Origin of the sequence: Microbacterium sp. NPDC059771, from assembly GCF_042732495.1 — a bacterium.
Taxonomy (GTDB): Bacteria; Actinomycetota; Actinomycetes; order Actinomycetales; family Microbacteriaceae; genus Microbacterium; species Microbacterium sufflavum.
Genome location: NZ_JBHWHK010000001.1, coordinates 1,293,579 through 1,350,844 on the forward strand (window position 1 = coordinate 1,293,579; position 57,266 = coordinate 1,350,844).

Below are 57,266 nucleotides of genomic sequence, written 5' to 3' on the forward strand. Positions count from 1 at the left end.
AGCAGCGGCTGCGGTGGGCTCGCGGCAACGTGCAGCTGACGTCCATCTACAAGAAGCTGTGGTTCCGCCCGAGCCGCGATCACAACCTCGGCAGCGTCGGCTTCGGCCTGGCGTGGTTCACGATCCTGCTGCTGCCGGCGTTCATGCTGCTCGCCGCCGCCGGCCTGATCGCGCTCCTGCTGCTGCACAGCGACATCGCCGAGTTCGTGTTCCGCTTCATGTGGATCGCCGCCGCATGCATCTACATCTTCTCGATGCTGTACTCCGTGCAGCTCGACCCGCGGATCGGCCGGCAGTCGTGGCGCGAGGCGATCATGTTCCCCGGCCTCGGCGCGCTGATCCTGATGTTCATCGCGCTGTTCCCGTGGACGCTCGACGGTTTGCTGAACCTCTTCGGCGAAGAGGCGACGGATCAGGCGCGATTCGGGTGGCTGCTGTTCTTCTACCTGTGGGGCCCCGTGTCGATGCTCGGCATCTGGCTGGCGCGTGCCGTCGAGCCCCTGCCCGGAGGGCGTTTCTTCGCGGGGCTGCTCCTCTACGTGTGCGGCTATGGCTCCCTGCTGTGCGCGATCACGGTGGACTCGTACCTCAAGGAGTGGCGCCGCGCCGACGCCTCGTGGATCAAGACCGAGAAGGTCGGACGGGTGGACTCATGACGGACGCACCTTCGCATGACGCCGAGGTCGAGGAGATCGCCGAGGACGCCCGGCGCGAGAAGCGGCTTATCCCGCAGGCCCTGATCTCCCTCGGCATCGTGGTCGTGATCGTGGTCGTGCGAGAGCTGCTTCTCCGATGACCGGGAGGCCGCTGGCGCTCGTGGTCGAGGACGCGGCCGATCAGGCGACGCTCCTGGGGCGGTACCTCGACCGGGAGGGCTTCGACGTCTTCATCGCGCCCGATGCCGAGTCCGCGATCGCCGCCTTCCCCGACATCCATCCGGTCGTCGCCGTGCTCGATCTGCTGCTCCCCGGCATCTCCGGTCACGCCTGCTCGCGTCTCATCCACGAGCGCTTCCCCGACTGCTACCTCGTGGTCAGCTCCGTGCTCGATGTCGCGGACTACCCGCCGGCGGACGCGGCGCTGCCGAAACCCGTCACGGGGGCCGACCTGCACCGCGTGGTCGAGGGGGTGCCGCGATGAGGGCCACGCCGCTCGAGCGCGCCGAGAGCCGCTGGTACCGGGTGTTCGACAACCCGAGCCCGATCGTCAAGCAGGCGCCCACGCTGGTCGCGACGGTGATCGCGGGCAGCATGACGTGGGCCATCCCCGGCCTGCCGTTCACGCACCTCGGCGCGGCGCTGATCGGCATCGGCATCGTGCTGCTGGCCACGCTGCAGGCCGGGGTGCTCAGCGCCCTGCACGTGCGCGAGGGCTGGATCGTGCTGGCGGTCCCCATGCTCGACATCGTGGGGCTCGGCCTCTTCCGTGCGGGGACGGGCGGGGCGGCATCGCTGTTCAGCTCCCTCGTGCTGCTGCCGATCATCTGGATCGCGGCCGCCCCCGGCATCCGGTGGGTGTTCGTGGTCGGCGCGCTGTCGTCGCTCGCCCTGCTCATGCCGTACATCACCGACCCGCCGTCGAACGCCGTCGTGTGGCTGCGCGGCGTGGTGGGGCCGCTCGTGTTCGCGGCGGTCGCCGCCGTGGTGAACGAGCTGTCGCGGCAGCAGAGGATGCGGGTGGAGCAGGCCGAGGATCTGGTGACCGAGCGCACCAGGGCGCTGTCCGAGAACGTGGCGATGATCGTGCAGCTGCGGCAGAAGGAGCACGAGTACCGGGTGCTGCTGGACTCGTTCGAGAGCCTGTGGTCGTCGATCACCGCGCAGGCCGTGATCGCCACCGACCGCGCGGGGCGCATCACGGCGTGGAATCCCGGGGCCGTGCGGCTGCTCGGGCTCACGGTCGACGAGGCACTCGACGACGTTCGCATCGACCGGTTCTTCTCCCGAACGGTGCTGTCGATGCTGGCGGAGGACACGGCGGCGCGACGGGAGGCGTCGGGTGAGGCGTCCCTCGCGGGGGCGAGTGCGGGGCCGGCGCCCGAGGGCATCCGGGCGCTGTTCGCGCAGGCCGACGAGGGGGTCACGGTCGACGGCGATGTGGAGGTCACCACGGCGGGCGGCACGACCGTTCCCGCGCGGGTGACGGTGAGTCCGCATAAGGACGGCTCCGGTGCCCAGCAGGGCTACCTGTTCGTGCTGACCGATGAGACGCGGGCGGTGGAGGTGGCCCGCATGAAGGACGAGTTCGTGGGCATGATCTCGCACGAGCTGCGCACGCCGCTCAGCGCGATCATCGGCTTCCTCGACCTGCTGCAGAACGATCCGGGCCAGCCGCTGACCGAGGATCAGCAGGAGTTCGTCGGGATCATCGAGCGCAACGCGAAGCGCCTGCTCAACCTGGTGGGCGACCTGCTGTTCACCGCCCAGGTGGAGTCGGGGCGCTTCCCGTTGGAGCGCGTGGAGGCCGACGTCGCCGAGCTCGTGCGGTCGGCGGTCGCATCCGCGGGCCCGCACGCGCAGCGGGAGGGCATCGAGCTGGTGGCGGACGCGGGCGACGAGCCGATCCGGCTGCTCGTGGATCCGGGGCGGATCGGGCAGGCCGTCGACAATCTCCTGTCGAACGCGATCAAGTTCACGCCGAGCGGCGGCCGGGTCACGGCGGCCGTGCGGCGCGTGGACGGCGGCGTGCAGATCTCGGTCGCGGACACCGGCGTCGGGATCCCGGAGGACGAGCAGGGCATGCTCTTCACGCGGTTCTTCCGGGCCTCGACGGCCACGCGGAATGCCGTGCCCGGCGTGGGGCTCGGCCTCACGATCACCCGCGCGATCGTGCTGGCGCACGGCGGTTCGATGGACGTGACGAGTCAGGAGGGCGTGGGGACCGAGTTCCGCTTCGTCCTGCCGGCGGCGCCGAAAACCGAGGTGCTGCAGACCCTGAGCCGCGCGGACTGACCCGGACCTCCTCGGCCGCAGCATCCTGATAGTCTGGTCGGCTCGCTGTGCGCGGGCGGAAGGACGGCCACGCACTGTGGGGTACATCGACGCATCAGGCATCTCGCTGACGCTTCCCGACGGAAGACCGCTGCTCGACGAGGTCTCGTTCCGGGTCGGCGCCGGCTCGACGAGCGCGCTCATCGGGCCGAACGGCGCGGGCAAGACCACGCTCCTGCGGATCATCCGCGGCGACCAGGCGGCCGACGACGGCGTCGTCACCATCGACGGCGGACTCGGCGTGATGGATCAGTTCGTCGGGCACGGCGAGCCGGGGCAGACCGTGCATGAGCTCCTCGTGCGCGTCGCCCCCGCCCGCATCCGCGCCGCCGCCGAAGCCCTCGACGCGGCGGAGAACGCCCTGATCGACCGGGATGAGCACGACACGCAGATGGCGTACGCCGCAGCCATCGCGGAGTACGCCGACGCCGGCGGCTACGAGCACGAGACCGTATGGGACCAGTGCACGATGGCGGCGCTCGGCGTGCCGTTCGAGCGGGCGCGGTACCGCGAGCTCACGTCGCTGTCCGGCGGCGAGCAGAAGCGCCTGGCGCTCGAGGCTCTGCTGCGCGGACCCGACGCGGTGCTCCTGCTCGACGAGCCGGACAACTACCTCGACGTCCCGACCAAGCGGTGGCTGGAGGAACAGCTGCGGCAGACCGCGAAGACCGTGCTGCTCGTGTCGCACGACCGCGAGCTGCTCGCCCGCGCGGCCGACCGGCTCATCACGCTCGAACCAGGGGCGGCCGGTTCGACGGCGTGGGTTCACGGCGGCGGCTTCGCGACCTACCCGCAGGCGCGCATCGACCGCATGGAGCGGCTCGACGAGCTGCGCCGTCGGTGGGACGAGCAGCACGAGAAGCTGCGCGTGCTGGTCGCGAACCTCAAGGTGAAGGCCTCGGCGAACGACGGATTCGCCTCCCGCTACCAGGCGGCGCAGACGCGACTGCGCAAGTTCGAGGAGGCGGGGCCGCCCGAGGAGCGTCCGCCCGCGCAGGAGTTCGACATGCGCCTGCGGGGCTCGCGCACGGGCAAGCGCGCCGTGGTGGCCGAGCGGCTCGAGCTCACCGGGCTCATGCGTCCCTTCGACGCGGAGGTGTGGTTCGGCGACCGCGTGGCCGTGCTGGGCTCGAACGGCTCGGGCAAGTCGCACTTCCTGCGACTGCTCGCGCGCGGCGGCAGCGACCCCGACCCGACCCTGGGTCACGTCTCCTCCGCCGCGGAAGACCTGAGTCCCGTCGCGCACACCGGTCGCGCGGTGCTGGGGGCGCGCGTGGTGCCGGGGCTGTTCGCGCAGACCCACACGCACCCGGAGTTCGTCGGACGCACGCTGCTGGAGATCCTGCACCGCGGCGACGACCGCCGGACGGGGATGCCCCGGGACGCCGCGAGCTCGGCGCTCGACCGTTACGGGCTGGTGCGGCAGGCGCTGCAGACGTTCGAGTCGCTGTCCGGTGGGCAGCAGGCGCGGTTCCAGGTGCTGCTGCTGGAGTTGTCCGGCGCGACCCTGCTGCTGCTCGACGAGCCGACAGACAACCTCGACCTGGAGTCGGCGGAGGCGTTGGAGCAGGCGCTGGCGCGGTTCGAGGGGACGGTGCTCGCGGTCACGCACGACCGCTGGTTCGCGCGGTCGTTCGACCGGTTCCTCGTGTTCGGCTCCGACGGCGAGGTGTACGAGTCGGACGAGCCGGTGTGGGACGAGCGCCGCGTGGCACGGGCCCGGTGACCGCGGGCACGCGCCCCCTCGGGGTGCCCGGTAGGCTGGACGGGTGACCATGGAGATCGAGCTCGGCCGAGGAAAGCGCGCCCGTCGCGCGTACACGTTCGACGACATCGCGGTGGTGCCCTCGCGGCGCACGCGCAACCCGGAGGACGTGTCGACCGCCTGGACGATCGATGCCTTCGGCTTCGAGATCCCGGTGCTCGGCGCGCCGATGGACTCCGTCGTGAGCCCGCGCACCGCCATCATGCTCGGCCAGCTGGGCGGCCTGGGCGTGCTCGACCTCGAGGGTCTGTGGACCCGGTACGAGGACCCGGAGCCGCTGCTCGCGGAGATCGCGGGTCTCGCCGACGACCGGGCGACCGTGCGCATGCAGGAGCTGTACGCCGAGCCCATCAAGCCCGAGCTCATCACGCGGCGCCTGGCCGAGATCCGCGAGGCCGGTGTCACCGTCGCCGGTTCCCTCACGCCGCAGCGCACCCAGGAGTTCTACGACACCGTGGCCGCGGCGGGCGTCGACCTGTTCGTCATCCGCGGCACCACCGTCTCGGCGGAGCACGTGTCGAGCGTGGCCGAGCCGCTCAACCTCAAGAAGTTCATCTACGACCTCGACGTCCCGGTCATCGTGGGCGGCGCGGCCACCTACACCGCGGCGCTGCACCTGATGCGCACCGGCGCGGCCGGCGTGCTGGTCGGCTTCGGCGGGGGAGCGGCGTCCACCACGCGCGCCACCCTCGGCATCCACGCCCCGATGGCCACCGCGGTCTCCGACGTCGCCGCTGCGCGCCGCGACTACCTCGACGAGTCGGGCGGGCGGTACGTGCACGTGATCGCCGACGGCGGCGTCGGCACCTCGGGCGACATCGTGAAGGCGCTCGCGATGGGCGCCGACGCGGTCATGCTCGGCGTGGCTCTCGCCCGCGCGACCGACGCGCCGGGGCAGGGCTTCCACTGGGGCCCCGAGGCACACCACCCCAAGCTCCCGCGCGGCCGCCGGGTCGAGGTGGGCGGCATCGGCACGCTCGAGGAGATCCTGTACGGCCCCGCGCCCGTGGCCGACGGCACTGCGAACCTCATCGGCGCGCTGCGCAAGTCGATGGCGACCACCGGATACTCCGACCTCAAGGAGTTCCAGCGGGTCGAGGTCGTGCTCGCCCCGTACGAGGCCTGAGCCGCCGCCGCTGCACCGTGACCGCCCCCGCCCCGTTCCCGCCGACCCTCCGTGAGATCATGCTGCGCGGACGCTGGATCGGCATGCTGCTGCTGTGCCTCGTGGTCGCCGGGGTGTTCGCGTGGCTCGGGCAGTGGCAGCTGGAGCGCGCGATCGAGACCGACCCGCCGCCGCCCGGCGTGACCGAGCAGGTGCGGCCGCTGTCCGACGTGGTCGAGCCGGGGCAGTACCTCGCCGAACCCCTCGTGGGGCAGCGGGTCGAGACGAGCGGGACGTGGATCCCGGACGACTTCCTGGTGGTGTCGAGCCGCTTCAACGACGGCGTCGAGGGGTTCTGGGTCACCGGACAGCTGCGGGTGGACGAGCGTGTGTCGATCGCCGTGGCGATCGGCTGGGCGCCCGACCGCGCGGCCGCCGATGCCGCGGTGGAGCGCCTGGCCGCGGAGGCCGACGGTCGCCCGGTCGAGGTCGCGGGGCGCATCATCTCCGACGAGGGGCCGTCGGTGCCGCCGCGCAGCGACCCGGAGCGTCTCGACCGCATGTCGCCCGCCGCGCTGCTCAGCCGCTGGCACGACACGGAGCAGCTCGACGTGTACCGCCCGTACCTCGCCTCGACCACCGCGACGGCGGGCCTCGAGGACATCTCCTCGCCGGCACCCGACGAGCAGTCGCCGGTGAACTGGCTCAACGTGTTCTACGCGGTGGAGTGGGCGATCTTCGCGGGCTTCGCGTTCTATCTCTGGTACCGCCTGGCGAAGGACGCGTGGGAGCGCGAGGTCGAGGAGTTCGAGGACGCGGCGGCAGCCGAGAGGCCCTGAACGGCGTGCGCATCCGCGCGACCTTCCGTGCGCTTCTGCGCGCGGCCGCGCCGCGATGTGAACCTTCGTCAGGGGTGCGCGCGGCCCTTCGGTGAGCAGTCGGTGACCATCGTGAAAACTCCGTTGAGGATGTCCGACCCGCTTCGTATGCTCGCTCCATGTGCGCACGCTGGGAGTTCCCGATGCGTGCGGTGACAGCGTCCTGAGCAGGGTCGATACACGATCGAGGAGACAGCACCGATGATGTCCGCTTCAGAGCACGGGGAGCCCATGACCCCCGTCTCGCACCGCAGAACTAGGGGGCGCATCGGCGCTCTCGCCGTGACCTGCGTCGCCACCCTGGGCCTCGGCTCGCTGGTCGCGACGCCCGCCGTCGCCGATCCGACCGGGACCGGGGTGGTGATCAATGAGGCGTACCTCTCCGGAGGCAGTGCCGGTGCGGCCTACACGAACAAGTTCGTGGAGCTGTACAACCCCACGTCCGAGGCGGTGTCGCTCGACGGCATGTCCCTGCAGTACCGCTCGGCGACCGGCTCGGCGGCGTTCACCGGGATCGCGCCGCTCACCGGCAGCATCCCCGCCGGCGGCTACTTCCTGGTGCAGGGCAACAGCAACGGCACGAACGGCGCCGCGCTGCCCACGCCCGACGCGGTCACCGGCCTCACCCCGAGCGGCACGAACGGCACCATCGCCCTGGTCGAGGGCACCACGGCGATCACGCTCGCCCCCGGGTCCGCTGCGGGAGCCGACGGCGTCGTCGACCTGCTCGGCTACGGCACCTCCAACACGTTCGAGACGAAGGCGGCCACGGCGCCGTCGGGCAACACCGACGTGCGGTCGCTGAACCGCACGAACGGCGCGGACACCGACGACAACGGCGTCGACTTCTCGCTGTCCGCCACCGTCACCCCGCAGAACTCCGGTGGCACCGACCCCGGCACCGACCCCGGCACCGACCCCGGCACGGAGCCGCAGAAGGCGACCATCGCCGAGGTGCAGGGCACCACCGACGTCTCGCCACTGAACGGCACGCGCGTGCAGGTCGAGGGCGTCGTCACCGCCGACTACCGCACGGGCGGCTACAAGGGCATCGTCATCCAGACCCAGGGCTCGGGCGGCGCGACCGACGCGACCCCCGGCGCCTCCGACGGCGTCTTCGTCTTCCTGAACGCGCTGGCCCCCACACTCGCGATCGGCGACCTGGTCTCGGTCACCGGCACCGTGAGCGAGTACTACGGCCAGACGCAGGTGAACCCGGCCGCCGCGGCGGACGTGACGGTGGTCACGCCGGGCGTCGGCGTGCCCGCGGTCACTCCGCTGCCCGCCACGGTGCAGGGCGCCGACCGGGAGCAGTACGAGAACATGCTCGTCGCGCCCGAGGGCACCTACCGCCTGGCGTCGAGCCACCAGCTGTACAACTACGGCACGCTGTGGCTGAACGCGGGCGATGCCCTGGCCGTGAAGAGCACCGAGACCACGCGTCCCGGTGCCGACGCCGCCGCGATCGCCGCGGCCAACCGCGCCAACCGCATCCTGCTCGACGACGGCTGGTCGATCCAGGTGACCAACAGCGGCCACCCGGGTCAGCAGCCCTACTTCACGAAGGACCAGGTCGTCCGCAACGGCGACACGGTCGACTTCGGCGACAACGGCTACGTGCTGCAGTGGGGCTTCGACGACTGGCGTCTGCAGCCGGTCGTGCCGATCGACGACTCCTCGCCCGCCGAGCTGAAGGTCGGCTTCGCGGCGACGAACCCGCGTCCGACGGAGGCGCCCGAGGTGGGCGGCGACGTGCAGGTGGCGTCGTTCAACGTCTACAACTACTTCACGACGCTGAAGAGCGAGAACTCCAACGCGCGGGGCGCCGCGAACGCCGCGCAGTTCGCGATCCAGAAGTCCAAGATCGTCGCGGCGATCAACGGCCTCGACGCCGAGATCGTCTCGCTCATGGAGATCGAGAACTCGGTCAAGCTCGGCAAGCCGGTCGACACGGCGCTGAAGGATCTGGTCGCCGGCCTGAACGCCGACGCCGGCAGCGACGTGTGGGGCTACGTGCCCACGCCCGAGGCGCTGAACGATGCGGCGACGACCGACTACATCACCAACGCGATCATCTACAAGAAGGACGCCGTGAAGCGGGTCGGTGACAGTCTCACGACGACCGACGAGTCGGTGTGGGGCAACGCGCGCGAGCCGATCGCACAGGCGTTCGACATCGACGGCCGCGTGGTCACCGTGGTGGCGAACCACCTGAAGTCGAAGTCGCCGCCCGAGGGTGCGGGGGCGGAGCCGGCCGACGGCCAGGGCTTCTTCAACGCCGACCGCGTGGCGCAGGCGAACGCGATCCTCGCCTTCACGGCGGAGCTGGAAGAGACGACCGGCAGCAGCGACATGCTCCTGATCGGCGACTTCAACGCCTACGGCAAGGAAGACCCGATCGACGTCTTCGCCTCGCAGGGGTGGAGCGACCTGGTCGCCGACAAGACCGACGGGCAGTACACGTACACGTTCGACGGCGAGCTCGGCTCGCTCGACCACGTGATCGCGTCGCCGTCGCTCGTCTCGTCGATCACCGGCGCGGGCGTCTGGGGCATCAACTCGCCGGAGTGGAGCGACCGCGGCTACGCGTTCGGCGCCACCGAGGAGGGCACCCCGTACCGCTCCAGCGACCACGACCCGATCATCGTCGGCGTCTCCGCGGAGATCCCGCCGGTGAGCATCGACGTGGTCACGGTGAACGACTTCCACGGCCGCATCGAGGCCGACGGGGCCGCGGCCGGTGCCGCGGTGCTCGCCGGTGCGGTGCAGCAGTTCCGTGACGCGAACCCGAACCTGATCTTCGCGGGAGCCGGCGACCTGATCGGCGCGTCGACGTTCACTTCCTTCATCAACGACGACAACCCCACGATCGACGCGCTCAACGCGGCGGGCCTCGATGTGAGCGCCGCGGGCAACCACGAGTTCGATCAGGGCTGGGAGGACCTGCGCGATCGCGTGCAGGACCGTGCGGACTGGGAGTACATCTCGTCGAACGTGTTCGTCACCGAGACCGGTGAGCCCGCGCTCGCCCCGGCCTGGGTGAAGGAGGTCGACGGCGTGCGCGTCGGGTTCGTCGGCGCCGTCACGGAAGACCTCGACTCGCTGGTGTCCCCGGAGGGCATCGCCGATCTCGAGGTGCGCAGCATCGTCGACTCCGTCAACGCGGTGGCCGACGACCTGCGCGACGGTGACGCGTCCAACGGCGAGGCGGATGTCGTGATCCTGCTCGTGCACGAGGGGGCCGAGAGCACCGCGCTGTCGGCCATCACGGAGGACTCCCCGCTGGGTGAGATCGTCTACGGGGTGGACGACGACGTGGACGCGATCGTGTCGGCGCACACGCACCTCGCGTACAACCACGTGATCGACGGTCGCCCCGTGGTCTCCGCCGGGCAGTACGGCGAGAACCTCGGGCTGATGAACCTGCAGGTCGACCCGACCACGAAGGAGCTGCTCTCGATCACCAACGAGATCAAGCCGCTCACGGCCGCCGGCAAGCCGCTGTACCCGGCGGTGCCGGAGGTGCAGGCGATCGTCGACGCCGCCAAGGCCGAGGCCGACGTGCTGGGCGCCGTGAAGGTGGGCGACATCACCGCCGACTTCAACCGGGCGCGGCAGACGAACGGCTCGGAGAACCGCGGCGGCGAGTCCACGATCGGCAACTTCGTGGCCGACGTGCAGCAGTGGTCCACGGGCGCCGACCTGGCGCTCATGAACCCGGGAGGCATCCGCGCGAACCTCACGTACGCGTCGTCGTCCGCGAGCGATCCGAACGGCAACGTCACCTACCGCGAGGCGGCCACGGTCCAGCCCTTCGCCAACACGCTGGTCACCCTGACCCTCACCGGCACGCAGCTCAAGGGCGTGCTCGAGGAGCAGTGGCAGCCGGCGGGGTCGGCACGTCCGTTCCTCAAGCTCGGCGTCTCGAAGGGTCTCGTCTACACCTACGACCCGACCGCGGCGCAGGGCTCGCGCATCACGTCGATCACGCTGAACGGCGCCCCGGTCGACCCGGACGCGCAGTACACGGTGGCGGCGAACTCGTTCCTCGCGGCGGGTGGCGACAACTTCGCCACCTTCAAGGAGGGCGCGGGCAAGCGCGACACCGGCAAGATCGACCTGCAGTCGATGGTGGACTGGTTCGACGCGAACAAGACCGCGACGCCCGATCTCGCCCAGCGCGCGGTCGGCGTGACGCTCAGCCCGGCCGATGCCGACGGGTACAGCGCCGGCGACCAGGTGACGGTGTCGCTCTCGTCGCTGGCGTTCAGCGGGGGAGAGGCCGCACCGGGCGAGGTGACGCTGTCGCTCGGCGACACGGCGCTCGCCTCGGGCACGGTCGACCCGGCCGTGGTCGACACCACGGACGAGGGCGGCCGTGCGGCGCTCACGTTCGCGGTGCCGTCCGGGGTGTTCGGCGACCAGGTGCTGACGGTGAACGTCCCCGCGACGGGCACGACGGTGCAGGTGCCCCTCACGATCGCCGGACAGGAGGAGTTCGCCGGCACGATCGAGCTCGGCTCCTCCAAGGTGGCCGCGGGCAAGAAGCTCACGGTCACGGGCGAGGGGTATGTGCCGGGCGAGACCGTGACCATCGCGCTGCAGCCCAAGAAGGGCGCGGCGGTGCAGGTCGGCACGGTGCAGGTCGGCGCGGACGGGACGTTCACCACGCAGGTGACCGTGCCGAAGAGCGCACAGCCGGGCAAGTACACGGTCTCGGCGGCTCAGGCCGACGGTGACGCGGTGACCGCGACCGTCACGGTGAACCGTGCGGGCGGCATCGTCGGCGCGATCATCGACTGGCTGTGGGACCTCATCTCCGGCTGGTTCTGAGCCCGGAGCGGATGATCGCAGCGGAGGCCGTCGGGAGCGATCCCGGCGGCCTCCGTCGTGCCGCGGGCGACGGAGCCGCCGGCCGGATTCGGCATCGGGCGACCCCGACTAGACTGGACCCATGCCCGAACCGAAAGTCGCCAGCTTTCCGGCGATCCGCGGTGCGCTGAAGTTCTACCAGATCGCGTCGATCATCACGGGAGTCATGCTGCTCCTGCTGTTGACCGAGATGGTGCTCAAGTACACGCCGATCCACCTCGAGCTCTTCGCGGGAGGCTCCGGCGGACCGCTCCGGTTCGCGGGCGTGATCGCGGGCCCCGACTGCCAGTGGTGGTCGCTGTTCGCCCCGATGACGAACTCCTGCGAGATGACGTCGCTGGGCGACGGCTTCAACCTGTCGCTGTTCATCCTGGTGGCCCACGGCTGGTTCTACGTGGTCTACCTGTTCGCATGCTTCCGCATGTGGAGCCTGATGCGCTGGCCGTTCCCGCGGTTCATCCTGCTCGCCCTCGGCGGTGTCGTGCCGCTGCTGTCGTTCTTCATGGAGGCCATCGTCGCCCGTGAAGTGAAGTCCTATCTCGCCACCCGGGAGGCCGAGGAGGCCTCCGCGACCGCCCCGGAAGGTGTCCGTTGACCGAACAGTCCGAGACCCAGCAGCGCCCCGCGCTCGTCGTCGACTTCGGCGCGCAGTACGCGCAGCTGATCGCCCGTCGTGTGCGGGAGGCCGGCGTCTACAGCGAGATCGTGCCGCACACGGCCACGGCCGCGGAGATCGCCGCCAAGAACCCGGTGGCGATCATCCTGTCCGGCGGCCCGTCGTCGGTGTACGAGGAGGGGGCGCCGAAGCTCGACCCCGCCGTGTTCGATCTCGACGTGCCCACGCTGGGCATCTGCTACGGCTTCCAGTACATGGCGCAGACCCTCGGCGGCGAGGTCGCGAACACCGGGCTGCGCGAGTATGGCGCCACCGATGCCGTGATCTCCGGCGACGGCGGCGTCCTGCTGGGCGGGCAGCCCGCGGAGCAGAACGTGTGGATGAGTCACGGCGACCAGGTCGCGAAGGCGCCGGAGGGCTTCGAGGTCCTCGCCACGACCGAGGCGACCAAGGTCGCGGCGTTCGCGAACGAGGAGCGCCGTTTCTACGGCGTGCAGTGGCACCCCGAGGTCAAGCACTCCGACCACGGCCAGCGCGTGCTGGAGAACTTCCTCCACAAGGGCGCGGGGCTCGCGTCCGACTGGAACCCCGACAACGTGATCGCCGAGCAGGTCGAGCGCATCCGCGAGCAGGTCGGCGACGCCCGCGTCATCTCGGCGCTGTCCGGCGGCGTCGACTCCGCGGTCTCGACCGCCCTCGTCCACAAGGCCATCGGCGACCAGCTCACGGCGGTGTTCGTCGACCACGGGCTGCTCCGCAAGGGCGAGCGTGAGCAGGTCGAGAAGGACTACGTCGAGTCGACCGGCGTGCGGCTCATCACGGTCGACGCGGCCGAGACCTTCCTCGGACACCTGAAGGGTGTGACCGACCCGGAGGAGAAGCGCAAGATCATCGGCCGCGAGTTCATCCGCGCGTTCGAGAAGGTGCAGCTCGACCTCGTCGAAGAGGCGAAGGCCGACGGCGGCGCCCCGGTGAAGTTCCTCGTGCAGGGCACGCTCTACCCCGACGTGGTGGAGTCCGGTGGAGGCGCGGGCACCGCGAACATCAAGTCGCATCACAACGTGGGCGGCCTGCCCGACGACCTCGACTTCGAGCTGATCGAGCCGCTGCGGGCCCTGTTCAAAGACGAGGTGCGCGCGATCGGACGTGAGCTCGGCATCCCCGAGGCGATCGTCGGACGGCAGCCGTTTCCGGGGCCCGGTCTCGGCATCCGGATCATCGGTGAGGTTACCGCTGACCGTCTCGAGATTCTGCGTGAGGCCGATGCCATCGCCCGCGAAGAGCTGACGAAGGCGGGACTCGACCAGGAGATCTGGCAGTGCCCCGTGGTGCTGCTGGCCGACGTGCGCTCGGTGGGCGTGCAGGGCGACGGCCGCACGTACGGCCACCCGATCGTGCTGCGTCCGGTGTCGAGCGAAGACGCCATGACCGCCGACTGGACGCGCCTGCCGTACGACGTGCTGTCGAAGATCTCGAACCGCATCACGAACGGGGTGCGCGACGTGAACCGGGTCGTGCTCGATGTCACGTCGAAGCCCCCGGGGACGATCGAGTGGGAGTGACGGGGGCCGAGTGATCGGCTCCCGCGTCCGCCGAGGAGGTGCGAGACGATGACCGAGGAGTCCCCACCCGTGCTTCCGGACGCGGACTACCTGGTGCTGTCCAGCCGCCTCATCCCGGGGCTCGACGGCGGATACACGATCGCGACCCTCGCCCGCGCCCGGATGCTGGCCGCGGCGGGCGTCGGCGACGGCGCCGGACCGGAACTGCTGACGTTCGATCCGGGTACCGCCGCCGACCACGCGGAGCATCGACGGGTGTTCACGGAGCGCGGCGCGCTGTCCGACCCGGGGCGGATGCGCAACCTCTTCGATGAGGCCATCGCACCGGAGGGCGGGGCGGCTGCGTGGCTGCGGGAGACCGCCGATGCCGCCGTCGTCGCCGACCCCGACGTCGAGTACCGGGTGCTGCGCGACGTCGAGGGCCGCCCGTTCGCCGCGCTCCCGGTGATCCCGGGCAACCCGGACTGGCACCTGACCGACGAGCCGGTGCTGGTGTACGACGCCGCGGGAGTAGTGGCCGGCGCCCTGCACGGCTTCCGCGGCCTGTACCGGGCGTGGCTCGACCACGTCGTGGCCGCCTCGGGCGACCGTCGCGTCGTCGTGATCTGCGAGTCGCGGCAGCTGGGCGAGCTCATCGCTGACTGGGACGACCCGCGCGTGCGCATCGTCCACACGATCCACACGATGCACGTGGAGGCGCCGTACACGCCGGACGCGACCATGAACACGCTGTGGACGCGGTGGTTCCGCCTGGCCGACCGCTTCGACGCGGTGGTCTGGCCGACCGCGACGCAGCGTGACGACGTGGTCGCGCGTTTCGGGGCGTCCGCGAATCACGTCGTGGTGCCCAACCCGATCGCGCCGGTCACGGCCCGCGCCGACCTGCGCGAGGATGGTCTCGTGGTGGTGCTGGGACGTCTCGCGCCCGGCAAGCGCATCGACCACGCGATCCGTGCGTTCCTCGCCGCCGATGTCGCCGGCACGCGACTGGAGATCTGGGGCACGGGGCCGGAGCAGGAGCGGCTGGCGGCGCTGATCGCCCAGCTCGACGCGGGCGACCGCGTGGTGCTCGCCGGGTATGCCGACGACCCGGCCACGGTGCTCGACCGGGCGTCGCTGCTGCTCACGTCGACCGCGTTCGAGGGGCAGCCGCTCGGGGTCGTGGAGGCGCTGCTGCACGGCACACCGGTCGTGTCGTACGACGTCCGCTACGGCATCCGCGATGTGCTGGGGGCGGGTGGCGGCGTGCTGGTGCCCGCGGGCGACGAGGGCGCACTGGCGACCGCGCTCCGCGATCTGCTGACCGATGCCGATCGTCTGGCCGTGCTGCGCGCCGAGGCGCCGTCGGTCGCGGCGGCCTGGAGCCCCGAGCGCTCCCTCGCCGCCCTCACGGGCGTGGTCGCCGAGGTCTCCGCCCGCCCCTCTCGACGCGCCTGATCCGCGGCGGCGCGGACGTCGGCGGAAAAGTTCTCCGTCGATGTCGATCCGGGCCGTTCCCGTTCGACGTCTTCAGTGAGAGGGTCGAGAGACGGCCCCATCCGACAAGGAGAACATCATGAAGTTCATGCTCATCATGCGCGCGACCGACGACGCGGTGGCGGCGTACCAGGAGATGCCCTTCGAGCAGGTCATCGAGGCCATGGGCCGATACAACGAGTCGATGATGAAGGCGGGCGTGCTGGTCGCCGGCGAGGGTCTGACGGACGCCGCGGAGGGCTTCGTGGTGGACTTCAGCGCCGACAAGCCGCTGATCACCGATGGCCCCTACGGGGAGACGAAGGAGCTGTTCAACGGCTTCTGGATCGTGGAGGTGTCGTCGCGCGAGGAGGCTGCGGAGTGGGCGAGCCGTGCGCCGCTCGGACCCGGGTCGTACCTCGAGGTGCGCCGCGTGACCGGCCCGGAGGACTTCCCCGCCGACAACGAGTGGATCGAGAAGGAGGCGGGCTGGCGCGAGGAGCAGGCCCGCCGCGCCGAGCAGCAGTGACCGCCGGCCGATGGACGCGCACGACGTGACGGCACGCTCCGCCCCCGCAGAGGGGTCGGCGGAGCGGGCCGTCGCCGCGGTGTGGCGCATCGAGTCCGCACGCATCGTGGGCGCGCTCACCCGCATGGTCGGCGACTTCGGGCTCGCCGAGGATCTGGCGCAGGAGGCGCTGGTCGACGCACTGCGCCAGTGGCCCGTCGATGGGGTGCCGCGCAATGCGGCCGCGTGGCTCACCGCGGTCGCCAAGCGCAAGGCGGTGGACGCGTGGCGGCGTCGGGAGCGGCTGGACGACCGTCTGGCCCTGATCGCGCACGACCTGGAGCGCGAGCAGGCCGAGGGGCGGGATCCGTGGGACCCCGATGAGGTCGACGACGACGTGCTGCGGCTCATCTTCATCGCGTGCCACCCCGTGCTGTCGAGGGAGGCGCAGGTCGCGCTGACCCTCCGCGTGGTCGGCGGGTTGTCGAGCGAGGAGATCGCCCGGGCGTTCCTGGTGCCGACCGCGACCGTGCAGCAGCGCATCGTGCGGGCCAAGAAGACGCTCGCGGCGGCCCATGCGCCGTTCGAGGTGCCGCCGCGCGACGAGCATGCGCAGCGGCTCGGGGCGGTCCTGGGCGTGCTGTATCTGGTGTTCAACGAGGCGCACGCGGCGAGCAGCGGCCCGGAGTGGATGCGTCCGGAGCTGAGCGAGGAGGCGATCCGTCTCGCGCGCGTGCTGGCGGCGCTGATGCCGCGCGAGCCGGAGGTGCACGGTCTGCTCGCGCTGATGGAGCTCACCGCCGCCCGGTTCCCGGCCCGCCGCGACGCGAACGGCGACCCGGTGCTGCTCGCGGATCAGGATCGTGGCCGCTGGGATCGCAGTCGCATCGTCCGGGGTCGCGCCGCGCTGGCGACGGCGGACGGGTTGGGACGCGGTCGCGGGGTGTACGGCCTGCAGGCGGCGATCGCGGAGTGCCATGCCATCGCGGCCTCGGTCGACGACACCGACTGGGATCGGATCGTGCTGCTGTACGAGGCGCTCGGTCGCCTGGCCCCGTCCCCGGTCGTGGAGCTGAACCGCGCCGCGGCGGTGGCGATGGCCACGGGCCCCGCGTCGGCGCTGCGCATCGTCGACCAGCTCGCGGCGTCGGGCGCGCTGCGCGGCTATCACCTGCTCCCGGCGACGCGTGGCGAGCTGCTGCGGCGTCTCGGGCGGGAAGACGAGGCCCGCAGCGAGTTCGCGGTCGCCGCGGGCATCGCGGGCAACGACCGCGAGCGTGCGCTGCTGGAGCGCAAGGCCCGCGGGGCGGTGAGCTGAGCCCCGCCGTAGGGCCGGGCCATCCCCGCGAGGACGGGTCCGGGGGAAACGAAAAGACCCGCCCCTCACGGATGCTGTCGCAGCCGTGAGGGACGGGCGTGATGACGCGGGGGCGCGTCGAGTGGGGTCGCGCGTCAGTCGTTGACCTTCTGGCCACGGCCGACGATGAGGCCGTAGATCAGCAGCACGATGATCGAGCCGCCGATGGCGAGGAGCCAGGTTCCGAGGTCCCAGAACTCCGTGAGAGGACGGTTGAGGATCAGGCTGCCGAGCCATCCTCCGAGCAGGGCGCCGACGACGCCGAGCAGCAGCGTGACGAACCACCCGCCTCCCTGCTTACCGGGCAGGATCAGCTTGGCGATGGCTCCGGCGATGAGGCCGAGGAGAAGAAAGCCGAGAAAGCTCATGGTCAGCTCCTTGATGTCGGGAGCCCCGGGGTGCCGGGGCTTCGTGATATCCACAGTGCCGCGATCGGCAGTCGCGTGCCAACCCCTTGCGCCGCACTCCCCGGATATGGCAAGAGGCCCGCCTCCCCGAGGGGAGACGGGCCTCTGTCGCGACGGGCGTCAGTTGTTGCCGCGGGCGATCGCGATGATCCGCAGGATCTCCACGTACAGCCAGACGACGGTGACCATGATGCCGAAGGCGCCGAGCCAGCCGTACTTGCGGGGAGCGCCGTTGCGCACACCCTGCTGGATCTGGTCGAAGTCGAGCACCAGCGAATACGCGGCCATGATGACCACGAGCACGCCGATGATCAGACCGAGCGGGATACCCATGATCTTCGCGCTGTACAGACCGAAGGCTTGCTCAGCGGGCAGGACGTTCGTCCACATCAGCACGAGGTTCAGCAGCGAGAAGACCAGATAGCCGATCATGGCTACGAGGAAGATCTTGGTGGCCTTCTTGGAGGCACGGATCTTGCCGCTCGCGAACAGTGCCAGGGTGACGCCGACCACAGCGATCGTGGCGAGCGTCGCCTGCAACACGATGCCCGGCCAGCGGACCTCGAAGAACGCGGAGATGCCGCCGATGAACAGGCCCTCGAACGCCGCGTAGGCGAAGATCAGCGCGGGGCGGACCGTCTTGCGCGAGGTGAAGGTGATGACCATCGCGAGCACGAAGCCGCCGAGCGCACCGATGATCCACGGCAGCATGTTGACGGTGTTGCCGCCGTACGGGTCGAAGCGCGGGGCCGAGATGCCGCCGAGGGTCCACACCCAGCCGACCGCGGCGGTGACGAGGAGGATCGCGAACAGTCCAGCGGTCTTCCACACCGTGTCCTCGACCGACATGCGGTCGGTCTCGATGGCGCCGGCGGGCGGCGCCGCGTACATGCCCTCGAGCTGCGCGTTGGTGGCGGCGTCGACGGAGGCGTGCGTGAACGAGGCGTTCTGCGCACCCTGAGCAGCCTGCGGAGCGCCGGGATATGTCGCGACGTTGCGCGGGTCCTGCTGCTGGAACGCAGGATTGTTGAAAGCGAAGTTGCTCATTGGTGGGCCTCACTCCAAAGGGGGGTAGTAGGTCGCTTTCCTCCACGATACCCGGGCGGCGACACGCGCGGGGTGTTCTACGCTGTGAGCGTGCCCAGGAAAAACCCGCTCGTGATCGGGCATCGCGGAGCCCCCGGCTATCGCCCGGAGCACAGCCGCTCCTCCTATGAGCTCGCGCTGGCGATGGGCGTGGACGCGGTCGAGCCCGACGTGGTGGCGACGAAGGACGGGGTGCTGATCGTGCGCCACGAGAACGAGATCTCGGGCACGACCGACGTCGCGGAACACCCCGAGTTCGCCGATCGCCGGACGACCAAGCGCGTGGACGGCGCGACGCTGACCGGCTGGTTCACCGAGGACTTCACGTGGGACGAGCTCGCCACGCTGCGCACCCGCGAGCGGCTGCCCGAGGTGCGGGTGTCGAGCGCGAGCTTCGACGGGGGCCAGGCGATCCTGCGGCTGCGTGAGGTGCTCGACCTCGTGCGCGAGGGGTCGGTGGAGCACGGCAGGGAGATCGGCGTGGTGCTGGAGGTGAAGCACGCCACCTACTTCGCGAGTGCCGGTCTCGACCTGGCGCCGCTCATCGCCGCGGAGCTGCGCGAGGCCGGATGGGCGGACGGCGCGCTGCCGCTGGTGATCGAGAGCTTCGAGTCGACCGTGCTGCGGCAGCTGCGCGCCCTCGGGATGCCGGCGTCGTACGTGTATCTGATCGAGGCGAAGGGGCGTCCGTACGACCTGGCCGTCGCGCAGGGGAAGCGGGCGCGCACGTACCCCGAGACGGTGACGCCCGCGGGGCTCGACGCGCTGGTGGGTGAGGTGGACGGCATCAGCGTCGACAAGAAGATGCTGCTGGCCGAGGGGAACACGATCGTCGCGGATGCCCACGCCCGCGGCCTGTCGGTGTTCACGTGGACCTGCCGCCCCGAGAACGCGTTCCTCGCCCCGCGGTTCCGCGGCGACGGCGGGCGCGGGGCGTTCGGCGACTACGAGGCCGAGTGGGACGCGATCGCGCGGCAGGGCGTGGACGGCGTGTTCGTCGACCACCCCGACCTGGGTGTCGCGTTCTTCCGGGGCTGACGTCCGCGGGTCAGAGCGTACGGTCGAAGGCGCCGCGGCGGGTGGAGACGATCTCCTTGCCGAGGGGCATGAGGGAGACCGGGATCATCTTGAAGTCGGCGATGCCCATCGGGATGCCGATGATGGTGACGCACAGGGCGAGGCCGGAGACGATGTGCCCGATCGCGAGCCACCAGCCCGCGAGGATGACCCAGAGCACGTTGCCGAGGAACGAGCCGACGCCGGCGGTCGGCTTGCTGACGACCTCGCGGCCGAAGGGCCAGATGGCGTAGCGGGCGATGCGGAACGAGGCGATCGCCCAGGGGATCGTGACGATCGGGATGCACAGCAGCACTCCGGCGAGCAGATAGCCGAGGAAGAGGGCCCAGCCGGCGAGGATGACCCAGATGATGTTGAGGATCGTGCGCATTCTGCGATTGTGTCATCCGGTCGCGGGCGCGGCTGGGGATCCGCCCGGAGGTCCCGGGTGGGCGCGCGAACCGATGCCAGACTGACCGCATGACCGGAATATTGGTGCAGGACGTCAGCAGGGCCTTCGGGACGGTGCAGGCCGTACGCTCGGCCACCCTCCGCGCGGAACCGGGCAAGGTGACCGGACTGGTCGGGCCCAACGGTGCGGGCAAGACCACGCTGCTGCTCATGCTCGCGTCGCTCCTGGCACCCGACACCGGCACGATCCGCATCGGCGGCGTCGACCCGGCCGAAGATCCGCTCGCGGCCCGGCGACTGCTCGGCTGGATGCCCGACGCCCTCGGCGCCTGGCCCTCGCTCACCGCCCGCGAGACCATCGTCACGACCGCCCGGCTCTACGGCATCACCGCCGCGGATGCCGCCGTCCGCGCCCAGCAGCTGCTCGCCCTCGTCGGCCTGGGCGAGCTCGCCGACTCGCCGGCCAAGGTGCTGTCGCGCGGACAGAAGCAGAAGCTCGGCCTCGCCCGCGCCCTCGTGCACGACCCCCAGGTGCTGCTCCTCGACGAGCCGGCCTCCGGGCTCGACCCCGAAGCGCGCGTGCAGCTGCGGGTGCTGCTGCGCCGGTTCGCGGCCGAGGGTCGCACGATCCTCATCTCCAGCCACATCCTGTCGGAGCTCGAAGAGGTCGTCGACGACGCCGTGTTCCTCGTCGCCGGATCGGTGGTCGACGCCGCCCCCGCGCAGAGCAGCGTGCGCGCGTGGCGCATCCGCCTGGCGGGCGTCACCCCGGAGCGTCTGAGCGCCGACACCTGGCAGGTGGCATCGCAGCTCGGCCTCGCGCCCGAGTCGCTCGCCGTCGACCGCGGCGCCGTGCTCGTGGGGTTCGCCGGGGAGGACGCGGCCGCCCAGTCGCTGCGGCGGCTCGTGGAGGCGGGACTGCCCGTGGCGGAGTTCGCACCGGCGCAGAGCGACCTCGAGCACACGTTCCTGCACCTGCAGCACCCCGCGCCCGCACAGCCGGCGACCGCGCCGACCCCGCCACCGCCCGCCCCGCCCGCGGCCACATCGCCCGCGACCACCGAAGGAACGGAGGCCGGCGCATGAGTCTCGCGAACATCGGCATCATCGCCCGGCTCGAACTCACGCAGCGGCTGCGGAGCGTCGGCTGGTACGTGCTCCTCGGCGTCTTCGCCCTCGTGCTGCTGGGCATCACCGGGCTCGCGTTCGCCGTGTACTCCTGGGGCGACGCGGTCGGCGCCGGGGTGTACTCCATCGTCGTCAACATCGTGCTGCTGCTCGTGGTGCTCGTCTCGCCGACGCTCAGCGGCAACGCGATCAACGGCGACCGCGATGCCGCCACCCTCGGTGCGATCCAGGTCACGGCCGCGTCGACCGGCGACATCATGCTGGGCAAGCTCCTCGCCGCCATCGCGACCGGCGGGGCGTTCCTGCTCGTCGCCGTGCCGTTCCTGGCGCTGTCGTTGCTCGGTGGCGGCGCCGATCCGCTCGTGCTCCTGGTGTCGCTGCTCGTGCTCGCGGCCGAGATCGTGGTGGTGGCCGCGATCGGGGTCGGGCTCAGCGGGCTCATCGCGCGCCCCCTGTTCTCCGTCGCGGCCACCTACCTCGTCGTCTCGGGGCTCGTGGTCGGCACGCTGATCGTCTTCGCGCTGGGCGGCATGGCCATCCGCAGCGAGGCCACCAGCTACAGCCGTCCGTACGACGCGAACGGCAACGTCGAGTGCGACCGGTGGGAGGTTTCCACGACCTACGAGGCGCCGCGCTTCGACCTGGTGTGGTGGGCGCTCGCCGCGAACCCGTTCGTGGTGCTCGCGGACGCCACGCCCACCGAGTTCTCCTCGGACGGCTACCCCGTCGACCTGTTCGGCCAGATCAAGTACGGCCTGCGCAGCGCCCAGCAGTCACCGCTGGAGCAGAGGTGGGACGAGTGCGACACGGACGGGAACTACCGCACACCGCAGGAGGTCATCGAGTCGTCGGTGCCCAGCTGGTTCGTGGGGCTCGGGGTGCAGGTCGTGATCGCCGGATCGCTGTTCGCCGGGGCCTGGGCGCGCACCCGCACGCCCGCGCGACGCCTGCCGCCCGGCACGCGGATCGCCTGACGGTACGGGAGGTCACGCCCTGTGCTCGGATTCTCTGACCCAGCTCGAGTACTCGACGAGTGCTCTGACGTCCGACGCCGCCAACACGCGAAGGTCGTCGTCGGGGAACAGGGTCTGAACGGTGAGCACAGGATGGCCCTCCGCATCGAGACGACTTCCCACGGCTTCGAGGTTGAGCGGATCGGCGCGGACGATTCGAGCGTGTGCATCGCGCACCTGCGCGAGCGTGTGGGCGGAGGCTACGACGCGGAGATCGTCGCCGAAGAACGGGCGTAGTCGATCCCGCACCGTGTCGACGTCGTACGCCACCACGTAGTGAAGGTAGTGGCGTGACCCGTGACGCTCCTGGCACAACGGAACCCACTCGGCCGCGAGGGGCGGATCGTCGGAGAACAGCAGGTTCGCTACGTCCTCGGTGAACGGCGCGTCGAACGGCGCGGGAACATGCTCCTCGATTCCGCGGAATCTCGCCGGCGGTTCGCGCGTTAACGCTGGACGCGCCGAGATCACCCGGAGCGCACGCTCCGTCACCGTTGCCTGGATCTGCACGAGGCCGCCGTCCTGAGCGGCCAGAAGTTCGGCGCTCGGATCGGTGAGACGCAGTCGCGCTCCTGGAAGCGGTGGTTCGGAGGGGCGCTCGATCTCAAGCTGGGAATCGCCCTCTCGTCGAAGAGCGCCCGTGCATGTCACCGTCGAGCCCACGCCGAGGAATGCTGTAAGGGGTTCGATAGGGGGCATCAGCATCCGCAGGGGTCGTAGGGGTTGTCTTCCAGGACCCAGAGCGCGTATTTATAAGGCGGCCATGGGTAACCGGGAGCCTTCGTGTCGCGACGGCACTGGTGATCATAGAGGCCGTACTTGGCCGCGAGGCCAGACGACTTCAGGTGCTTCCAGCGAGCTTCGCAGGTGCTGATCGATTTGAAACCGCTTTGCCATGGACGCCAATGCATCGCCGCGCTAGCCTGCTCTGCTGTCCCGATGGTCAGCATGAAGGCCAACAGGGCCGTCAAAATGGCGGCGGAGAATCGGGATCCCCGCCCGGAATTGACTGTCGTTTGCACGTTGCTACTCCCTCGAAACTGGTGGACCCGGGCATCAGGACCGGTCGGAATCCGGGCCTCGTGCGGGCCACGGTAAGTCGAAGTCGCGGGTACGCGGACGCAGGGGTTTTGGGATATCGGGATGAAACAGCGACGGAGGCCGCGGGATCGCCACCCGCCGTTCACCGTCCGTGCACCGGGCGGACCGACGGCGTCCACCGGGGGTCGGTGGTCTGGGCTCATACCCGTCTGAGCCCGTCCGGGCGATCCCTCCAGGAGACTCCATGCCCCGCTTGCAGTCCGCAGCGGCGGTCGCGGCGGTGTGCGCACTGAGCGCCGCCGCCCTGCTCGCCGCCCCCGCCGCGGTCGCCGCCACCGGCGTCCGTCCGACCGAAGAGACCGCGTCGGTCGCCGACCCGTCGGGGCTCGTACTGAACGAGATCGTCTACGACGACGCGCCCACCGGGCTCGCCGACCAGGTCGAGCTGTACAACGCGGGCGACACCCCCGTGGACCTCGCGGGCTGGACCATCGCCGACGAGAAGCGCGACAGCGTCGGTCGAGCACCGGAGGGCACGGTGCTGGCGCCCGGCGAGTTCCTCGTGCTCGTGAAGGACGTGGACTTCCCGTACGGGCTCGGCAAGGGCGACGAGGTCGTGCTCGTCGACCCCAGCGGCGTCGAGGTCGACTCCTACGCGTACGACAACACGGCCCCGCTGTCGGTATGGGCGCGCTGCCCCGACGGCACGGGGGCCTGGGCGCCGGCGACCGCGGTGACCCCGGGAGCGCCCAACGACTGCAGCGTCGCGCCCGTCGACGGCTCGATCCGCATCAACGAGGTCGACTCGCAGCCCGCCGACTGGGTGGAGTTCCACAACCCGGGCACCGAGGCGCTCGACCTCTCCGGATACGAGATCCGCGACAACTCCGACGACCACCGCTGGACGTTCCTGCCGGGCACGCAGATCGCGGCGGGACAGTTCCTCGTGGTGGAGGAGGGCACGATCGGCCTGGTCGACGGCGTCGAGACCGCGTTCCGCGACCCGATCGGCATCGGCAGCGCCGACCGCATCCGTCTCTTCGACGCGTCGGGAGCGATGATCGACGACACGCTGCCCTGGCAGGGTCATGCCGTGATCGACGGGGACGCCGCCGCGGCCACTCTGGCCCGCTGCCCCGACGGGGTCGGCGCGTTCGTGCTCGCCTACGCGACCCCGGGAGCGGCGAACTCCTGCGTCCTGCCGTCGGTCGCGATCAACGAGATCGAGTCGAACGGCGACGCCACCGACTGGGTCGAGGTCATCAACACCGGCAGCACGCCGGTCGACCTGTCGGGGTGGACCGTGATGGACAACGACCCGGTCGGGCACGCCGCCGAGACCACGCCGCTTCCCGCCGGCACCGTGCTGGCGCCCGGCGGCTACCTGGTGTTCGACCAGCCCGAGGACTTCGTCTTCGGGCTCGGCAACGGCGACACCGTGACGATCCGCGACGCGAACGGCACCGCGGTCGATCAGCACGTGTACCCCGCACACGCCGAGGGTGTGTGGGCGCGCTGCGCCGACGGCTCGGGCGAGTTCATCGATGCACCAGCCGCCACCAAGGGAGCGCGCAACGCCTGCGGCAACCCGGTGCGCATCAACGAGGTGGAGTCTGACGGCGGCTCGCCCGACGACTGGGTCGAGCTCGTGAACCCGACGACGGCGGCCCTCGACGTGTCGGGCATCGTCGTGAAGGACGACGACGACGCGCACGCCTACGCGATCCCCGCCGGCACCTCGATCGCCGCGGGCGGCTACCTCGTGATCGAGCGCGCGCAGCTCGGGTTCGGCCTCGGCGGAGGCGACGCGGTGCGTTTGTTCGACGGCGATCTGCTCGTCGACGAGACCAGCTGGGGTGAGGGGCACGCGGCCGTCACCTGGGGCCGCTGCCCCGATCTGACGGGCGCCTTCGCGGTCACTGCGGAGTCGACCAAGGGTGCAGCGAACGTGTGCGCCGGCGAGGTGCCGGTGGGCGTGTGGCCCGGCTCCGCGGAGGTGCGCGTGGTCGACGAGACCCCGACGTTCCTGGAGGACAGCTCCGGCCTCGACGTGCAGGAGACGGCCGACGGTGCGGTGCTGTGGGCCGTGGACAACGGCGAGGGGCGCATCTGGAAGCTCGATGCGCACGCCGACGGCTCGGTCGAGAAGGCCGACGGCTGGGACGAGGGCAAGCGCGTCCGCTTCCAGAAGGATGCGCAGGACCCCGGCGCCGCCGGCCCCGACACCGAGGGCATCACGGTCGACGGCGACGGCTTCGTCTACGTCGCCTCCGAGCGCGACAACAGCGCGAAGGGCGTGAACCGGAACGTCGTGCTGAAGGTCGACCCCGAGGCGAACGCCGGAGACCTGGTCGCCCTGCAGGAGTGGGATCTGACGGCACTGCTTCCCGCGGTCGGCGCGAACCTCGGCGTGGAGGCCGTGCAGTGGGTGCCGGACGCGGCGCTCGCCGGGAAGCTCTTCGACGACACCACGGGCGCCGCCTACGACCCCGCCGACCACGCCGGTCACGGCAGCGGCCTGTTCCTGGTCGCGGTGGAGGACAACGGGCACGTCTACGCTTTCGCGCTCGCCGCGGACGGCACCGCGACCCTGGTGTCGGAGCTCGCGCCGGGTCTCGCCGGCGTCATGGCCCTCCACTGGGACACGGTGCGGAACACGCTGTGGGCGGTCTGCGACGACGGCTGCCAGGGTCGTTCGGCCGAGATCACCCTCAACGGCACCGCACAGCCGGGCATCGCCCACTATGCGCGACCAGCGGGCATGCCCGACATCAACAACGAGGGCTTCGCGACCGCGCCGGCCTCGCTGTCTGTCGACGGACAGCGCCCGGTGTGGTGGTTCGCCGACGGCTTCGCCGCGCAGGCGCTGCGCACGGGCACGCTGCCAGGCGGCGTGGACGGCGAGAACCCGGGCACCGGCACGCCGCCGCTGCCGGGGACCGACCTCGTCGACGGCAACCGCCACGGCGTGACGGTCGACCCGGCGGTCGCGAGCCGGGGCCAGCGGGTCACGGTCACGGTCGGCTCCGCCGCCGCCGGCACCGCCGCCGAGGTGTGGCTGTACTCCGACCCGGTGCGCCTCGCCACGGGGACCCTCTCGGCGACGGGCGCCCTCACGGTCACGGTCCCGGCGGACGCGGCCCTTGGCGCCCACCGCATCGCGGTCTACGCGGCGGACGGAGCCCTGCTGGGCTGGGCTGACCTGCGCATCGCGGAGGGCACGGGCGCCGCGGGCGGCCTCGCTGCCACGGGCGCAGAGCTTCCGGTCGCGGCGGCGGTGCTGGCGCTCGTGCTGCTCACGTCCGGTGCGGTGGCGGTCGGACGCCGCCGTCGCGCGCACTGATCGGGCGGAGGGGCGCGCGGGCGAGGCTCGCGCGCCCCTCTCGGCGTACGTACGACTCCCGCGACCGCGATGTCGGTGCCGCCGCCTAGACTCGTAAGGTCATGACCGAAGCCCCTCTCATCGTCCCCGGATCCGTCGGCCCCCAGTCCTCCGGCGCCCCCGCACAGGACGACCTCCTCGCCGGCCTGAACCCGCAGCAGCTCGAGGCCGTCACCTACCGCGGCCCCGCACTCCTGATCGTCGCGGGGGCGGGGTCGGGCAAGACCAGCGTGCTCACGCGCCGCATCGCCTCGCTGCTCCGCAACCGCGAGGCGTGGCCGAGCCAGATCCTCGCCATCACCTTCACGAACAAGGCCGCCGGCGAGATGCGCGAGCGTGTCGAGGGCATCATCGGCGACGCCGCGCGGGGCATGTGGATCTCTACCTTCCACTCGGCCTGCGTGCGCATCCTCCGCCGCGAAGCGCAGCAGTTCGGCTTCACGAAGAACTTCACGATCTACGACTCCGGCGACTCGCGCGCGCTCATCAAGCGCCTGGTCAAGGAGCACGAGGCCGACGCGTACGGCCTCACCCCCGCCTCGGTGCAGGGGCGCATCTCCAAGCTCAAGAACGAGCTGTCCGACGCCGAGTCCTATGCGCGCCAGGCGAACATGACCGATCCGGCGGAGCGCGTGTTCGTCGAGGTGTTCGCCGACTACCAGCGGCAGCTGCAGCGCGCGAACGCGTTCGACTTCGACGACCTGATCGGGCAGACCGTGTACCTGTTCCGGGCGTTCCCGCAGGTCGCGGACACGTATCGGCGGCGGTTCCGGCACATCCTGGTCGACGAGTACCAGGACACCAACCACGCCCAGTACGCGCTCATCCACGAACTCACGCGTCCGGTGTCGGGTGTCGGATCGGCGCCCGATCCGTATGCCTCGAACGGCATGATGATCTTCGAGCCCGACCCCGAGCCCTCCGCGGGCGCGGGCGAACCGGGAGCCTCGCTCACGGTGGTCGGCGACTCCGACCAATCGATCTACGCGTTCCGCGGCGCCGACATCCGCAACATCAGCGAGTTCGAGCGCGACTTCCCCGGCGCGAAGGTCGTGCTGCTGGAGCAGAACTACCGCTCTACGCAGAACATCCTCTCCGCGGCGAACGCCGTGATCGGCAACAACTTCGACCGCAAGGACAAGAAGCTCTGGAGCGACCGGGGCGACGGTGACAAGATCATCGGGTTCACCGGCTACTCGCAGCACGACGAGGCGCAGTTCGTCGCCGACGAGGTCGAGGCGCTGCACCGCGCCGGCATGCCGTACTCCGAGATGGCCGTGTTCTATCGCACGAACTCGCAGTCGCGCGCGCTGGAGGAGATCTTCATCCGCTCGGCCGTGCCCTACAAGATCATGGGCGGCACCAAGTTCTACGAGCGCGCCGAGATCAAGGACGCGCTGGCCTACCTGGTCGCCGTCGCGAACCCGGCCGATGAGATGGCGGTGCGCCGCATCCTCAACAAGCCGCGGCGCGGCATCGGCGATGTGACCGAGACCGCGATCGCCCGGTTCGCCGACGAGCACGGCATCACGTTCCGGGAGGCGCTGTCGATGCCCGGTCAGCTCGGTGTCGGGCCCAAGATCCAGGCCGCGATCGCGCAGCTCGACGCCGTGCTCGCGGAGGCGACCGCGATCATGCTGCCCGCCACGGGCGAGGTGCCGCCGCCCACGTCGGTCGCCGACGGTCTGAGCCTGCTGCTGTCCAAGAGCGGCTACCTCGACGCGCTGCGCGCCAGCCGCGACCCGCAGGACGAGGCGCGCGTGGAGAACCTCGACGAGTTCGTCGCCGTGACCCGCGACTTCGCGCGCAACAACCCCGAGGGCACGATCACCGACTTCCTCACCGAGGTCGCCCTGGTGTCCGACGCCGACGACCTCGACGACGAGTCGGGGTCGGTGTCGCTCATGACGATGCACACCGCCAAGGGCCTGGAGTACGACGCGGTGTTCGTGACGGGTGTGGAGGAAGACCTCATCCCGCACCGCATCTCGGCGGGGGAGCCCGGGGGGCCGCAGGAGGAGCGTCGACTGTTCTACGTCGGCATCACCCGCGCCCGCAAGCGCCTGCACCTGTCGCTCGCGATGACGCGGGCTCAGTTCGGCGAGGTGTCGGTGGCGATGCCGAGCCGGTTCCTGCAGGAGATCCCCGCGGCGCTGATCGATTGGCGGCAGTCGCCCGGCGACGTGAACTCGCGCGGCGGCATGCAGTCGAGGGCGCTCAACGCGCGGCGCTCGGGCGGCTTCGGCGGTTCGGGCTCCGGCGACCGGTTCGGCGTCAAGCCGCTGCCGCGGGAGTCGCTCAAGCCCCTGTCGACCGCGATGGACAAGATCCCCAACCGGGTGACGGCCAAGATGCGCGACAACGGCGACCTGGAGCTCGCGGCGGGCGACCGCATCCGGCACGTCGACTTCGGCGAGGGCCGCGTGGACGCGGTCACGGGCGAGGGGGCGAAGCGGATCGCCCACGTGCGGTTCGACACGGCGGGGCAGAAGAAGCTGCTCATCAAGGTCGCGCCGATCGAGAAGCTGTAGCGCCGCGCGCGGGGCCGGAACACGCAGACGGTTAGGCTGGCTCATATGGCCCTCTTCTCCCGCCGCAAGAAGTCCGGCGACGACGCTGTCGCTTCCCCCGAGGTCGAGTCCACCCCGGTCGAGTCTCCTGAGACGACCGCGCCCGAGGTGACCGCGCCTGAGACGACCGCACCCGAGGGAACCGCGCCCGAGGGAACCGCGTCCGAGGCGAGCGCGCCCGAGGGAACTGCCTCCGCGACCGGAGCGCCGGCGACCGAGGGTACGGATCCTGCGCCCGAGGCCGCCGCGACGCCGACCGTGGGAATCTCCGTGCAGGCGTTCCGCGGCGTCGGCGCCGAGGCCGGCCCCGAGGTCGCGCCCCCCGCTGCCGAGCCGGACCCCAGCGCCCCCACGGTCACCTCTCCCGCCACCGCCACCTCTCCCGCCACCGCTTCCGCACCCTCCGCGACCGTCCCCGCCGCGCGCCCGACCGGGCAGCCCGCGACGCCGCAGGAGCGGAAGCTGCCGCTGGCCCCGGCCCTCCCGCCGGAGCAGACGGAGAGCGTTCCCGGCATGAAGGACAACGTCCTGCTGCGCGAGGCCCTGGCCCAGATCGAGGCCGGAGCGTCCAACGAGCAGCTGCTCGGGGTGCTGCGGCAGGCGCTGCAGAGTCACCTGTTCATCCGCGTGAACGGCGACGCCAGGGAGCAGATCAGCGAGGGCAAGCCGCTCGCGGTCGCGGTCGTGCGCGACGGCGACCGTCAGTTCATGCTCGCGTTCAGCTCGGCGGCCGCGGTGCGCGACTCCGTGCAGCTCGAGGGTGACCCCTCCGCGACGTCGGCGGTCGCGCAGCCGTCCACCTCGGTCATGCAGCACGTGGTCGCGGGGGAGTTCGCCGGACTCATCATCGACAACGCCTCGGCGCCGCACCGCGTGGTGTTCCCCACGGAGCTGCTGGAGAAGACGCTCGAGCAGGCCGACACCGAGATGACGGTCAAGTCCCTGATCGCCGGTCCGCGCGCGCAGGACACCCCCGCGAAGGTGGGGGAGGCCCTCGCGACGACGCGTATGTGGGTGGCCGTGAACGACGGATCCGGAACCGGTCAGGTCGGCATCGCCGAGGCCCAGACCGCCGACGGACGCCGGTTCCTGCAGCTCTTCTCGCACCCGCTGGAGGTCATCGCCCTGGGGCGTGGCGACCGGCCGCTGCCGTTCGAGCCGGAGCAGCTGGCGAAGGTGCTCACGAGTCACGCCGAGATGGCGGGCGTGATCGTGGACTCCGCCGGTCCGTCGATCGTGGTGGAGCGCGACGCCCTCGCACCGGTCCTCGTCCGCGCCGTGCAGATCGACGACTGAGCCGAGCGTGTTCCCCCGGCCGCCGGGGGTTCCGCCCGTCGGGGGTGCGCCCTAGGGTCGGATCATGGCCTCCGAACGCGTGACCCTGACCGTCTCCGACCCCGACGGGGAGCGCGAGGTCTCCCTCTCCAGCCCGAACCGGGTGGTGTGGCCCGACCTCGGCATCACCAAGGCCGAGCTGGCGGAGTACGTGCAGCAGGTCGCGCAGCCGTTCCTGTCGGCCAACGGCCATCGCCCCGTGTCCCTCGAACGGTTCCGCGACGGCGTGGGCGCGAGCGGGGAGCCGAGGGCGGAGGGCTTCTTCTCGAAGAACCCACCCAAGGGCACCCCCGACTTCGTCGATGCCGTGACCGTGACGTACAACAGCGGCCGCCGACACCCGCAGATCGTGCTCACCCGGCCCAGCGCGATCGTGTGGGCGGTGCAGATGAACACGATCGTGTTCCACCCGTGGGCGTCGCTGGCGGAGAACTCCGACAACCCGGTGGAGCTGCGCATCGACCTCGACCCCCAGCCCGGCACCGGCTTCGCCGAGGCCGTGCCCGCGGCCCACGCGCTGCGGGAGGTGCTGCGCGAGGCCGGTCTGGAGGCGTTCGCGAAGACGAGCGGCAACCGCGGCCTGCACGTGTTCGCGCCGATCGAGCCGACGCACGAGTTCCTCGACGTGCGGCACGCGGTGATCGCGGCAGGGCGCGAGCTGGAACGACGCATGCCCGACCGGGTCACGACGAACTGGTGGAAGGAGGAGCGCGGCGAGCGGCTGTTCGTGGACTTCAACCAGGCCAACCGCGACCGCACCATGGCCGGCGCCTACAGCCCCCGTGCGCTCCCGGGAGCGACCGTCTCGACGCCGGTGCACTGGGACGAGCTCGACGACGTCGATCCGCGCTCGTTCACGGTGCGCAGCATCCCGCAGCGACTCGACGACATCGGCGACCCGTGGGCCGACATGCAGGCGACGCCGGGACGCATCGACACCCTCCTGGAGTGGTGGGAGCGAGACCTGGCGGCGGGGCTGGGCGAGCTGCCGTTCCCGCCCGAGTTCCCCAAGATGCCCGGCGAGCCGCCGCGCGTGCAGCCCAGCAAGAAGAACGCCGCGAACTGGGACGAGAACGGCAACCCCGTCGAGGACTGACGCGGCTCAGCTGAGCACGTCGGCGAGGTCGTAACCCGCGACCGTGTCGAGCTGGTCGTACGTGCAGGAGCGCGCGTCCCGGTCGGGTCGCCACCGCTCGAACTGCACCGTGTGGCGGAAGCGCGCACCCTCCAGCTGGTCGTACCGCACCTCCAGCACGCGCTCGGGGCGGAGGCGCACGAACGACACGTCCTTCGACCCGCTGAACCGCGAACGCTCACCCTCGCCCGTCACGGCCGCTCCGGAGGCGTCGCGCTCCACGAGCGGCGCGAGCTCCTCCACCAGCTGCTGGCGCCGCGCGTCGCTCCAGGCCGCGACACCGCCGACCTGGCGCAGTGTCCCGTCGGCGTCGTACAGCCCGACCAGCAGCGAGCCCACCCCTGAGCCGGACTTGTGGATGCGGTAGCCGAGCGCGACCACGTCGGCGGTGCGGGCATGCTTGATCTTGAGCAGGGTGCGCTTGCCCGGCGCGTAGGGCTGGTCGAGCGGCTTCGCCACGACGCCGTCGAGCCCGGCACCCTCGAACTCCTCGAGCCAGCGGACGGCGGCGTCGCGGTCGCGCGTGGTGCGGGTGAGGTGCAGGGGATGCTCGACCGCCTCCATCACGCTCTCCAGCCGGGCGCGCCTCGTCTCGAAGCTCTGCGTCTGCAGGTCGTCTTCGCCGTACGCGAGCAGGTCGAAGGCCACGAACATGGCAGGGGTCTCCGCGGCGAGCTTCGCGACGCGCGAGGCGGCCGGGTGGATGCGCTGGCTGAGGGCTTCCCAGTCCAGCCGCTGCGCTCCCTGCGGCCCGGTCGCCACCACGATCTCCCCGTCGAGCAGGCACGGGCCGGGGAGCAGCTCAGGGATCACGTCGACGAGCTCGGGGAAGTAGCGCGTGAGGGGCTTCGCGCCGCGGGATCCGATCTCGACGGTCTCGCCGTCCCAGGCGATCAGCCCGCGGAAGCCGTCCCACTTCGGCTCGAAGAGCAGTCCGCCGGGATGCTTCACGGGGTCGGGCACCGTGGCGGTCGCCTTGGCGAGCATGGGGGCGGGGATCTCGTAGCGCATGCACCCATCCTGGACCGCGGGCGTCGCGGGGAGGAAGGGGTTGCGGTCAGCCGAACAGGTCGCCCAGCTCCGCCGGCGTGCCCGCGTCGCGCAGCACGGTGTGCGCCGCGTGCCAGCCGGCCATGCCGTTGACCGCGGGGCCGGGCGGGGTCGAGGCCGAGGCGAGGTACACGCCGGGCATCGGGGTGCGCCAGGGTGCGGGGGAGAGCACGGGACGCCGCAGCGCCTGCCGCATGTCGAACACGCCCCCGGAGATGTCGCCGCCGATCTCGGCCGGGTTGAGGGCCTCGCGGGAGGACGCCGGCACCGCGTGGTGGGCGAGGATGCGGTCGCGGAACCCCGGAGCGAACCGCTCGACCTGTGCCGTGATGAGCTCGGTGGGGTCGAGGTCGCTGCCGCCGGGGACGTGGATGTAGGCCCACAGCACGGCCTTGCCCTCCGGAGCCCGCGTCGGGTCGAACACCGAGGGCTGCACCGCGAGCACGTAGGGCCGGTCGCTCACGCGCCCGATCGCCACCGCGTTCTCGCTGTTCCACACCTCGTCGCGGTCTCCGGCCACGTGCACGGTCGGGGCGTTCCGCACGTGCGGGTTGGCCCACGGCACGGGGCCGTCCAGGGCGAAGTCGACCTTGGCGGCGGCCGCACCGTAGCGGTAGGCACGCACGGCCCTGGCATAGCGGGCGGGGATGTCGGGGTGCGTGAGGGCGAGCCGCGGCGAGGTGTTCAGCAGCAGCACGTCGCCGCGCGCGGGGTCGCCCCCGTCGAGGCTGGCGAGGTCGCCGACGTGCACCCCGGTCTCGACGGTGCCGCCGTGCGCCTCGAGATCGGCGATCAGGGCGTCCGCGATGGTCTGGGATCCCCCGCGCGGGTACGGCCACCCTCCGGCGTGCGCGAGCGCGGCCAGCAGCAGCCCCGCCGCCGCGCCCGCGAGCGTCGGCTGCGGCGAGTTCGCGTGCGCCACGACCCCCGCCATCAGGGCGGCGGCCTCGTCGGTGCGGAAGGCGGCGCGGGCGAGGGGAGTGCCCTGATCCAGCATCCGCACCGCGTAGCGCGCCGCGGTGACGGGGTCGCGCGGGATGCGCAGGAGCTGGTTGCCGGTGAAGTCGGTCACGCCGTCGATGTGCGTGGTGAGCGGCCGCAGTCGTCGCAGCCAGGCGTCGCGGTCGGGCCCGAGGTCGGCCGCGGTGCGTTCGAGGTCGCGCCACGCGATGGCCGCTCGCCCGTCGTCGAGCGGGTGGGCGAAGGAGATGTCGGGCCGGATCCACGTGACGCGCTCGTCGAGGCCGAAGGCCCGGAAGAACGGCGAGGCGAGGGCGGCGGGGTGCACGGCGGAGCACACGTCGTGCCGGAACCCCGGGAGCGTGGTCCCCTCGGTCGTGCGCAGACCACCGCCCGCGGTCTCCGCCGCTTCGAGCACGCGTACCCGGTATCCGGCTCTGGCCAGCGCGACGCCCGCCGAGAGGCCGTTCGGTCCGGAGCCGATGATCGTCGCGAGGGGCATGGCGCCAGTCTCGCATGCGGCAGACGGTCGGCCGAGGGGGTTGCGCCGTGCGATCCTGGAAGGGATGAATGAAGTCCAGGGCCCGACCCCCGCCGGCACCTCCCGTCCGTACCGCTCGCTGCCGGAGGCGCTCCGCGCCCACCGCATCGATCCGGTGAACCACGCCTTCATCGGCGAGATCGTGGACCAGATCGGGGTGACCTCCCTGATCGACCGCGGTCGCTACATCGAGGCCATCCGCCGGGGCGACGGCGCGGCGCTGCACATCGGCCGCACCTACACCAACGGATTCACGGAGGACGAGGTGGTCACGGTGGGCTCGACCCGCCTGCGACTGCAGCCGAGCGAGGGGCGCGCACCGTACTTCTACGTGACGCACCCGAGCGAGTTCGCGCCGCCGACCGCCGTGCGGGCCAAGCGATCCTCCGCGCCGCGCACTCCCGCGGCCCCGCGCACGCCCGCGGCGCCCAAGCCCGTCGAGCGCGACTACGGCGTGTGCGACGTGTGCTTCATGGTGAAGACGCCCGCGGGCGGCTGCGGCTGCGACTGACCCGCGACCGTGTGATGCAGGCGCCCGGCGTCAGGCGAAGGCACTCATCCCCGTGATGTCGCGGCCGAGCAGCAGCGCCTGCACCGACTCCGTGCCCTCGTAGGTGTGGATGGCCTCGATGTCGGCGAGGTGCTGCATCACGCCGTTCTCCAGCAGGATGCCGTTGCCGCCGAGGAGGTCGCGGGCGGTCGCGGCGATGCGGCGGGCGGCGCGGGTGTTGTGGAACTTCGCGAGCGAGGCCTGGGTCGGCCGCAGCTGCCCCGCCTGCTCCAGGTCGGCCATCCGGCGGCAGTACAGCTGCATCGCCGTGAGGTCCTCCAGCATGTGCGTCAGCCGCTCCTGCACCATCTGGAACTTGGCGAGCGGCTTGCCGAACTGCACGCGCTCCTTCGCGTAGGCCAGCGCGGCCTCGTAGCAGGCGGTCGCGTGGCCGAGGGCCGACCACGCGACACCCGAGCGCGTGGCGTACAGCACGGTCGACGCATCCTTGAAGCTCGTCGTCCCCGGGAGCACGGCGTCGAGGGGCACGCGCACGTCGTCGAGGCGGATGTGGGCCTGGTGGATCGCGCGCAGCGAGGCCTTGCCGCGGATCACGGTGCCGGTGTAGCCCGGGGTGTCCTGCTCGACGAGGAAGCAGCGCACGGCGCCGTGCTCCGCGGCCGACTCGTCGTCGACCCGGGCCCAGACGAACGTGATGCCGCCCGAGGCGCCGTTGCCGATCCACTTCTTGGTGCCGCGGAGCACCCAGGAGTCGCCGTCGCGGCGCGCGGTGGTCTCCAGGGAGACGGAGTCGGACCCGTGGTCGGGCTCGGTCAGTGCGAACGAGCCGAGCACGGAGCCGTCCGCCAGCGCAGTGAGCCACCGTTCCTGCTGGGCGGGGGAGCCGAACAGTGCGAGGGTTCGAAGGGCCAGGCCGCCCTGCACCGCGAGGATCGTGCCGAGGGAGCCGTCGCCGCGGGAGATCTCCATGTTGACCAGCCCGGCGGCGAGCGGGGAGAGGCGCGTGAGCGACGGGTGGTCGATGCCGTCGACCACGAGGTCCAGCTCGCCCATGCGGCGGGCGGCGTCGAGGGGGTACTCGGCGCGGTCCCAGGCCTCGGCCATCTGCGGGGCGACCTCGTCGACGTACGCCTTGGCGCGGTCCCAGGCCTCGCGGTCGGCCGCGGGGATGTCGGTGAACACGGCGTAGTAGTCGCTGTCCTGCCGGCCGGTGACGTCGTACGACGAGACGCGCTCGCCGGGGAACGGGGAGGCTTCGATGCTCATGGGTGCTCCTTCGTGGACCTGAGTATCGTACTCCTCGATACTGGGTCCCACGAGCCCCGAGCCCGCCGCGGTATCAGTCGAGCCGGGAGCGCAGCCGCCGTGTGACCTCGGCGACGGGCATCGCCCGCGGGAACACCGCCACCACCACGTCGTCCGGGGCATCCGCGGCGGACCCGTCCGCGACGCCGTAGCGGCGCCGCACATCCGCGAGCGCCGACTGCAGGGTCGACAGCGGCACCTTCCTGCGGCCACGCAGCAGCTGGCGCAGCACGTGATTGTGCACCGCGGTGACGAGCGCCGCGAACCCGACCGCGTCGAGCGGATCGACGCCGGGGAGGGCGCCGCGCAGGTACTCGTCGAACAGTCGCTCGTAGCGGAACACCGTGATGATCTCCCGCTCGCGCAGCACCGGCACCTGGCGCACGATCTGGTAGCGGCGACGTGCCATCTCCGGGTCGCTGGAGAAGTGCGCGAACACCGATTCCGACGCCGCGCATACCGCCGCCCACGGGTCGTCGTGCCCCTCGGCGAGGAACTCCCTGAGCTGATCCAGCAGGACCTCGTGGTCGGCGAAGACCACATCCTCCTTGCCGCCGAACTGTCGGAAGAAGGTCGAGCGGGACACCCCCGCGGCCTTCGCGATCTGCTCGACGGAGGTCTGGTCGAAGCCCTGGGTCCGGAAGAGCTCGAGGGCGGCGGCGACGACGGCGTCGCGCGATTCGGGGAAGTCTCGCATGACGAAATCCTAGGTCCTCGTCGACCGGCCGCCACGGTCATCGCCGCCCGCCCCGCGCTCCGGAGCGGTCAGGCCGAGGTAGTAGGCTGGGGGACTGGTCGATGTCTCGACATCGAGAGAATCACCAGACCAACAGCAGCCCAGTGAAGGAACCACAGTGGATCTGTACGAGTACCAGGCACGAGACGTTTTCGAGAAGTACGGAGTGCCGGTCCTCGCCGGCATCGTCGCCGACACCCCCGAGGAGGTGAAGGCGGCCGCCGAGAAGATCGGCGGTGTGGTGGTCGTCAAGGCCCAGGTCAAGACCGGTGGCCGCGGCAAGGCCGGCGGTGTCAAGGTCGCCAAGACCCCCGATGAGGCGTACGAGGCCGCGAAGGCGATCCTCGGCCTCGACATCAAGGGCCACGTCGTCAAGCGCGTCATGGTCGCGCAGGGCGCTCGCATCGCCGAGGAGTTCTACTTCTCCGTGCTGCTGGACCGTGCGAACCGCTCCTACCTGAGCCTCTGCTCGGTCGAGGGCGGCATGGAGATCGAGGAGCTCGCGGTCGAGCGCCCCGAGGCCCTCGCCCGCGTCGAGGTCAACCCGCTCACGGGCATCGACAAGGACAAGGCGGTCGAGATCGCCCGCGCCGCGAACTTCCCGGAGGACCTCGTCGAGAAGGTCGCCGACGTGTTCGTGAAGCTCTACGACGTCTACAAGGGCGAGGACGCGACGCTGGTCGAGGTCAACCCGCTCGTCCGCACCGAGGAGGGCGACATCATCGCCCTCGACGGCAAGGTCACGCTCGACGACAACGCGTCGGAGATCCGCCACCCCGAGCACGAGGCGCTCGAGGACAAGGACGCCGCCGACCCGCTCGAGGCCAAGGCCAAGCAGAGCGGCCTGAACTACGTCAAGCTCGACGGCGAGGTCGGCATCATCGGCAACGGCGCGGGTCTGGTCATGTCCACGCTCGACGTCGTGGCCTACGCGGGTGAGAACCACAACGGCGTCAAGCCGGCCAACTTCCTCGACATCGGCGGCGGCGCCTCGGCCGAGGTCATGGCGGCGGGCCTCGACGTCATCCTCGGCGACCCGCAGGTCAAGAGCGTGTTCGTCAACGTGTTCGGTGGCATCACGGCGTGCGACGCCGTGGCCAACGGCATCAAGGGGGCACTGGAGACCCTCGGCGACACGGCCTCGAAGCCGCTCGTCGTCCGTCTCGACGGCAACCGCGTCGAGGAGGGCCGCGCGATCCTCGCGGAGTACGCGCACCCGCTCGTGACCCTGGCCGCAACCATGGACGAGGGCGCCGACAAGGCCGCCGAGCTCGCCAACGCCTGAGACTGAAGGACGAGAGAAATGTCGATCTACCTCAACAAGGACTCCAAGGTCATCGTCCAGGGCATCACCGGCGGCGAGGGCACCAAGCACACCGCGCTCATGCTCAAGGCCGGCACCCAGGTCGTCGGCGGCGTCAACGCCCGCAAGGCCGGCACCACGGTCTCGCACACGGACAAGGACGGCAACGCCGTCGAGCTCCCCGTCTTCGGCTCGGTCGCCGAGGCCATGAAGGAGACCGGCGCCGACGTGTCGATCGCCTTCGTCCCCGGCGCCTTCACGAAGGACGCGATGATCGAGGCCATCGACGCCGAGATCCCGCTGCTCGTCGTCATCACCGAGGGCGTTCCCGTGGGCGACTCGGCCGAGGCCTGGGCCTACGCGCAGAGCAAGGGCAACAAGACCCGCATCATCGGCCCGAACTGCCCGGGCATCATCACGCCCGGTGAGGCGCTCGTCGGCATCACGCCCGCAAACATCACCGGCAAGGGCCCGATCGGTCTCGTGTCGAAGTCGGGCACCCTGACCTACCAGATGATGTTCGAACTGCGCGACCTGGGCTTCTCCACCGCCATCGGCATCGGCGGCGACCCGGTCATCGGCACCACGCACATCGACGCGCTCGCCGCGTTCGAGGCCGACCCCGAGACCAAGGCGATCGTGATGATCGGCGAGATCGGCGGCGACGCCGAGGAGCGCGCGGCGGAGTACATCAAGGCGAACGTCACGAAGCCGGTCGTCGGTTACGTTGCGGGCTTCACGGCTCCCGAGGGCAAGACCATGGGTCACGCCGGTGCGATCGTCTCCGGCTCTGCCGGTACCGCGCAGGCGAAGAAGGAGGCCCTCGAGGCCGCGGGCGTGAAGGTCGGCAAGACGCCGTCCGAGACCGCCGCGCTGATGCGCGAGATCATCGAGGCGCTGTAAGGCGTACACTGGTAGCGAAGGCCCCGGGCTCCACCCCGGGGCCTTCGTCGTGTCCGGGGCATCGTCATGTCCGGGGCATCGTCGTGCCCAGGCCCTCGTCGCGTCCGGGCTCAGTGCGCCGACGTCACGGCGTCGAGCAGGCGGTCGAGTGCGCGGTGTGCCTGCCGTCGCGCCGCGGTGTCGTCGGGGCGGGCGGCCAGCCACAGGGCGAGCTCGTTCATGGCGCCGGACAGCGCGGCGGTGAGGGCGTCGACCTGTGCGGACGGGACCCCGGCCTCGCGCAGTCCCGCACGCAGCTCCTGCTCCGGCCCCTCGGCGTCGAGGCGACGCCACTGCTGCCAGCCGAGCACGGCGGGGCCGTCGACGAGCAGCACGCGCGCGGCGGTTCCCGCGGTGATGGCGTCGAGGAAGGCGTGACTGCCGTCGCGGAGCGCGGCGGGGCCGGGGGTGTCGCGCGTGGCGGTCGCGATGGCGGCGGCGACCCGCTCCTGCGCGGCGGCGGCGACGGCCGCGAACAGTCCGGGCTTCGAGTCGTAGTGGTGGTACACGGCGCCGCGTGTCACGCCCGCGGCCCGGGCGATGTCGTCGACCGAAGCCGCCGCGTATCCGTGTTCGGCGAAGTGCGCGGTGGCGGTGTCGAGGATGCGGCGGGCCGTGGCGGCGGCGTCGGCGGCGGAGGCGCGGGGCATGCGGGTTCCTTTACGTACGTGTTGTATGTATTCTAGCCGGACGAATACAAACAGGCAGTATGTAAAGGAGTGACGATGGAGATCACCAGCTTCTACCCGGTGCTGATGGTGGACGACGTGTCCGCGGCCGCGCGGTTCTATCGCGAGGAGCTCGGATTCGACACGACGTTCGAGGCCGACTGGTACGTGAGCCTGCGCTTCGACGGGGGAGAGCTCGCGATCCTCGACCGCACGCACGAGACCATCCCGGAGGGCCTCCGCGCACCGGTCACCGGACTGCTGCTGAACGTCGAGGTGCCAGACGCCGCCGCCGAGCACGCCCGGCTGGTGGGGGAGCGCGGACTGACCGAACGGCTGGCCCTGCGCGATGAGGACTTCGGTCAGCGGCACTTCATCGTCGAGGCTCCCGGCGGGGTGCTGATCGACGTGATCGAGCCGATCGAGCCGTCCGCCGAGTTCGCCGCCGCCTACGCCTGAGGCCCAGGGAAACCACGGAGGGGCGGGTGCCGCAGAACCCGCCCCTCCGTGGATCCGCTCGTCAGATCCCGACGCCGAACAGCGCCTCGATGGGTCCGCGTGCGAAGAAGATCAGGAAGCCGGCACCGACCACCCACAGCAGCGGGCTGATGGTCTTCGCCCGGCCGGAGAACGCGTGGATGAGCACCCAGCTCACGAAGCCCGCGCCGATGCCGTTCGCGATCGAGTACGTCAGCGGCATCACGGAGACCGTGAGGAACACCGGCAGCAGCACGCGGAAGTCGCCGAAGTCGATGTGCCGGATCTGCGCCATCATCATGGCACCGACGATGATCAGGGCCGCCGCGGCGATCTCGGTCGGGACGATCGAGGTGAGCGGGGTCAGGAACATCGCGATCAGGAACACCACGCCGGTCACGACGTTGGCCAGGCCCGTGCGGGCACCCTCGCCGATCCCCGCGCCCGACTCGATGAACACCGTGCTCGACGACGACGAGGTCGCGCCACCCGCGATCGCACCGACGCCCTCGACCACCAGCGCCGACTTGATGCGCGGGAAGTCGCCGTTGTCGTCGGCCAGGTTCGCCTCCTTCGCGAGACCCGTCATGGTGCCCATCGCGTCGAAGAAGTTCGTGAAGAGCAGGGTGAAGACGATCATCACGAGCGCGACGAGGCTGACCTTGCCGAGGTCGAACGAGAAGTCCACCGCGCCGATCAGGCTCAGGTCGGGCACGCCCACGGGGGAGCCGTTCAGCGCGGGAACCGTCAGACCCCAGCCGCCCGGGTTGATCACGTTGCCCTCGTCGTCGAAGCCGCGGGCGCCGATGTGCCAGACGGCCTCGACGATCACGGCGAGCACGGTGCCGCCGATCAGGCCGATCAGCATGCCGCCCTTGATGCGCAGCGCGACGAGGATGCCCGTCAGCAGCAGCGTGATCACGAACAGCAGGCTCGGCACGGTCGCGACGGAGCCGTTGACCCCGAGCCCGACGGGCGGCGAGGAGGCACCGGTCGCGGTGACGAAGCCGGAGTTGACGAAGCCGATGAACGCGATGAACAGGCCGATGCCGACCGTGATCGCGATCTTGAGCTGGAACGGCACCGCGTCGAAGATCGCCTTGCGCAGTCCGGTGGCGGCGAGCAGCACGATCACGACGCCGTTGATCATCACCAGCGCCATGGCCTCGGGCCAGGTCACCTGGCCGACCACGGAGAACGCGACGAACGCGTTGATGCCGAGTCCGGCGGCGAAGCCGAACGGCAGACGCGTGACGAGCCCGAACAGGATCGTCATGACGCCGGCGGTCAGGGCGGTCGCGGCACCGACCGCGTTGAAGTCCAGCATGTTCCCGGCGACGTCGGGTTTGCCGGACAGGATGATCGGGTTGAGGATCACGATGTAGGCCATCGTGACGAACGTCACCAGGCCCCCTCGGATCTCGGTGCCGATCGTCGATCCGCGCTTGCTGATCTCGAAGAAGCGGTCCAGGGCGCCGGTGGGCTCGGCGGTCGCCGGGGCGGGCGGGGCAGTTGTCATCGGGTAACCTCCGGAGAAACGCTACCGTGTCGCCCGCCCCGCGCGCGCCCCGAGGAGCCGCACGGCAACTCGTCGTAGTCTCGAATCGCTATGCAACGCCTCCTCGTCGCGCTCCTCGCCGCCTTCGACGCCGCCATCGCGGCCGCGGTCGGACTGGCCGTGCTCCTGGCGCCGCTGACGCTGCTGTGGACGGTCGCGTTCGGCGTCACGGCCGACTGGGGTGCGCTCTGGCCCCTCACGGGCACGCTCTGGCAGTTCGGGCACGGCGTCCCGCTCGAGGTCACGATCCCCGACGAGCTCCTCGTCACGCTGGGCATCCCCGCGCAAGCCGCATCGTTCGCGGTGTCGATCACGCCCCTGCTGCTGCTGTTCTTCACGCTCCTGTTCGCCGCGCGCTCCGGAGCGCGCGCCGCCCACGCGGGGGCGTGGCTGCTGGGTGCCCTGTCCGGCTCCGCCGTGTTCGCCGCGATCTCCACACTGGTCGCGCTGACGGCACGGCTCGATGCGGTGCGCACGCCGCTGCCGCTCGCGATCCTGCTGCCCGCCGCCGTCTATCTGGTGGGCGCCGTCTGCGGCGCCGTCCGGGTGGCCTGGGACGACGGCGACGGCGGCCTCCTCGACCGCCTGCACGACCGCCTCGACGCGCGGGAGGACTGGGCTCCCGTGCCCGCGGCGATCGTCCGGGGTGCGGCCTTCGCCCTGGTCGGCGTGACCGGAGCGGCGGCGCTCGCCGTGGCCCTGTCGGTGCTGACCCGCGGCGGTGACGTGGTCGCGCTGTTCCAGGGTGCGCGCGTCGACGCGCTCGGCGCCACCGTGCTCACGCTCGCGCAGCTGGCGTATCTGCCCACCCTGATCGTGTGGGCGGCGGCGTGGCTCGCCGGTCCCGGCTTCGCGGTCGGCGCCGGCACCGCGGTGTCGCCCGCCGGCACCCAGCTCGGCGTGGTCCCCGGCATCCCCGTGTTCGGGCTGCTGCCGGAGAACACCTCCATGTGGATGCTGATCGTGGTGCTCGTCCCCGTCGCGGCCGGCGCGTTCGCGGGCTGGGCCGTGCGCTCCCGGCTCGTCTGGGAGGGCACACCGCTCGGGCTGCTGCAGCGCGCCGTCATCGCGGTGGGCATCGCCGCGGTGACGGCGGGAGTCGCGGGGCTCGCGGCCGAGCTCGCGAACGGGTCGATGGGGCCGGGGCGCCTGGGCGTCGTCGGTCCCGCCGTGCTGCCCTTCGCCCTCGCGCTCGGCGCCGAGGTGCTGGTGGGCGCGGCGATCCTGCTGCTCGCACCGCGCAACCGGGAGGAACTCGCGGAGGAGCGCACCGACCGCTGGCTCGCCGAGATGACCGAGGCCGAGCGCGACCGCGGTCCGCTTCCCGCCGAGCCGACCGCGTGGCCGTCCCTGCCCGACGACACCGCGCCACTCGGCGACCTGCGCGTCCCGCCGCTGCCCGACGGCGACGACCGCGATCGGCGCAGCTGAGTCCCGCCGCCCGCGCCCGAGGCCGCACGGGGCGGTCCCCGCGCGCCGGTAGACTGGGCGCGTGCTCACGGTCGCCGTTCTCATCTCGGGCGCCGGCTCGAACCTTCGCGCCCTCCTCGAGGCCGCTCGTCACCCCGATTTCCCGGCCAGGGTGGTCGTCGTCGGCGCGGATCGCGAAGCAGAGGGGCTGGCGCACGCCGAGGAGTTCGGCATCCCCAGCTTCACCGTCCCGTGGCACGAGCACGAGAGCCGCGAGGCCTGGGGCGAGGAGCTCGGCAGGCAGCTGGCGGTGTGGAACCCCGACCTGGTGGTCCTCAGTGGCCTCATGCGTCTGCTGCCCGCGTCGCTGGTCGCCGCGTACACCCCGCGGATCATCAACACGCACCCTGCGTACCTCCCGGAGTTCCCCGGCGCACACGGAGTGCGCGACGCCCTCGCGGCCGGGGTGCGCGAGACCGGGGCGAGCGTGATCGTGGTCGACGACGGCGTGGACACCGGGCCGATCCTGGCGCAGGAGCGCGTCCCGATCCGCGCCGACGACACCGAGCACACCCTGCACGAGCGCATCAAGCCCGTCGAGCGCCGCCTGCTCATCGACGTCGTCCGTCGCATCGCGACCGGCGATCTCGTCCTGACCTGAACCCCCGAACCCCCGCACGCCCCCGCACGAAGGAGCCCATCATGGCCGGCCCCCGCCACGACCCCACGCTCTACCGCGATCGCGACACCGTGCCGATCCGGCGCGCCCTCGTCTCGGTCAGCGACAAGACCGATCTGCTCGTGCTCGCCGCGGCCCTCGCCGACGCCGGGGTCGAGATCGTGTCGACCGGCTCGACCGCCTCGACCATCCGCGACGCCGGCTTCGAGGTCACCGACGTGGCCGCGGTCACGGGCGTGGCCGAGATGCTCGACGGCCGCGTGAAGACGCTGCACCCCAAGGTGCACGGCGGCCTGCTCGCCGACCTGCGCCTCGAGGATCACGAGCGCCAGCTCGCGGAGCTCGACATCGCCCCGTTCGAGCTGGTGGTGGTGAACCTGTACCCGTTCGTGGAGACCGTGGCCTCCGGCGCCGTGGGCGACGACGTCGTGGAGCAGATCGACATCGGCGGGCCCGCCATGGTCCGCGCTGCGGCGAAGAACCACGCGAACGTCGCGATCGTGGTCTCGCCCGAGTCCTACCCGGCGATCGTGTCGGCCGTCGCCGACGGCGGCACCACGCTCGGCCAGCGCCGTGAGCTCGCCGCGCGCGCCTTCGCCCACACCGCCGCCTACGACACGGCCGTGGCGCAGTGGTTCGCCGAGGGCACGCTCACCGAGCCCGGCGATCTCCCCGCCCACCTCACGATCCAGGCCGAGCGCCTCGCGACCCTCCGCTACGGCGAGAACTCGCACCAGCGCGGGGCCATCTACACCCGCGCCGGCGGCCACGGCATCGCCCAGGCCACGCAGCTGCAGGGCAAGGAGATGTCGTACAACAACTACGTCGACGCGGATGCCGCGCTGCGCGCCGCGTACGACATGATCAAGCCCGCCGTCGCGATCATCAAGCACGCGAACCCGTGCGGGATCGCCACGACCGCGCCGAACGCGCTCGACCCGATCGCCAGCGCCCACCTGCGCGCACACGAGTGCGACCCGGTCTCGGCGTACGGCGGGGTCATCGCCGCGAACGGCACCGTCACGCTGAAGATGGCCGAGAACCTGAAGGACATCTTCACCGAGGTCATCGTCGCGCCGTCGTTCGAGCCCGCCGCGCTCGAGGTGTTCAAGGCCAAGAAGAACCTGCGTCTGCTGCAGCTGCCCGAAGACTGGCAGCAGGAGCGCATGGACGTGCGGCTGGTGTCGGGCGGGCTGCTGCTGCAGGACGCCGACCGCTTCCCCGACGACATCGTGTCGGTCGCGAAGGACTGGGAGCTGGTGTCGGGTGAGCGTCCGAGCGACGAGGAGATGGAGAATCTGATCTTCGCGTGGAAGGCCTGCCGCGCCGTGAAGTCGAACGCGATCGTGCTGGCGAAGGACAACGCCACGGTCGGCGTCGGCATGGGTCAGGTCAACCGCGTCGACTCGTGCCGCCTCGCGGTCGAGCGAGCGGGCGACAGGGCGGCCGGATCGGTCGCCGCCTCCGATGCCTTCTTCCCGTTCGCCGACGGTGCGCAGGTGCTCATCGACGCGGGGGTCACCGCGATCGTGCAGCCGGGTGGGTCGGTGCGCGACGAGGAGGTCGTCGACGCCGCGCGCAAGGCGGGCGTGACGATGTTCTTCACCGGGGAGCGTCACTTCTTCCACTGACCTCCGCGCATCCGCGTCCGGAACCCGCTCTCCTCGGGAGGGCGGGTTCCGTCGTCTCCGGGGCCTTCACTGTCGTGTCCGATTTCCGCCAGCCGTGGTCGGTGGTCGGTGGCAGAGTGGAGGACATGAGCCTCCCCGTGATCGACTTCGACGAGCGGTACCGCGCCATCAGTGCGCGCGACACCCGCTTCGACGGGCAGTTCGTGACCGCGGTCCGCTCGACCGGGATCTACTGCCGGCCGAGCTGCCCTGCCCGCACCCCGAAGCCGCAGAACGTCACGTTCTATCCCACGAGTGCGGCCGCGCACGAGGCCGGCTACCGCGCCTGCAAGCGCTGCCTGCCCGAGGCCGCACCGGGGTCGCCCGCGTGGGACGTGCGCGGAGACACGGCGGCGCGCGCCATGCGGCTGATCGCGACCGGGGTCGTGGAGCGCGAAGGCGTGCCGGGCCTCGCCGCCCGCCTGGGTTACTCCAGCCGGCACCTCACGCGGCTGCTGACGACCGAGCTCGGCGCCGGCCCGCTCGCGCTCGCCAGGGCGCACCGCGCGCACACGGCCCGCATGCTGCTCGTGGGCACGGACATGCCGGTGGCGGATGTGGCGTTCGCCGCGGGGTTCCAGAGCATCCGCCAGTGCAACGACACGATCCGCGAGGTGTTCGGCCTCACGCCGGGCGAGCTGCGGGCGCGGCGACGCACTCCGGCGTCCGACGTGCCGGGGGCGATCGACCTGGCCCTGCCGTACCGCGGCCCGTTCGACGCGGCCGGGGTGTTCGCGTGGATGGCGGCCAGGGCGGTCGCGGGGGTCGAGGAGGCGCGGTCCGACGCGTTCGCGCGCCACCTGCGCATGCCGGGCGGCCCCGCGTGGTTCGAGGTGCGGCAGGACGGCGAGCGGCTGCGGCTGCGGGCTCGCGTCGCACGCCTGAGCGACCTGGCGCCGCTGGTGTCGACCGCGCGGCGCCTGTTCGACCTCGACGCCGACCCCCTCGCGATCGACGAGGCCCTGGCCGCGCATCCGTCGCTGGCGGCCCTGGTCGCACGCACGCCGGGGATCCGGGTGCCCGGTGCCGCGGATCCGCACGAGATGCTGATCCGGGCGATGATCGGGCAGCAGATCACCGTCGTCGCCGCCCGCACCGCGCTCACCGCACTCACCGAGGCGCTGGGGGAGAGGACACCCGAGGGGCTGCTGTTCCCCACCATGACCGCGATCGCGGAGCACGGGGCCGAGGTGCTGCGGGGCCCCGCGGCCCGGATCCGCGCGGTCACGGGGGCCGCCGCGGCCCTCGCCGACGGCAGCCTCACGCTGACCGTGGGCGATGACGGCGCGGAGCAGCGCGCGGCCCTGCTGGCCATGCCGGGGATCGGACCCTGGACGGCGGACTACGTGCGGATGCGTGTGCTCGGCGACCCCGACATCCTGCTCCCCGGCGATGTCGCGCTGCGCGCGGGCGCGGCGGCGGTGGGGCTCCCCGGCGAGCCGAAGCCCCTGGTCGCCTGGGCCGAGCGCACGGCCCCCTGGCGGAGCTACCTCAGCGCGCACCTGTGGCGTGCGGCACCCCAGCGCCCCGCGGGGCCGCGGTCGCCTGCCGCCCGCGCGGCCGCGACCGACGACGAGACCCAGACGAAGGAGACGCCATGACCGCCCTGATCCAGACCATCGACACCCCGGACGGCCCGTTCACGATCCTGGCCGACGCCGAGCAGCGCGTCCTCGCCTCCGGGTGGACCGACGACGTGGAGGCGATCCTCGGTCGCCTCTCCGCCGCCGCCCGTCCGGAGGAGCTGCGCGACGCCGAGACCGACGCGGCGGCTGCCGCCCTGGCCTATTACGCCGGTGACGTGTCGGCGATCGACGCCGTCGCGGTGAAGCAGACCGGAACCGCCCTCCAGCGCGCGGGGTGGGATGCGCTGCGCGGCATCGAGCCGGGTCGGCCGCTCACCTACACGGGCTTCGCCGCGCGCCTCGGCAATCCGAACGCGGTGCGCGCGGCGGCGTCGATCTGCGCCCGCAACGCCCCGGCCCTGTTCGTCCCGTGCCATCGGGTGCTGCGCACCGACGGCTCGCTGGGCGGCTTCGCGTGGGGTCTCGCCGTGAAGCAGAGCCTCCTGGCCCGTGAGAGCGCCGCGCGCTGAGCCGTCCGAAGCCCCGCCCCGTCTCCGCGCGGGACGGGGCTTTCGGCTGCCGCGGGAATTCCTCTTGCGCCCAGCTGGTTCACAGCAATAGGCTGATGGGCTGTCGCGCCAACCGGACGACCTCGCCGAGCCCATGAGGAGGACACCATGACCACGATCGCCGCCGCGCAGATCGCCACTCTCGGCTCGACCCCGGTGCGCCCGCTCTCCTAGAGCCGCCGCCCCCGTTCTGCACCGGATGCCGGGCTCCAGGAGCCCGCTCTCGCATCCGTCCCTCTTCCTCTTCGTTTCGCCTCGACTCCTCTGAGAGACATGTCTTCCTCGTCTTCCGCGCACAATCCGTCGTCCACCCTGTCCACCCCCGCCGCGCTGTGGCGGCTCAAGCCCTTCGTGAAGCCGGTCGTCTGGCGTCTCGCCGGAGGGGCCGCGAGCGCGCTCGCCGCCGCTCTCATCGCGTTGATGATCCCGATCGTGCTCGAGCAGATCATCGGCGGACCGGTCCGCTCCGGTCACATCGATGCGATCGTGTGGGGCGCGGCCGCCGTGTTCGCCCTGGCGCTCGGCGAGGCGCTCATGGTGTGGCTCCGCCGTCAGTTCGTGCTGTTCCCCGCCACGCAGGTCGAGTACACGATGCGCACGGAGCTGTACTCGCGGCTGCAGACGCTGCCGGTCGCGTTCCATGACCGCTGGCAGTCGGGACAGCTGCTGAGCCGCATGATGCAGGACATCGGTCTCATCCGCCGCTGGCTCGCGTTCGGCCTCGTGCTGCTCGTGGTCAACGTGCTCACGATCATCATCGGCTCGGTGCTGCTGTTCCGCTGGCACTGGCTGCTGGGCACGATCTTCCTGGTGACCGCGATCCCGCTGTGGATCCGCGGCTACCTGTTCGAGAAGCGCTACGGCGCCCTCACCCGCCGCAGTCAGGACCAGGCGGGCGACCTCGCCACGAGCGTCGAGGAGAGCGTGCACGGCATCCGCGTGCTGAAGGCGTTCGGCCGCGGCAAGCACGCCCTGCGTCGCTTCAGCCGTCAGGCGGAGACGCTGCGCGAGACCGAGATGAGCAAGGCCGGCGCGATCGCGTCCATCTGGTTCTGGCTCGACCTGATGCCGCAGATCGCGTTCGGCCTGAGCCTGATGTCGGGTATCTGGCTGATCTCGCAGGGTGCGATCACCGAGGCGGAGCTGTTCGCCTTCTTCGCGATGGCGGTGGTGCTGCGCTGGCCCATCGAGTCGATCGGCTTCCTGTTCTCGTTCATGCTCGACGCCCGCACGGCGACCGACCGCGTGTTCGAGATCTTCTCCGAGACCAACACCATCACGGACCCGGAGCACCCGGTGCACATCGACGAGCCGCGGGGCGAGCTCGCGTTCGAGAGCGCGCACTTCCGCTACCAGGACGCGGGTGCCGAGGAGCGCGACCTGCTCGACGGCATCGACCTCGTGCTGCGGCCCGGCGAGACCATGGCGCTCGTCGGTCTGACCGGAAGCGGCAAGACCACGCTCACGACGCTCCCCACGCGGCTGTACGACGTGACGGGCGGACGGGTCACTCTCGACGGCGTCGATGTGCGCGACCTGCCGCTCGCGGAGCTGCGTCGGCACATCGCGATGGCGTTCGAGGACGCGACGCTGTTCTCGGCGTCGGTGCGCGAGAACGTGCTGCTCGGACGCGCCGACCTCGACATGCACAGCGACGAGGGGGAGCGTGTGCTGCGCGAGGCCCTCGACGTCGCCCAGGCGTCGTTCGTCGACACGCTGCCGGAGGGGGTCGAGACGGTGATCGGCGAGGAGGGCCTGAGCCTGTCCGGCGGGCAGCGGCAGCGTCTGGCGCTCGCGCGTGCCGTCGCCGCCGCGCCCAAGGTCCTCGTGCTCGACGACCCGCTGTCGGCGCTCGACGTCGACACCGAGGCCCTGGTGGAGGAGGCCCTGCGGCACGTGCTGGCCGAGACCACGGCGCTGATCGTGGCGCACCGCCCGTCGACGGTCGCCCTGGCCGATCGGGTCGCGCTGCTGGAGGCCGGCAGGGTCACCGCGGTCGGCACGCACGCGGAGCTTCTGAAGACCAGCCGCCACTACCGTCACGTCATCTCGAGCCTGGAGGCCGAGGAGGCGGCGCGCACCGGCGCGATCCCGGTCATCCGCGACACCGAGGCGGAGATCCACGATGCGGTGCAGGACGGCCTCCGGGAGGACGCCGCCGACGACGATCTGATGAGCGAGAAGGAGGTGCAGCGATGAGCTCCACCCTCACCGGCACCCAGGACGAGGACCGTTCCCGCCTGACCCGCGAGGAGAGCAGGGCGATCCGCAAGCGGTCGCTGCGCCTGCTCGGCTCGCTCGTGCGGCCGCTCAAGCCGCAGATCGTGCTCGCCGCGGTGGTGCTCGTGATCTCGACGGCGCTGCAGGTCGCCGGTCCGATCCTGATCAGCATCGGGCTCGACCGTGCACTGCCGGCCGTGATCGAGAACACCGACTGGATGCCGACGTTCGTGGTGGGCGGGATCTACCTGCTGGCCGGTGCGCTCGCGGCCGCCCTGATCGCCTGGTACGTGATCATCGCGGCGAAGCTGACGCAGGCGATCCTGCTCGATCTGCGCAAGCGCATCTTCCTGCACACCCAGCGGCTGAGCCTGGAGTTCCACGAGTCGTACACCTCGGGGCGCATCATCTCGCGACAGACGAGCGACCTCGACTCGATCAGGGAGCTGCTGGACGGCGGCCTGAACGAGCTCGTGTCCGGCGTGCTGTTCGGGCTGTTCACCTTCATCGCGCTGTGCGTGTGGGACTGGCAGTCCGGCCTCATCCTCGCGCTGGGCGGGGTGCCGCTGTTCTTCCTGATGCGCTGGTTCTACTCGCGCTCGCAGCTGGTGTACCGCGAGTCGCGCGTGATCAGCGCCAAGGTCATCGTGCAGTTCGTGGAGACCATGACCGGCATCCGCGCGGTGAAGGCGTTCCGCAAGGAGCCGCGCAACGACGAGGCGTTCCAGCAGGTCGCCGGCGACTACCGCGACGTGAACCGCCGCTCGATGCTGCTGTTCGGCACGTTCGAGCCGGGGCTCATGGGCGTCGCGGCTCTGGTGCTCGGGATCGTCGTGCTGTGGGGCGGCATCCGGGTGTCGACGGGGGCCCTCACGGTCGGCGTGCTGCTGTCCGCCGTGCTGTATGTGCGCAACTTCTTCGCGCCGATGCAGGAGATCGCGATGTTCCTGAACTCCTACCAGTCCGCGACCGCGGCGCTGGAGAAGGTGTCCGGCGTGCTCGAGGAGGTGCCGACGGTGCCCGACCCCGAGAAGCCGGTGGACCTGTGGGAGTCGCGCGGACACGTCGAGTTCGACGAGGTCACGTTCGGGTACAACGGCGAGAAGACGATCCTCCCGAACTTCTCGCTCGACATCCCGGCCGGGCAGACGATCGCCCTCGTGGGGACGACCGGTGCGGGCAAGTCGACGCTGGCCAAGCTCATCTCGCGCTTCTACGACCCCTCGGAGGGTCGGGTGACCCTCGACGGCGTCGACCTGCGCTCGCTGCACCCGAAGGACCTTCGTCGTGCGATCGTGATGGTCACGCAGGAGGCGTACCTGTTCAGCGGGACGGTCGCGGACAACATCGCCCTGGGCAAGCCGGACGCCTCGCTCGACGAGATCAAGGCCGCCGCCCGCGCGGTGGGCGCCGACGGCTTCATCTCGGCGCTGCCCGACGGCTACAACACCGACGTGAACAAGCGCGGTGGGCGCGTCTCGGCGGGGCAGCGACAGCTGATCTCGTTCGCGCGCGCCTTCCTCGCCGACCCGGCGGTGCTCATCCTCGACGAGGCCACCGCCTCGCTCGACATCCCTTCCGAGCGGCTGATCCAGGACGCGCTGCAGACGCTGCTCGCTGACCGGACGGCGATCATCATCGCGCACCGGCTGTCGACGGTCGCGATCGCCGACCGGGTGCTCGTGATGGAGCACGGCCGCATCATCGAGGACGACACCCCGGAGGCGCTCATCGGCGGCTCCGGCAAGTTCGCGCAGCTGCACGCCGCGTGGCAGGAGACGCTCGTCTGACGGCGTCCGCGTGCGCGGAGGGCCCGGTCTCCCCGTGGAGGCCGGGCCCTCGGCGCATCGCCGCCGTCGGTACGGGTCGGTAGCATCGAGGTATGGACCCCGTGCTGCTCCTCGCCGAGTGGTGGTGGATCGCGCCGACCGCCGCCGCCGGCGCGACCGCTGGTGCGATCGGGCTGCGCCGCCGCAGCACACGGAGCGGGCGGCGGCTCGAGTACGACGCGGCCCGACATGATCTGCGGATCGCGCAGCAGACGGCGGTCGCTCGGCGCACGACGCTGAAGATCGCGCGCGCCGATCTCGCGAGGGTCACGGCGGAGCGCGCCGCGCAGCGGGCCACGGCCGAGCAGGTCGCGGGGGCGCGACGGATGCTGCGGGAGCGGGAGCGCGACGCACGCGCGGCGTCGGCGGAGGTGCGGGCTCGGCGGGTGCGGGTGAACGCGGCCCGTGCGGCGATCCCGGCCGGCTCGGCGCCGCGGCCGCTGGAGCGGCTGTACGCCGAGCACGACGCGGTCACGGCCCGGTGGATGCGGTACGAGACCGACCCTGCGCTGCAGATCGCGTATCCGGCGATGACCGACGTCAAGCGCCCGGAGACCGCGGCGTACCTGCGTGCCGCGGGCACGGCGGTGGAGGCGCGCCGCGGCACCACGGGGCGGATCACGGCGGCGGAGTTCGCCGCCTACCGCGACGCGGTCGCGGAGCTGGAGCGCGCGTTCGAGGCGGCGGAGCATGCGGCCAGGGTGCACGCGGGGGAGGCGCCGACCACTCCCGCGTGGCAGGACGCCGCGCACGACATGGTGAACCGCTCGGTCGAGGCGATCGACCGCGCCGCGGGAGCCGCCGCCTCGGCACTGGCCGCGTGGAGCAGCCGCCGCAGCCGCCCCCGGTCGGACGACGACGCCTGATCAGCCCGCACCGGGTCGACGCCCGGCTCGGTACTCGCGCGTGATCAGCGGGGAGAGCCGCACCAGCAGCTCTTCACCGACCGTGCCGATGAGTTCGGCCAGGCTCGTCGCGTCGAGCTCCCCGCGGGCGCCCGGCCCCCACACGGCCACCTCCTCGCCGATCGCCGCCCGCGGCCAGGGGCGCACCACGCTCTCGGTCGGCCCGATCCGCAGCACGCGTCTGGCGCCGGCGGCCGTCCCGACCTCGAAGCAGCCGGCGAGGGTCGAGGGGAGGCCGTCGAGACTGCCGATCCCGATCGTGACGGCCTCGGCGTCCACGCGGATCACCGGGGCGAGCAGCGTGGAGGCGAGGGCGATGTCGTCCGGCGGCGGCGCCCCCACCGACCGGATCCCGTACGCGAAGGCTCCGAAGCGCACCAGGTCGAAGCGGAACTCGGAGCGGGCGGCCCCCGCGGCGCTGGCAGCCAGATGCCGCACGGTCGGCGTGAGGCCCAGCGCCTCCGCCCGCTGCACCGCCTCCCGGAACGCGGCTCGCGCCAGGTCGTCGTCGCGGTCGCTCACCTCGGCGATGTGGCTCCAGATGCCCTCGACCCTGATCGCTCCCGCGGCCTCCAGCTCCGCCGCCCGCCGGACCACCTCGGTCCACTGCTCGGGGCGGATCCCGCTGCGATGCAGACCCGTGTCGATCTTGAGGTGCACGGGCTGTGGGCGACGCTGATTCACCTCGACGATGCGTTCCAGGTAGTCGGCGTCACCCACCCCGAGGGTGACGCCCGCGCGCACCGCCGCCGCGATCTCGCTCCGGGTCATGGTCACCCACGCGAAGACCCGCGCGTCGGGGCCGGCGGCGGCGCGCGCGCGCACCGCGGTGGCGCTGTCGAACGCCCCGAACCAGCGCACCCCTTCGGCGGCCGCAGCCGTGACGACCCGTTCGAGCCCGTGTCCGTACGCGTCGCACTTCACGATCATCATGACCTCGGCGGGCGCGCTCCGGCGCTGCAGTTCGCGGATGTTGGCGCGCAGTCGGCGCAGATCCACGACCAGTCGGGGGAGGGTCATGGTGTCTCCTCTCGCGCGGCGCGCAGCCCGAGCGCGCACACGAGCTCGGCGGCCGTCCAGCCGGTGATGCGGGTCCAGTCGGCCAGTGCGTGCCGCGCGGGACCGGGCCCGCCGAAGTACACGACCTCCTCACCGTGCCGGATCGGCGCGTGACCGATGTCGACGACGCACACGTCCATCGCCACCCGTCCGATGATCGGGAACAGCCGGCCGCGGATCTCGACGTCGGCCTCGTTCCCGAGCGCCCGGGGGATGCCGTGGCCGAACCCGCCGGTCACGAGCGCCACACGGGTGTCGGTGCCCGCATGGTGCGTGTGGTTGTACGACACCCCTTCGCCCGCCCGCAGCTCCTTGGTGGAGAGGACGCGCCCGGCGACGCGCATCACGGGCTCCGTGTCCGCACCGGGCCAGCCGAACAGGCGCGCGGAATCGATCGTCGCTGGCTCGTCGCACGGGGTCAGGCCCGACCGGGCCGCGCTGCGCCCGGCCGAGGCGTCGAAGATCGCGTGGCGGATACCGGCGTCGTGCGCGATCCCCGCCACCCAGGTCAGGCCGTGTCCCCACGCGTCCCGGCGCAGGTCGATCACCGGGACGCCGATGCTCGCCGCTGCCTGACGGTGCGCGTTCGAGGCGAGCGCGGCGCGGGAGAGGCGGGCACGGATCAGGGCGTTCAGAATCCCATCGCCTTCTGGAACCGGGGCCGGTGGCCGGTGCGGATGCCGAGCACGCTCGGCTTCACCTCGTACACTCCCGTGCCCCAGTTCCCCTCGATGATCACGGGACCCGTCGGGGTGACCGCCACGTCCCATCCGACGTACTGCACCTGCGGCACGCGGCGGGCAGCCCGGTCGATCAGCGCGATCACCTCGTCGTACAGCGGTAACTGGAAATCGGCGATCCGGTAGCCCGTGTCGGGATGGAATCGGTGGACGTTGCCGTGCGAGTCGTAGCCGTCGCCGAGGGCGCGCCCGGTGTCCGCGTCGAGCATGGTGTAGAAGCCGCCCCAGTCCATCTGGTCGGCGGCCTGGCCGCGACCGAACTTCTGGGCGATGGACAGGATATGCGTCCGATGGCCGTCGAAGAACGCCGTGATGCGCGTGGAGTTGACGGTCCCCGGGCACACCGCCGACAGCGCGTCGTGCTGCACGATGTTCTCCTCGACGAGCAGCTCGCCGTTCTCCATCAGCCGGTGGTGGAACGCGTCCCAGTCGGAGACGTCTGCGCCGTGGTACCGGTGGATCGCATGGCCGGAGCGCCCGAGCTGCTGCTTGGTGATCAGCGTCTGGTGCCGGTCCGCGAACGAGCGCAGAGCGTCCGCATTGTCGTTGTCCAGCAGCATCCACTCCCGCCCCAACAGATCAGAGAACACGCGCACGAACTCCCACTTGTCGTGGAAGATGTGCCGGTAGTCGGCGTGGTCGAACAGGTAGGACAGCCGATTCGACAGCGGATGCGTCATCATGGTGCGGCGCTCCGCCGCCGTGAGCATCGCGAAGTCGTAGTCGACGTAGTCCTGGAAGCCGACCTGGTGGAAGGCCGCCTCCCTGAGCATGTCGACGAGCACCGCAACCGTGCGCTGATCATGGTGCGCCGCCACCGCACGCGCACGGCGCATCAACGAACCCACGTCGATGCGCCGTGCGCGACCCAGCAGATAGCGGAGGCGGATCACGCCGGCGTGAACGGTCGAGCTCACTGCCCGGCGGGGTCGTTCTCGACGACGCGGGGGCGACGGGTGCGGCGTCCGGCCGACGCGCCGGGGTCACCCGTGATGATGACGCGCTGGAGCCAGCGGTCGGTGCCGTCGTAGCGCGGCTCGAAGCTGGTCCGGGCGTGGAGCACGCGACGGTTGTCGAACAGCAGCAGGTCGCCCGCCTTCAGATTCACGGCGATACGGGCGGCGTCCGCCGCGTCGTGGAAGCGCCGCAGCGCGGCGGCCGCCTCCTCGTCGCCCTCGACGGCGGCCGCGCAGTCCATGTCCACGCGCACGAAGCGCTCGCCGTCCTCGCCGTACAGGACCGGTCCACGGACCCCGTCCTCGGGGCGTCCCGTGCCGCCCGATGCCTTATCGATGCCGTGCAGGAATCGGGGCTCGCGCAGGATCCGCTCGTCTTCCGGGCTCAGGACCACGCGGTCGATCGGAGCGAGGGCCGTGTCGGCGTTCACATCGCCGCGCACGCACAGCAGGCCCACGTAGTGCGGGTGGGCGTCGTCGAACGCGTCCTCCGTGTGCCAGTCGAGCAAGCCGCGGCTGCCCGTGCCGACCGCGTCGTATTCGTGGCCCTTCACCGGCGCGACGTTCTGGATCTGGGCGCCGGCGTGCTGGCGCGCGAACGCGAAGATCTCCCCCGCGGTTCCGGCGAGGGCGAGCAGCGTGGCCTCCGTGACGGGGTCCCGGTCCTGATTCTGGAACTCGAGCTGCCACCCCTCCGGGGTGCGCCCCATCTGCTCCTGGTCCACGGTGAAGCCGGTGAAGAGGACGGCGCCGTCGGGGACGTCGGCGGCCGCGAAGCGTCGGATCACCGCGACGGTGTCGGGGTCCTCCGCGGCGAGTGCGGCGGTCGCCGACGCCAGCAGGTCGTCGAAGGCCGCGTCGTCGCGGTAGATGCCGCGGCGCCCCACGGCGAGGGCGGAAAGGGCGTCGAGTGCCGCGGGAGCGAGGGCGTGCGTGATCATCGCGTCGCTCCCGTCGTCTCGCTGGGCGCGCAGAGGCAGAGAGGCATGGTGAGCATGGGTATCGCTTTCTTCGAGGGGGGCCGCAGCTGCGGCACGACAACGATACCAACTAAGGGGTAACACGTTACTGAGGAGCGGCTGAGTCGCTACGGGAGGTGGCTCAGCCGGGGGCGACGGGGTCTCGATGGGGGAGGGGATTCGAGACCCCGCCGCCGGTCTCAGGGCTCGACGCGGATCTCGGCGATGACCTCGCCGTAGGCCGTCTCGCCGACCGGGGTGAAGCCGACGCGACGGAAGAAGGCCTCCGGCCCCTCCTCGCCCGCCTCGTAGATGACGTTGACGTGGTCGACGCCGCGGCGGCGGGCCTCCTCGATGAGGCTCTCGACCGCGAAGCGACCGACCCCGCGGCCCTGGTCGTCGGCGTCGACGTTGATGCGCCACAGCACGGAGCGGAAGTGCTCCTCGGGGGCCTCGTCGTCGAAGTTCGCGCTGACGAAGCCGACGACCTCGTTGCGGTCGAGGATGACGCGCTGCCACGACGTCTGCGGGTTGATCACGGTTGCCGCGATGCCGTATGACACCGGAGCGAGGAACTGCTCCTGTCCGGGCTTGAGCGACAGGTTGTTCACGGCGACGATCGTCGCAGCGGAGAGTTCGACCATGCGCAGTTCGGACATGCCCCCAGGCTAGCCCCTCCCGGCGGACTCGACACGTCCCGGCTGAACATTTTCGGACCGGGGGAGGCGGGCGCACACCGTCGGCGGGAGGCGTCCAGCGGGCGGGCGGGCGTCGAGCGCGCTCGGGGTATCTTGGTATCGAGACAAATCGCCCCGTGAACGGAGAACCTCCCGGTGACCGACGACGCCATCATCTACACGTACACCGACGAGGCACCGGCACTGGCCACCGCCTCGTTCCTGCCCATCATCCAGGCCTACACCGGCCAGGCAGGCATCGAGGTCGAGACGCGGGACATCTCCCTGGCCGGCCGTATCCTCGC

At 71.3% G+C, this 57,266-nt stretch carries 49 protein-coding genes (2 of these 49 cut by a window edge); 33 read left to right on the forward strand and 16 right to left on the reverse strand.

Features of this window, described 5'->3' with window-relative positions; translation table 11 throughout:
• The 13 genes from ACFV3I_RS06240 to ACFV3I_RS06300 form a co-directional block, all read left to right on the forward strand.
• Window positions 1-656 carry the end of a glycosyltransferase family 2 protein gene (locus ACFV3I_RS06240; protein ID WP_378822558.1) on the forward strand. Its footprint begins 832 nt before the window's first position, so 656 of the gene's 1,488 nt are visible here — the last part of the coding sequence; its start codon lies off the left edge, out of view; its stop codon occupies window positions 654-656.
• Window positions 653-796, forward strand: a complete 144-nt coding sequence (locus tag ACFV3I_RS06245) for a hypothetical protein (RefSeq protein ID WP_168387313.1) — start codon at window positions 653-655, stop codon at window positions 794-796. The genes ACFV3I_RS06240 and ACFV3I_RS06245 overlap by 4 nt, the downstream gene beginning before the upstream one ends.
• Entirely contained in the window at window positions 793-1,140 is a 348-nt protein-coding gene (locus ACFV3I_RS06250) for a response regulator (protein ID WP_136033572.1), read from the forward strand. Before ACFV3I_RS06245 ends, ACFV3I_RS06250 begins: the two co-directional genes overlap by 4 nt.
• Window positions 1,137-2,951 carry a sensor histidine kinase gene (locus ACFV3I_RS06255; RefSeq protein WP_378822559.1) on the forward strand — a complete coding sequence of 605 codons (1,815 nt, stop codon included), beginning with the start codon at window positions 1,137-1,139 and terminating at the stop codon, window positions 2,949-2,951. Before ACFV3I_RS06250 ends, ACFV3I_RS06255 begins: the two co-directional genes overlap by 4 nt.
• 76 nt (window positions 2,952-3,027) lie before the next feature.
• Window positions 3,028-4,716, forward strand: coding sequence for an ABC-F family ATP-binding cassette domain-containing protein (locus tag ACFV3I_RS06260; protein ID WP_378822560.1), 1,689 nt, complete (start codon window positions 3,028-3,030; stop codon window positions 4,714-4,716).
• Window positions 4,717-4,765: 49 nt separating this feature from the next.
• Window positions 4,766-5,881, forward strand: a complete 1,116-nt coding sequence (locus tag ACFV3I_RS06265; protein WP_136033579.1) for a GuaB3 family IMP dehydrogenase-related protein — start codon at window positions 4,766-4,768, stop codon at window positions 5,879-5,881.
• A gap of 59 nt (window positions 5,882-5,940) precedes the next feature.
• Window positions 5,941-6,699, forward strand: a complete 759-nt coding sequence (locus ACFV3I_RS06270; RefSeq protein WP_378823204.1) for an SURF1 family protein — start codon at window positions 5,941-5,943, stop codon at window positions 6,697-6,699.
• 270 nt (window positions 6,700-6,969) lie between these two features.
• Window positions 6,970-11,571: an ExeM/NucH family extracellular endonuclease gene (locus ACFV3I_RS06275; protein ID WP_378822561.1), complete on the forward strand. Its 4,602-nt coding sequence runs from the start codon at window positions 6,970-6,972 to the stop codon at window positions 11,569-11,571.
• Between the two features lie 121 nt (window positions 11,572-11,692).
• On the forward strand, window positions 11,693-12,205 hold the full coding sequence (locus tag ACFV3I_RS06280) for a DUF3817 domain-containing protein (RefSeq protein WP_378822562.1): 513 nt from the start codon (window positions 11,693-11,695) through the stop codon (window positions 12,203-12,205).
• Window positions 12,202-13,788 carry a glutamine-hydrolyzing GMP synthase gene (gene guaA / locus ACFV3I_RS06285; RefSeq protein ID WP_136033560.1) on the forward strand — a complete coding sequence of 529 codons (1,587 nt, stop codon included), beginning with the start codon at window positions 12,202-12,204 and terminating at the stop codon, window positions 13,786-13,788. Before ACFV3I_RS06280 ends, guaA begins: the two co-directional genes overlap by 4 nt.
• Before the next feature lie 48 nt (window positions 13,789-13,836).
• Window positions 13,837-15,225 carry a glycosyltransferase gene (locus ACFV3I_RS06290; protein WP_378822563.1) on the forward strand — a complete coding sequence of 463 codons (1,389 nt, stop codon included), beginning with the start codon at window positions 13,837-13,839 and terminating at the stop codon, window positions 15,223-15,225.
• 118 nt (window positions 15,226-15,343) lie between these two features.
• Window positions 15,344-15,772, forward strand: a complete 429-nt coding sequence (locus ACFV3I_RS06295) for a YciI family protein (RefSeq protein WP_136033557.1) — start codon at window positions 15,344-15,346, stop codon at window positions 15,770-15,772.
• Between the two features lie 10 nt (window positions 15,773-15,782).
• A complete protein-coding gene (locus ACFV3I_RS06300; protein WP_378822564.1) occupies window positions 15,783-17,069 on the forward strand; it encodes an RNA polymerase sigma factor in 1,287 nt (428 codons plus the stop codon).
• A gap of 134 nt (window positions 17,070-17,203) precedes the next feature.
• On the opposite strand, the gene ACFV3I_RS06305 is transcribed toward ACFV3I_RS06300, so the two are convergent.
• Window positions 17,204-17,476, reverse strand: a complete 273-nt coding sequence (locus ACFV3I_RS06305; RefSeq protein WP_136033553.1) for a GlsB/YeaQ/YmgE family stress response membrane protein — start codon at window positions 17,474-17,476, stop codon at window positions 17,204-17,206.
• Window positions 17,477-17,635: 159 nt separating this feature from the next.
• On the reverse strand, window positions 17,636-18,562 hold the full coding sequence (locus ACFV3I_RS06310; RefSeq protein ID WP_136033551.1) for a Bax inhibitor-1/YccA family protein: 927 nt from the start codon (window positions 18,560-18,562) through the stop codon (window positions 17,636-17,638).
• A gap of 90 nt (window positions 18,563-18,652) precedes the next feature.
• On the opposite strand from ACFV3I_RS06310, the gene ACFV3I_RS06315 reads away from it, so the two are divergent.
• Window positions 18,653-19,639, forward strand: a complete 987-nt coding sequence (locus ACFV3I_RS06315) for a glycerophosphodiester phosphodiesterase family protein (protein WP_378822566.1) — start codon at window positions 18,653-18,655, stop codon at window positions 19,637-19,639.
• A 10-nt stretch (window positions 19,640-19,649) separates the two neighbouring features.
• Here the strand turns inward: ACFV3I_RS06315 and ACFV3I_RS06320 are convergent, their stop codons facing one another.
• Window positions 19,650-20,048: a YccF domain-containing protein gene (locus tag ACFV3I_RS06320; protein WP_136033547.1), complete on the reverse strand. Its 399-nt coding sequence runs from the start codon at window positions 20,046-20,048 to the stop codon at window positions 19,650-19,652.
• 89 nt (window positions 20,049-20,137) lie between these two features.
• Here ACFV3I_RS06320 and ACFV3I_RS06325 point away from each other — a divergent pair, with 89 nt between their 5' ends.
• Complete coding sequence (locus tag ACFV3I_RS06325) at window positions 20,138-21,154, forward strand: ABC transporter ATP-binding protein (RefSeq protein WP_136033545.1); 1,017 nt, start codon at window positions 20,138-20,140, stop codon at window positions 21,152-21,154.
• The gene (locus ACFV3I_RS06330) at window positions 21,151-22,170 is read left to right on the forward strand and encodes an ABC transporter permease (RefSeq protein WP_136033543.1); all 1,020 of its coding nucleotides are present in this window, start codon (window positions 21,151-21,153) and stop codon (window positions 22,168-22,170) included. The genes ACFV3I_RS06325 and ACFV3I_RS06330 overlap by 4 nt, the downstream gene beginning before the upstream one ends.
• 12 nt (window positions 22,171-22,182) lie before the next feature.
• On the opposite strand, the gene ACFV3I_RS06335 is transcribed toward ACFV3I_RS06330, so the two are convergent.
• On the reverse strand, window positions 22,183-22,914 hold the full coding sequence (locus tag ACFV3I_RS06335) for a hypothetical protein (RefSeq protein ID WP_206251646.1): 732 nt from the start codon (window positions 22,912-22,914) through the stop codon (window positions 22,183-22,185).
• Window positions 22,908-23,231, reverse strand: coding sequence for a hypothetical protein (locus tag ACFV3I_RS06340; protein WP_168443103.1), 324 nt, complete (start codon window positions 23,229-23,231; stop codon window positions 22,908-22,910). Before ACFV3I_RS06340 ends, ACFV3I_RS06335 begins: the two co-directional genes overlap by 7 nt.
• Window positions 23,232-23,494: 263 nt before the next feature.
• Here ACFV3I_RS06340 and ACFV3I_RS06345 point away from each other — a divergent pair, with 263 nt between their 5' ends.
• The 4 genes from ACFV3I_RS06345 (at window position 23,495) to ligD (ending at window position 31,633) form a co-directional block, all read left to right on the forward strand.
• Window positions 23,495-26,593, forward strand: coding sequence for a lamin tail domain-containing protein (locus ACFV3I_RS06345; RefSeq protein WP_378822567.1), 3,099 nt, complete (start codon window positions 23,495-23,497; stop codon window positions 26,591-26,593).
• A 101-nt stretch (window positions 26,594-26,694) separates the two neighbouring features.
• On the forward strand, window positions 26,695-29,163 hold the full coding sequence (locus tag ACFV3I_RS06350) for an ATP-dependent helicase (protein ID WP_136033538.1): 2,469 nt from the start codon (window positions 26,695-26,697) through the stop codon (window positions 29,161-29,163).
• A 45-nt stretch (window positions 29,164-29,208) separates the two neighbouring features.
• On the forward strand, window positions 29,209-30,498 hold the full coding sequence (locus tag ACFV3I_RS06355) for an SseB family protein (RefSeq protein WP_378822568.1): 1,290 nt from the start codon (window positions 29,209-29,211) through the stop codon (window positions 30,496-30,498).
• A gap of 64 nt (window positions 30,499-30,562) precedes the next feature.
• Window positions 30,563-31,633, forward strand: coding sequence for a non-homologous end-joining DNA ligase (gene ligD / locus ACFV3I_RS06360; protein WP_136036211.1), 1,071 nt, complete (start codon window positions 30,563-30,565; stop codon window positions 31,631-31,633).
• Window positions 31,634-31,639: 6 nt separating this feature from the next.
• On the opposite strand, the gene ACFV3I_RS06365 is transcribed toward ligD, so the two are convergent.
• Both ACFV3I_RS06365 and ACFV3I_RS06370 read right to left on the reverse strand, forming a co-directional pair.
• A complete protein-coding gene (locus tag ACFV3I_RS06365; protein ID WP_136031190.1) occupies window positions 31,640-32,683 on the reverse strand; it encodes an ATP-dependent DNA ligase in 1,044 nt (347 codons plus the stop codon).
• A 46-nt stretch (window positions 32,684-32,729) separates the two neighbouring features.
• Entirely contained in the window at window positions 32,730-34,184 is a 1,455-nt protein-coding gene (locus tag ACFV3I_RS06370; protein ID WP_378822569.1) for a phytoene desaturase family protein, read from the reverse strand.
• Window positions 34,185-34,248: 64 nt separating this feature from the next.
• Between ACFV3I_RS06370 and ACFV3I_RS06375 the strand changes: the two genes are divergently transcribed.
• Window positions 34,249-34,734 (forward strand): hypothetical protein, encoded by a 486-nt coding sequence (locus tag ACFV3I_RS06375; RefSeq protein ID WP_136031186.1) that lies wholly within the window; start codon window positions 34,249-34,251, stop codon window positions 34,732-34,734.
• Window positions 34,735-34,764: 30 nt separating this feature from the next.
• On the opposite strand, the gene ACFV3I_RS06380 is transcribed toward ACFV3I_RS06375, so the two are convergent.
• Window positions 34,765-36,000 (reverse strand): acyl-CoA dehydrogenase family protein, encoded by a 1,236-nt coding sequence (locus ACFV3I_RS06380; protein WP_136031185.1) that lies wholly within the window; start codon window positions 35,998-36,000, stop codon window positions 34,765-34,767.
• 73 nt (window positions 36,001-36,073) lie between these two features.
• Window positions 36,074-36,736: a TetR/AcrR family transcriptional regulator gene (locus ACFV3I_RS06385; protein WP_136031183.1), complete on the reverse strand. Its 663-nt coding sequence runs from the start codon at window positions 36,734-36,736 to the stop codon at window positions 36,074-36,076.
• 157 nt (window positions 36,737-36,893) lie between these two features.
• Here ACFV3I_RS06385 and sucC point away from each other — a divergent pair, with 157 nt between their 5' ends.
• Together sucC and sucD are read left to right on the forward strand one after the other, a co-directional pair.
• Window positions 36,894-38,060, forward strand: a complete 1,167-nt coding sequence (gene sucC / locus ACFV3I_RS06390; protein ID WP_136031181.1) for an ADP-forming succinate--CoA ligase subunit beta — start codon at window positions 36,894-36,896, stop codon at window positions 38,058-38,060.
• Window positions 38,061-38,078: 18 nt separating this feature from the next.
• A complete protein-coding gene (gene sucD / locus ACFV3I_RS06395) occupies window positions 38,079-38,981 on the forward strand; it encodes a succinate--CoA ligase subunit alpha (RefSeq protein ID WP_136036215.1) in 903 nt (300 codons plus the stop codon).
• Window positions 38,982-39,091: 110 nt separating this feature from the next.
• Here the strand turns inward: sucD and ACFV3I_RS06400 are convergent, their stop codons facing one another.
• Window positions 39,092-39,670, reverse strand: coding sequence for a TetR/AcrR family transcriptional regulator (locus ACFV3I_RS06400; RefSeq protein WP_378822570.1), 579 nt, complete (start codon window positions 39,668-39,670; stop codon window positions 39,092-39,094).
• 75 nt (window positions 39,671-39,745) lie between these two features.
• On the opposite strand from ACFV3I_RS06400, the gene ACFV3I_RS06405 reads away from it, so the two are divergent.
• Window positions 39,746-40,147 (forward strand): VOC family protein, encoded by a 402-nt coding sequence (locus ACFV3I_RS06405; protein WP_378822571.1) that lies wholly within the window; start codon window positions 39,746-39,748, stop codon window positions 40,145-40,147.
• Window positions 40,148-40,208: 61 nt separating this feature from the next.
• On the opposite strand, the gene ACFV3I_RS06410 is transcribed toward ACFV3I_RS06405, so the two are convergent.
• Entirely contained in the window at window positions 40,209-41,684 is a 1,476-nt protein-coding gene (locus tag ACFV3I_RS06410; protein WP_136031023.1) for an NCS2 family permease, read from the reverse strand.
• Between the two features lie 90 nt (window positions 41,685-41,774).
• Between ACFV3I_RS06410 and ACFV3I_RS06415 the strand changes: the two genes are divergently transcribed.
• From ACFV3I_RS06415 to ACFV3I_RS06450, 8 genes are all read left to right on the forward strand, one after another.
• The gene (locus ACFV3I_RS06415) at window positions 41,775-43,154 is read left to right on the forward strand and encodes a DUF6350 family protein (RefSeq protein ID WP_378822572.1); all 1,380 of its coding nucleotides are present in this window, start codon (window positions 41,775-41,777) and stop codon (window positions 43,152-43,154) included.
• A gap of 61 nt (window positions 43,155-43,215) precedes the next feature.
• Window positions 43,216-43,794: a phosphoribosylglycinamide formyltransferase gene (gene purN / locus ACFV3I_RS06420; RefSeq protein WP_378803478.1), complete on the forward strand. Its 579-nt coding sequence runs from the start codon at window positions 43,216-43,218 to the stop codon at window positions 43,792-43,794.
• A gap of 41 nt (window positions 43,795-43,835) precedes the next feature.
• The gene (gene purH, locus ACFV3I_RS06425; protein WP_136031019.1) at window positions 43,836-45,443 is read left to right on the forward strand and encodes a bifunctional phosphoribosylaminoimidazolecarboxamide formyltransferase/IMP cyclohydrolase; all 1,608 of its coding nucleotides are present in this window, start codon (window positions 43,836-43,838) and stop codon (window positions 45,441-45,443) included.
• Between the two features lie 125 nt (window positions 45,444-45,568).
• Entirely contained in the window at window positions 45,569-47,083 is a 1,515-nt protein-coding gene (locus ACFV3I_RS06430; protein ID WP_378803479.1) for a DNA-3-methyladenine glycosylase 2 family protein, read from the forward strand.
• Window positions 47,080-47,577, forward strand: a complete 498-nt coding sequence (locus ACFV3I_RS06435; protein WP_136031014.1) for a methylated-DNA--[protein]-cysteine S-methyltransferase — start codon at window positions 47,080-47,082, stop codon at window positions 47,575-47,577. The genes ACFV3I_RS06430 and ACFV3I_RS06435 overlap by 4 nt, the downstream gene beginning before the upstream one ends.
• A gap of 312 nt (window positions 47,578-47,889) precedes the next feature.
• Window positions 47,890-49,815: an ABC transporter ATP-binding protein gene (locus ACFV3I_RS06440; protein ID WP_136037202.1), complete on the forward strand. Its 1,926-nt coding sequence runs from the start codon at window positions 47,890-47,892 to the stop codon at window positions 49,813-49,815.
• Window positions 49,812-51,626, forward strand: coding sequence for an ABC transporter ATP-binding protein (locus ACFV3I_RS06445; RefSeq protein ID WP_378803480.1), 1,815 nt, complete (start codon window positions 49,812-49,814; stop codon window positions 51,624-51,626). The genes ACFV3I_RS06440 and ACFV3I_RS06445 overlap by 4 nt, the downstream gene beginning before the upstream one ends.
• Window positions 51,627-51,718: 92 nt before the next feature.
• A complete protein-coding gene (locus ACFV3I_RS06450; protein ID WP_136031008.1) occupies window positions 51,719-52,531 on the forward strand; it encodes a hypothetical protein in 813 nt (270 codons plus the stop codon).
• Here the strand turns inward: ACFV3I_RS06450 and ACFV3I_RS06455 are convergent, their stop codons facing one another.
• From ACFV3I_RS06455 to ACFV3I_RS06475, 5 genes are all read right to left on the reverse strand, one after another.
• Window positions 52,532-53,590, reverse strand: a complete 1,059-nt coding sequence (locus ACFV3I_RS06455) for an alanine racemase (RefSeq protein ID WP_247638473.1) — start codon at window positions 53,588-53,590, stop codon at window positions 52,532-52,534.
• Entirely contained in the window at window positions 53,587-54,177 is a 591-nt protein-coding gene (locus ACFV3I_RS06460; RefSeq protein ID WP_378803483.1) for an alanine racemase C-terminal domain-containing protein, read from the reverse strand. The genes ACFV3I_RS06455 and ACFV3I_RS06460 overlap by 4 nt, the downstream gene beginning before the upstream one ends.
• A gap of 83 nt (window positions 54,178-54,260) precedes the next feature.
• Window positions 54,261-55,286 carry a sugar-transfer associated ATP-grasp domain-containing protein gene (locus tag ACFV3I_RS06465; protein ID WP_247981355.1) on the reverse strand — a complete coding sequence of 342 codons (1,026 nt, stop codon included), beginning with the start codon at window positions 55,284-55,286 and terminating at the stop codon, window positions 54,261-54,263.
• Complete coding sequence (locus tag ACFV3I_RS06470; protein WP_136031003.1) at window positions 55,283-56,266, reverse strand: TauD/TfdA family dioxygenase; 984 nt, start codon at window positions 56,264-56,266, stop codon at window positions 55,283-55,285. Before ACFV3I_RS06470 ends, ACFV3I_RS06465 begins: the two co-directional genes overlap by 4 nt.
• Before the next feature lie 218 nt (window positions 56,267-56,484).
• The gene (locus ACFV3I_RS06475) at window positions 56,485-56,943 is read right to left on the reverse strand and encodes an N-acetyltransferase (protein WP_136031001.1); all 459 of its coding nucleotides are present in this window, start codon (window positions 56,941-56,943) and stop codon (window positions 56,485-56,487) included.
• Window positions 56,944-57,117: 174 nt separating this feature from the next.
• Here ACFV3I_RS06475 and ACFV3I_RS06480 point away from each other — a divergent pair, with 174 nt between their 5' ends.
• Window positions 57,118-57,266, forward strand: partial view of an NADP-dependent isocitrate dehydrogenase gene (locus tag ACFV3I_RS06480; RefSeq protein ID WP_136030999.1) — the start only. The gene runs 2,071 nt beyond the window's last position; the window shows 149 of its 2,220 coding nt (coding positions 1-149); the start codon lies at window positions 57,118-57,120; its stop codon lies off the right edge, out of view.

Bases quoted from the DNA above. Each gene is read 5' to 3' on its own strand.
- ACFV3I_RS06405 (WP_378822571.1), top strand. From the start codon at position 39,746: ATGGAGATCACCAGCTTCTACCCGGTGCTGATGGTGGACGACGTGTCC.
- ACFV3I_RS06300 (WP_378822564.1), top strand. From the start codon at position 15,783: ATGGACGCGCACGACGTGACGGCACGCTCCGCCCCCGCAGAGGGGTCG.
- ligD (WP_136036211.1), top strand. From the start codon at position 30,563: ATGGCCTCCGAACGCGTGACCCTGACCGTCTCCGACCCCGACGGGGAG.
- ACFV3I_RS06295 (WP_136033557.1), top strand. From the start codon at position 15,344: ATGAAGTTCATGCTCATCATGCGCGCGACCGACGACGCGGTGGCGGCG.
- sucD (WP_136036215.1), top strand. From the start codon at position 38,079: ATGTCGATCTACCTCAACAAGGACTCCAAGGTCATCGTCCAGGGCATC.
- ACFV3I_RS06275 (WP_378822561.1), top strand. From the start codon at position 6,970: ATGACCCCCGTCTCGCACCGCAGAACTAGGGGGCGCATCGGCGCTCTC.
- ACFV3I_RS06375 (WP_136031186.1), top strand. From the start codon at position 34,249: ATGAATGAAGTCCAGGGCCCGACCCCCGCCGGCACCTCCCGTCCGTAC.
- ACFV3I_RS06455 (WP_247638473.1), bottom strand. From the start codon at position 53,590: ATGACCCTCCCCCGACTGGTCGTGGATCTGCGCCGACTGCGCGCCAAC.
- purH (WP_136031019.1), top strand. From the start codon at position 43,836: ATGGCCGGCCCCCGCCACGACCCCACGCTCTACCGCGATCGCGACACC.
- ACFV3I_RS06410 (WP_136031023.1), bottom strand. From the start codon at position 41,684: ATGACAACTGCCCCGCCCGCCCCGGCGACCGCCGAGCCCACCGGCGCC.
- ACFV3I_RS06385 (WP_136031183.1), bottom strand. From the start codon at position 36,736: ATGCGAGACTTCCCCGAATCGCGCGACGCCGTCGTCGCCGCCGCCCTC.
- ACFV3I_RS06380 (WP_136031185.1), bottom strand. From the start codon at position 36,000: ATGAGCATCGAAGCCTCCCCGTTCCCCGGCGAGCGCGTCTCGTCGTAC.
- ACFV3I_RS06450 (WP_136031008.1), top strand. From the start codon at position 51,719: ATGGACCCCGTGCTGCTCCTCGCCGAGTGGTGGTGGATCGCGCCGACC.
- ACFV3I_RS06245 (WP_168387313.1), top strand. From the start codon at position 653: ATGACGGACGCACCTTCGCATGACGCCGAGGTCGAGGAGATCGCCGAG.
- ACFV3I_RS06290 (WP_378822563.1), top strand. From the start codon at position 13,837: ATGACCGAGGAGTCCCCACCCGTGCTTCCGGACGCGGACTACCTGGTG.
- ACFV3I_RS06255 (WP_378822559.1), top strand. From the start codon at position 1,137: ATGAGGGCCACGCCGCTCGAGCGCGCCGAGAGCCGCTGGTACCGGGTG.
- ACFV3I_RS06345 (WP_378822567.1), top strand. From the start codon at position 23,495: ATGCCCCGCTTGCAGTCCGCAGCGGCGGTCGCGGCGGTGTGCGCACTG.
- ACFV3I_RS06445 (WP_378803480.1), top strand. From the start codon at position 49,812: ATGAGCTCCACCCTCACCGGCACCCAGGACGAGGACCGTTCCCGCCTG.
- ACFV3I_RS06250 (WP_136033572.1), top strand. From the start codon at position 793: ATGACCGGGAGGCCGCTGGCGCTCGTGGTCGAGGACGCGGCCGATCAG.
- ACFV3I_RS06400 (WP_378822570.1), bottom strand. From the start codon at position 39,670: ATGCCCCGCGCCTCCGCCGCCGACGCCGCCGCCACGGCCCGCCGCATC.
- ACFV3I_RS06270 (WP_378823204.1), top strand. From the start codon at position 5,941: ATGCTGCGCGGACGCTGGATCGGCATGCTGCTGCTGTGCCTCGTGGTC.
- ACFV3I_RS06335 (WP_206251646.1), bottom strand. From the start codon at position 22,914: ATGCTGATGCCCCCTATCGAACCCCTTACAGCATTCCTCGGCGTGGGC.
- ACFV3I_RS06430 (WP_378803479.1), top strand. From the start codon at position 45,569: ATGAGCCTCCCCGTGATCGACTTCGACGAGCGGTACCGCGCCATCAGT.
- ACFV3I_RS06440 (WP_136037202.1), top strand. From the start codon at position 47,890: ATGTCTTCCTCGTCTTCCGCGCACAATCCGTCGTCCACCCTGTCCACC.
- ACFV3I_RS06415 (WP_378822572.1), top strand. From the start codon at position 41,775: ATGCAACGCCTCCTCGTCGCGCTCCTCGCCGCCTTCGACGCCGCCATC.
- ACFV3I_RS06280 (WP_378822562.1), top strand. From the start codon at position 11,693: ATGCCCGAACCGAAAGTCGCCAGCTTTCCGGCGATCCGCGGTGCGCTG.
- ACFV3I_RS06305 (WP_136033553.1), bottom strand. From the start codon at position 17,476: ATGAGCTTTCTCGGCTTTCTTCTCCTCGGCCTCATCGCCGGAGCCATC.
- ACFV3I_RS06365 (WP_136031190.1), bottom strand. From the start codon at position 32,683: ATGCGCTACGAGATCCCCGCCCCCATGCTCGCCAAGGCGACCGCCACG.
- ACFV3I_RS06435 (WP_136031014.1), top strand. From the start codon at position 47,080: ATGACCGCCCTGATCCAGACCATCGACACCCCGGACGGCCCGTTCACG.
- ACFV3I_RS06350 (WP_136033538.1), top strand. From the start codon at position 26,695: ATGACCGAAGCCCCTCTCATCGTCCCCGGATCCGTCGGCCCCCAGTCC.
- ACFV3I_RS06330 (WP_136033543.1), top strand. From the start codon at position 21,151: ATGAGTCTCGCGAACATCGGCATCATCGCCCGGCTCGAACTCACGCAG.
- ACFV3I_RS06310 (WP_136033551.1), bottom strand. From the start codon at position 18,562: ATGAGCAACTTCGCTTTCAACAATCCTGCGTTCCAGCAGCAGGACCCG.
- ACFV3I_RS06355 (WP_378822568.1), top strand. From the start codon at position 29,209: ATGGCCCTCTTCTCCCGCCGCAAGAAGTCCGGCGACGACGCTGTCGCT.
- ACFV3I_RS06470 (WP_136031003.1), bottom strand. From the start codon at position 56,266: ATGATCACGCACGCCCTCGCTCCCGCGGCACTCGACGCCCTTTCCGCC.
- ACFV3I_RS06320 (WP_136033547.1), bottom strand. From the start codon at position 20,048: ATGCGCACGATCCTCAACATCATCTGGGTCATCCTCGCCGGCTGGGCC.
- ACFV3I_RS06475 (WP_136031001.1), bottom strand. From the start codon at position 56,943: ATGTCCGAACTGCGCATGGTCGAACTCTCCGCTGCGACGATCGTCGCC.
- ACFV3I_RS06370 (WP_378822569.1), bottom strand. From the start codon at position 34,184: ATGCCCCTCGCGACGATCATCGGCTCCGGACCGAACGGCCTCTCGGCG.
- ACFV3I_RS06265 (WP_136033579.1), top strand. From the start codon at position 4,766: ATGGAGATCGAGCTCGGCCGAGGAAAGCGCGCCCGTCGCGCGTACACG.
- ACFV3I_RS06325 (WP_136033545.1), top strand. From the start codon at position 20,138: ATGACCGGAATATTGGTGCAGGACGTCAGCAGGGCCTTCGGGACGGTG.